Origin of the sequence: Pseudoxanthomonas sp. GM95, assembly GCF_900109775.1 — a bacterium.
In the GTDB taxonomy this organism is placed as follows: domain Bacteria; phylum Pseudomonadota; class Gammaproteobacteria; order Xanthomonadales; family Xanthomonadaceae; genus Pseudoxanthomonas_A.
Window position 1 is genome coordinate 1 of record NZ_FOAX01000003.1, and the last position, 54450, is coordinate 54450.

59 protein-coding genes (1 of these 59 only partly in view) are annotated in these 54450 nt (G+C 67.1%); 18 read left to right on the forward strand and 41 right to left on the reverse strand.

Features of this window, described 5'->3' with window-relative positions:
- From BMZ17_RS14880 to BMZ17_RS14895, 4 genes are all read right to left on the reverse strand, one after another.
- Window positions 1–338, reverse strand: a 338-nt coding sequence (locus BMZ17_RS14880) for a Rieske 2Fe-2S domain-containing protein (RefSeq protein ID WP_139202945.1), incomplete at its 3' end; no start/stop codon positions are given.
- A gap of 103 nt (window positions 339–441) precedes the next feature.
- A complete protein-coding gene (gene catA / locus BMZ17_RS14885; protein ID WP_093139956.1) occupies window positions 442–1374 on the reverse strand; it encodes a catechol 1,2-dioxygenase in 933 nt (310 codons plus the stop codon).
- An 81-nt stretch (window positions 1375–1455) separates the two neighbouring features.
- The gene (gene catC / locus BMZ17_RS14890; RefSeq protein ID WP_093139959.1) at window positions 1456–1746 is read right to left on the reverse strand and encodes a muconolactone Delta-isomerase; all 291 of its coding nucleotides are present in this window, start codon (window positions 1744–1746) and stop codon (window positions 1456–1458) included.
- Window positions 1747–1750: 4 nt separating this feature from the next.
- Window positions 1751–2932 (reverse strand): muconate/chloromuconate family cycloisomerase, encoded by a 1182-nt coding sequence (locus BMZ17_RS14895; RefSeq protein WP_093139962.1) that lies wholly within the window; start codon window positions 2930–2932, stop codon window positions 1751–1753.
- Between the two features lie 159 nt (window positions 2933–3091).
- Here BMZ17_RS14895 and BMZ17_RS14900 point away from each other — a divergent pair, with 159 nt between their 5' ends.
- The 3 genes from BMZ17_RS14900 (at window position 3092) to BMZ17_RS14910 (ending at window position 5511) form a co-directional block, all read left to right on the forward strand.
- Window positions 3092–4021, forward strand: coding sequence for a LysR family transcriptional regulator (locus BMZ17_RS14900; RefSeq protein ID WP_093139965.1), 930 nt, complete (start codon window positions 3092–3094; stop codon window positions 4019–4021).
- Window positions 4022–4034: 13 nt separating this feature from the next.
- Window positions 4035–4607 (forward strand): DUF1415 domain-containing protein, encoded by a 573-nt coding sequence (locus tag BMZ17_RS14905; protein WP_093139968.1) that lies wholly within the window; start codon window positions 4035–4037, stop codon window positions 4605–4607.
- Between the two features lie 103 nt (window positions 4608–4710).
- Window positions 4711–5511, forward strand: a complete 801-nt coding sequence (locus BMZ17_RS14910; RefSeq protein WP_093139970.1) for an SDR family oxidoreductase — start codon at window positions 4711–4713, stop codon at window positions 5509–5511.
- A 31-nt stretch (window positions 5512–5542) separates the two neighbouring features.
- Here BMZ17_RS14910 and BMZ17_RS14915 read toward each other — a convergent pair whose 3' ends face one another.
- The 9 genes from BMZ17_RS14915 to BMZ17_RS14955 form a co-directional block, all read right to left on the reverse strand.
- Window positions 5543–6367: a ParB N-terminal domain-containing protein gene (locus BMZ17_RS14915; protein WP_093139973.1), complete on the reverse strand. Its 825-nt coding sequence runs from the start codon at window positions 6365–6367 to the stop codon at window positions 5543–5545.
- Window positions 6368–6479: 112 nt separating this feature from the next.
- Window positions 6480–7169, reverse strand: coding sequence for an HAD family hydrolase (locus tag BMZ17_RS14920; protein WP_254775360.1), 690 nt, complete (start codon window positions 7167–7169; stop codon window positions 6480–6482).
- On the reverse strand, window positions 7166–7876 hold the full coding sequence (locus tag BMZ17_RS14925; RefSeq protein ID WP_093139978.1) for a pseudouridine synthase: 711 nt from the start codon (window positions 7874–7876) through the stop codon (window positions 7166–7168). The genes BMZ17_RS14920 and BMZ17_RS14925 overlap by 4 nt, the downstream gene beginning before the upstream one ends.
- Window positions 7873–8886 carry a class I SAM-dependent methyltransferase gene (locus BMZ17_RS14930; protein ID WP_254775429.1) on the reverse strand — a complete coding sequence of 338 codons (1014 nt, stop codon included), beginning with the start codon at window positions 8884–8886 and terminating at the stop codon, window positions 7873–7875. Before BMZ17_RS14930 ends, BMZ17_RS14925 begins: the two co-directional genes overlap by 4 nt.
- Window positions 8887–9414: 528 nt before the next feature.
- Window positions 9415–9849: an EF-hand domain-containing protein gene (locus BMZ17_RS14935; RefSeq protein WP_175485624.1), complete on the reverse strand. Its 435-nt coding sequence runs from the start codon at window positions 9847–9849 to the stop codon at window positions 9415–9417.
- A 149-nt stretch (window positions 9850–9998) separates the two neighbouring features.
- A complete protein-coding gene (locus BMZ17_RS14940) occupies window positions 9999–11624 on the reverse strand; it encodes an ABC1 kinase family protein (protein WP_254775430.1) in 1626 nt (541 codons plus the stop codon).
- 166 nt (window positions 11625–11790) lie between these two features.
- On the reverse strand, window positions 11791–12543 hold the full coding sequence (locus BMZ17_RS14945) for a hypothetical protein (RefSeq protein WP_093139990.1): 753 nt from the start codon (window positions 12541–12543) through the stop codon (window positions 11791–11793).
- Between the two features lie 89 nt (window positions 12544–12632).
- Window positions 12633–15140 carry an ABC transporter permease gene (locus BMZ17_RS14950; RefSeq protein WP_093139993.1) on the reverse strand — a complete coding sequence of 836 codons (2508 nt, stop codon included), beginning with the start codon at window positions 15138–15140 and terminating at the stop codon, window positions 12633–12635.
- Complete coding sequence (locus BMZ17_RS14955; RefSeq protein ID WP_093139996.1) at window positions 15137–15862, reverse strand: ABC transporter ATP-binding protein; 726 nt, start codon at window positions 15860–15862, stop codon at window positions 15137–15139. Before BMZ17_RS14955 ends, BMZ17_RS14950 begins: the two co-directional genes overlap by 4 nt.
- Before the next feature lie 33 nt (window positions 15863–15895).
- Here BMZ17_RS14955 and BMZ17_RS14960 point away from each other — a divergent pair, with 33 nt between their 5' ends.
- The gene (locus BMZ17_RS14960; protein ID WP_093142135.1) at window positions 15896–16564 is read left to right on the forward strand and encodes an arylesterase; all 669 of its coding nucleotides are present in this window, start codon (window positions 15896–15898) and stop codon (window positions 16562–16564) included.
- Window positions 16565–16705: 141 nt separating this feature from the next.
- Window positions 16706–16969 (forward strand): hypothetical protein, encoded by a 264-nt coding sequence (locus BMZ17_RS14965; protein WP_175485625.1) that lies wholly within the window; start codon window positions 16706–16708, stop codon window positions 16967–16969.
- A gap of 18 nt (window positions 16970–16987) precedes the next feature.
- Here BMZ17_RS14965 and BMZ17_RS14970 read toward each other — a convergent pair whose 3' ends face one another.
- Window positions 16988–17275 carry a DUF3247 family protein gene (locus tag BMZ17_RS14970; RefSeq protein WP_093139999.1) on the reverse strand — a complete coding sequence of 96 codons (288 nt, stop codon included), beginning with the start codon at window positions 17273–17275 and terminating at the stop codon, window positions 16988–16990.
- Between the two features lie 184 nt (window positions 17276–17459).
- On the opposite strand from BMZ17_RS14970, the gene BMZ17_RS14975 reads away from it, so the two are divergent.
- The gene (locus BMZ17_RS14975; RefSeq protein ID WP_093140002.1) at window positions 17460–17672 is read left to right on the forward strand and encodes a hypothetical protein; all 213 of its coding nucleotides are present in this window, start codon (window positions 17460–17462) and stop codon (window positions 17670–17672) included.
- A gap of 35 nt (window positions 17673–17707) precedes the next feature.
- Here BMZ17_RS14975 and BMZ17_RS14980 read toward each other — a convergent pair whose 3' ends face one another.
- The gene (locus BMZ17_RS14980; RefSeq protein WP_093140005.1) at window positions 17708–18391 is read right to left on the reverse strand and encodes a DsbA family oxidoreductase; all 684 of its coding nucleotides are present in this window, start codon (window positions 18389–18391) and stop codon (window positions 17708–17710) included.
- A gap of 201 nt (window positions 18392–18592) precedes the next feature.
- Complete coding sequence (locus tag BMZ17_RS14985; protein WP_093142144.1) at window positions 18593–19327, reverse strand: SDR family oxidoreductase; 735 nt, start codon at window positions 19325–19327, stop codon at window positions 18593–18595.
- Between the two features lie 168 nt (window positions 19328–19495).
- Between BMZ17_RS14985 and BMZ17_RS14990 the strand changes: the two genes are divergently transcribed.
- Entirely contained in the window at window positions 19496–20437 is a 942-nt protein-coding gene (locus BMZ17_RS14990) for an AraC family transcriptional regulator (RefSeq protein WP_093142148.1), read from the forward strand.
- A gap of 18 nt (window positions 20438–20455) precedes the next feature.
- On the opposite strand, the gene ligD is transcribed toward BMZ17_RS14990, so the two are convergent.
- From ligD to BMZ17_RS15005, 3 genes are all read right to left on the reverse strand, one after another.
- Complete coding sequence (gene ligD, locus BMZ17_RS14995) at window positions 20456–22912, reverse strand: DNA ligase D (protein ID WP_093140008.1); 2457 nt, start codon at window positions 22910–22912, stop codon at window positions 20456–20458.
- Window positions 22913–22915: 3 nt separating this feature from the next.
- Window positions 22916–23863 (reverse strand): non-homologous end joining protein Ku, encoded by a 948-nt coding sequence (locus tag BMZ17_RS15000; RefSeq protein ID WP_093140011.1) that lies wholly within the window; start codon window positions 23861–23863, stop codon window positions 22916–22918.
- Window positions 23864–23958: 95 nt separating this feature from the next.
- Window positions 23959–24462, reverse strand: coding sequence for a DUF3224 domain-containing protein (locus tag BMZ17_RS15005; RefSeq protein WP_254775361.1), 504 nt, complete (start codon window positions 24460–24462; stop codon window positions 23959–23961).
- Between the two features lie 160 nt (window positions 24463–24622).
- Here BMZ17_RS15005 and BMZ17_RS15010 point away from each other — a divergent pair, with 160 nt between their 5' ends.
- On the forward strand, window positions 24623–25186 hold the full coding sequence (locus BMZ17_RS15010) for a DUF3016 domain-containing protein (protein ID WP_093140014.1): 564 nt from the start codon (window positions 24623–24625) through the stop codon (window positions 25184–25186).
- A gap of 102 nt (window positions 25187–25288) precedes the next feature.
- Window positions 25289–25762, forward strand: a complete 474-nt coding sequence (msrB, locus tag BMZ17_RS15015; RefSeq protein WP_093140017.1) for a peptide-methionine (R)-S-oxide reductase MsrB — start codon at window positions 25289–25291, stop codon at window positions 25760–25762.
- 19 nt (window positions 25763–25781) lie between these two features.
- On the opposite strand, the gene BMZ17_RS15020 is transcribed toward msrB, so the two are convergent.
- Together BMZ17_RS15020 and BMZ17_RS15025 are read right to left on the reverse strand one after the other, a co-directional pair.
- Entirely contained in the window at window positions 25782–26186 is a 405-nt protein-coding gene (locus tag BMZ17_RS15020; RefSeq protein ID WP_093140020.1) for an EF-hand domain-containing protein, read from the reverse strand.
- Between the two features lie 140 nt (window positions 26187–26326).
- Window positions 26327–26743: an EF-hand domain-containing protein gene (locus BMZ17_RS15025; RefSeq protein WP_093140023.1), complete on the reverse strand. Its 417-nt coding sequence runs from the start codon at window positions 26741–26743 to the stop codon at window positions 26327–26329.
- A 204-nt stretch (window positions 26744–26947) separates the two neighbouring features.
- On the opposite strand from BMZ17_RS15025, the gene BMZ17_RS15030 reads away from it, so the two are divergent.
- Entirely contained in the window at window positions 26948–27232 is a 285-nt protein-coding gene (locus BMZ17_RS15030) for a DUF4031 domain-containing protein (protein ID WP_093140027.1), read from the forward strand.
- Window positions 27233–27251: 19 nt separating this feature from the next.
- Here BMZ17_RS15030 and BMZ17_RS15035 read toward each other — a convergent pair whose 3' ends face one another.
- A complete protein-coding gene (locus BMZ17_RS15035; protein WP_093142154.1) occupies window positions 27252–27782 on the reverse strand; it encodes a DUF6630 family protein in 531 nt (176 codons plus the stop codon).
- A gap of 300 nt (window positions 27783–28082) precedes the next feature.
- Between BMZ17_RS15035 and BMZ17_RS15040 the strand changes: the two genes are divergently transcribed.
- A complete protein-coding gene (locus tag BMZ17_RS15040) occupies window positions 28083–28589 on the forward strand; it encodes a fasciclin domain-containing protein (protein ID WP_254775432.1) in 507 nt (168 codons plus the stop codon).
- Window positions 28590–28752: 163 nt separating this feature from the next.
- Window positions 28753–28998, forward strand: a complete 246-nt coding sequence (locus BMZ17_RS15045) for a DUF3297 family protein (protein ID WP_093140033.1) — start codon at window positions 28753–28755, stop codon at window positions 28996–28998.
- Window positions 28999–29037: 39 nt separating this feature from the next.
- Here the strand turns inward: BMZ17_RS15045 and BMZ17_RS15050 are convergent, their stop codons facing one another.
- From BMZ17_RS15050 to BMZ17_RS15070, 5 genes are all read right to left on the reverse strand, one after another.
- A complete protein-coding gene (locus BMZ17_RS15050; protein ID WP_093140036.1) occupies window positions 29038–30984 on the reverse strand; it encodes an alpha/beta hydrolase family protein in 1947 nt (648 codons plus the stop codon).
- A gap of 104 nt (window positions 30985–31088) precedes the next feature.
- Window positions 31089–32732, reverse strand: coding sequence for a Na+/H+ antiporter (locus BMZ17_RS15055; RefSeq protein WP_093140039.1), 1644 nt, complete (start codon window positions 32730–32732; stop codon window positions 31089–31091).
- A 69-nt stretch (window positions 32733–32801) separates the two neighbouring features.
- Window positions 32802–33563: an ABC transporter permease gene (locus tag BMZ17_RS15060; protein WP_093142157.1), complete on the reverse strand. Its 762-nt coding sequence runs from the start codon at window positions 33561–33563 to the stop codon at window positions 32802–32804.
- 8 nt (window positions 33564–33571) lie between these two features.
- Window positions 33572–34501, reverse strand: a complete 930-nt coding sequence (locus BMZ17_RS15065) for an ABC transporter ATP-binding protein (RefSeq protein WP_093140042.1) — start codon at window positions 34499–34501, stop codon at window positions 33572–33574.
- A gap of 85 nt (window positions 34502–34586) precedes the next feature.
- Complete coding sequence (locus BMZ17_RS15070) at window positions 34587–35564, reverse strand: nucleoside hydrolase (RefSeq protein WP_175485626.1); 978 nt, start codon at window positions 35562–35564, stop codon at window positions 34587–34589.
- Between the two features lie 175 nt (window positions 35565–35739).
- On the opposite strand from BMZ17_RS15070, the gene BMZ17_RS15075 reads away from it, so the two are divergent.
- Window positions 35740–38835 carry a PAS domain-containing protein gene (locus BMZ17_RS15075; protein WP_254775362.1) on the forward strand — a complete coding sequence of 1032 codons (3096 nt, stop codon included), beginning with the start codon at window positions 35740–35742 and terminating at the stop codon, window positions 38833–38835.
- Between the two features lie 188 nt (window positions 38836–39023).
- On the opposite strand, the gene BMZ17_RS15080 is transcribed toward BMZ17_RS15075, so the two are convergent.
- A complete protein-coding gene (locus BMZ17_RS15080; protein ID WP_254775363.1) occupies window positions 39024–39392 on the reverse strand; it encodes a winged helix-turn-helix transcriptional regulator in 369 nt (122 codons plus the stop codon).
- Window positions 39393–39491: 99 nt separating this feature from the next.
- On the opposite strand from BMZ17_RS15080, the gene BMZ17_RS15085 reads away from it, so the two are divergent.
- Window positions 39492–40451 carry an NmrA/HSCARG family protein gene (locus BMZ17_RS15085; RefSeq protein ID WP_093140054.1) on the forward strand — a complete coding sequence of 320 codons (960 nt, stop codon included), beginning with the start codon at window positions 39492–39494 and terminating at the stop codon, window positions 40449–40451.
- A 307-nt stretch (window positions 40452–40758) separates the two neighbouring features.
- Here the strand turns inward: BMZ17_RS15085 and BMZ17_RS15090 are convergent, their stop codons facing one another.
- The 7 genes from BMZ17_RS15090 to BMZ17_RS15120 all read right to left on the reverse strand — a co-directional run bounded on the left by BMZ17_RS15090 (window position 40759) and on the right by BMZ17_RS15120 (window position 44838).
- A complete protein-coding gene (locus BMZ17_RS15090) occupies window positions 40759–42027 on the reverse strand; it encodes an RNA polymerase sigma factor (RefSeq protein WP_093140057.1) in 1269 nt (422 codons plus the stop codon).
- A gap of 69 nt (window positions 42028–42096) precedes the next feature.
- Window positions 42097–42495: a DUF1801 domain-containing protein gene (locus BMZ17_RS15095; protein ID WP_093140060.1), complete on the reverse strand. Its 399-nt coding sequence runs from the start codon at window positions 42493–42495 to the stop codon at window positions 42097–42099.
- Window positions 42495–43154, reverse strand: coding sequence for a dihydrofolate reductase family protein (locus BMZ17_RS15100; RefSeq protein WP_093140064.1), 660 nt, complete (start codon window positions 43152–43154; stop codon window positions 42495–42497). Before BMZ17_RS15100 ends, BMZ17_RS15095 begins: the two co-directional genes overlap by 1 nt.
- A 10-nt stretch (window positions 43155–43164) precedes the next feature.
- On the reverse strand, window positions 43165–43521 hold the full coding sequence (locus BMZ17_RS15105; protein ID WP_093140068.1) for a DUF1428 domain-containing protein: 357 nt from the start codon (window positions 43519–43521) through the stop codon (window positions 43165–43167).
- A 43-nt stretch (window positions 43522–43564) separates the two neighbouring features.
- The gene (locus BMZ17_RS15110; RefSeq protein WP_093140072.1) at window positions 43565–43966 is read right to left on the reverse strand and encodes a VOC family protein; all 402 of its coding nucleotides are present in this window, start codon (window positions 43964–43966) and stop codon (window positions 43565–43567) included.
- Window positions 43967–43976: 10 nt separating this feature from the next.
- Complete coding sequence (locus BMZ17_RS15115; protein WP_093140075.1) at window positions 43977–44393, reverse strand: VOC family protein; 417 nt, start codon at window positions 44391–44393, stop codon at window positions 43977–43979.
- A 25-nt stretch (window positions 44394–44418) separates the two neighbouring features.
- A complete protein-coding gene (locus tag BMZ17_RS15120; RefSeq protein WP_093140078.1) occupies window positions 44419–44838 on the reverse strand; it encodes a YciI family protein in 420 nt (139 codons plus the stop codon).
- A 213-nt stretch (window positions 44839–45051) separates the two neighbouring features.
- On the opposite strand from BMZ17_RS15120, the gene BMZ17_RS15125 reads away from it, so the two are divergent.
- Together BMZ17_RS15125 and BMZ17_RS15130 are read left to right on the forward strand one after the other, a co-directional pair.
- A complete protein-coding gene (locus BMZ17_RS15125) occupies window positions 45052–45459 on the forward strand; it encodes a YciI family protein (protein WP_093140082.1) in 408 nt (135 codons plus the stop codon).
- 99 nt (window positions 45460–45558) lie between these two features.
- The gene (locus BMZ17_RS15130; protein WP_093140085.1) at window positions 45559–45867 is read left to right on the forward strand and encodes a hypothetical protein; all 309 of its coding nucleotides are present in this window, start codon (window positions 45559–45561) and stop codon (window positions 45865–45867) included.
- Window positions 45868–45873: 6 nt separating this feature from the next.
- Here BMZ17_RS15130 and BMZ17_RS15135 read toward each other — a convergent pair whose 3' ends face one another.
- Window positions 45874–47292, reverse strand: coding sequence for a UdgX family uracil-DNA binding protein (locus tag BMZ17_RS15135; protein ID WP_093140088.1), 1419 nt, complete (start codon window positions 47290–47292; stop codon window positions 45874–45876).
- 4 nt (window positions 47293–47296) lie between these two features.
- Here BMZ17_RS15135 and BMZ17_RS21180 point away from each other — a divergent pair, with 4 nt between their 5' ends.
- Window positions 47297–47578 (forward strand): hypothetical protein, encoded by a 282-nt coding sequence (locus BMZ17_RS21180; RefSeq protein ID WP_175485627.1) that lies wholly within the window; start codon window positions 47297–47299, stop codon window positions 47576–47578.
- Between the two features lie 35 nt (window positions 47579–47613).
- Here the strand turns inward: BMZ17_RS21180 and BMZ17_RS15145 are convergent, their stop codons facing one another.
- Window positions 47614–48858 (reverse strand): putative DNA modification/repair radical SAM protein, encoded by a 1245-nt coding sequence (locus BMZ17_RS15145; RefSeq protein ID WP_093140091.1) that lies wholly within the window; start codon window positions 48856–48858, stop codon window positions 47614–47616.
- Between the two features lie 202 nt (window positions 48859–49060).
- Here BMZ17_RS15145 and BMZ17_RS15150 point away from each other — a divergent pair, with 202 nt between their 5' ends.
- Complete coding sequence (locus tag BMZ17_RS15150) at window positions 49061–49489, forward strand: XVIPCD domain-containing protein (RefSeq protein ID WP_093140094.1); 429 nt, start codon at window positions 49061–49063, stop codon at window positions 49487–49489.
- 13 nt (window positions 49490–49502) lie between these two features.
- Here BMZ17_RS15150 and BMZ17_RS15155 read toward each other — a convergent pair whose 3' ends face one another.
- The 4 genes from BMZ17_RS15155 to BMZ17_RS15170 form a co-directional block, all read right to left on the reverse strand.
- Entirely contained in the window at window positions 49503–52493 is a 2991-nt protein-coding gene (locus BMZ17_RS15155; protein WP_139202949.1) for a bifunctional diguanylate cyclase/phosphodiesterase, read from the reverse strand.
- A gap of 201 nt (window positions 52494–52694) precedes the next feature.
- A complete protein-coding gene (locus BMZ17_RS15160) occupies window positions 52695–53615 on the reverse strand; it encodes an oxygenase MpaB family protein (RefSeq protein WP_093140099.1) in 921 nt (306 codons plus the stop codon).
- Window positions 53616–53748: 133 nt separating this feature from the next.
- Complete coding sequence (locus tag BMZ17_RS15165) at window positions 53749–54042, reverse strand: hypothetical protein (protein ID WP_093140102.1); 294 nt, start codon at window positions 54040–54042, stop codon at window positions 53749–53751.
- 208 nt (window positions 54043–54250) lie between these two features.
- Window positions 54251–54450, reverse strand: partial view of a hypothetical protein gene (locus BMZ17_RS15170; RefSeq protein ID WP_093140106.1) — the 3' portion only. Its footprint extends 139 nt past the window's final position; the window shows 200 of its 339 coding nt (coding positions 140–339); its start codon lies beyond the right edge, outside the window — the gene reads right to left on this strand; its stop codon occupies window positions 54251–54253.

Consider the following 54450-nt stretch of genomic DNA (forward strand, 5'->3'; position numbering starts at 1 on the left):
AAGCTGCCCTTGTTGCCGTGCTTGCGCCGGCACAGCATCGCGCCGCGGTGCGCGCAGGCGTTGATCACCGCGTGCAGCTCGCCGGTCTTGTCGCGCGTGATCACCACCGGCTGACGGCCGATGTAGGTGGTGAAGTAGTCGTTGTTGTTGGGGATCTGGCTCTCATGCGCCAGGTAGACCCAGTTGGCCTCGAAGATGTGCTTCATCTCCAACTCGAACAGGTCGGCGTCGGTGAAGATGTCGCGCCGGCAGCGGTAGATGCCCGCTGCCGGATCGTCCTGCAGCGCGGTGGCCAGCAGCTGTTCGATGTCGGTCTTGTTTTCGATGATCGCGGACATGGAAACCTCTCCCGGTGGGGATGGTGGGCACGCGCACACGGCGCGGTTGAATCGGAACGATGTGAAAGCGGACGGCGCGTGGGGCGCCGTCCGGGGGAGACGGTCAGGCAGCCGCGCGTAGGCGGTAGACCAGCTGGTTGTCCTTGCCGGCTTCCAGCGGGATCAGGCCGAAGTTGAACTCGATGGCCTTGTACGCATCGGCCTCGAAGCCGAACGCCTTGCCGCCACCGCTGATGTCCTTGACCGGCGGCACCAGGCCGTCACGCGTGGCATAGGCGAAGTCGTCCCACAGCAGCGGGTCGCCATCGATGTTGAACTGCGTGGTCAGCTTGCGGTAGCTGTCGGTGGTCACGAAGAAGTGCACGTGCGCCGGGCGGTTGCCGTGGCGAGCCAGGCGATTGAGCAGCTGCTGGGTCGCGCCCTGCGGCGGGCAGCCGTAGCCGACCGGCATCTTGGTCAGGAACTCGTAGCTGCCGTCGGCGCCGGTGGTCACCGCACCACGCAGGTTGAAATCAGTCTGCGCGCCGGTGGGATCGAAGTGCGAGTAGAAGCCCTTGGAGTTGGCGTGCCAGCACTCGACCAGCGCACCGGCGACTGGCTGGCCGTCTTCGTCCTTGACCACGCCATGGATGCGCAGCGGGCCGGCATCGGGATCGGCGTCGTGGTCGATCTTGGCACTGCCCTGGCTGACCGGCGCGCCGGCCACGTACAGCGGGCCTTCGATGGTGCGCGGCGTACCGCCGGTGATGCCGGCGATGCGGTCTTCCTCGTCCAGGCGCATGTCCAGGTAATGCTCAAGGCCGATGCCAGCGGCCAGCAGCGCCGCCTCGCCATCCTGGCCGAGCTTGTTGAGGTAGTTGATGCCCGCCCAGATCTCGTCCGGGGTCAGGTCCAGATCCTCGATCGCCTTGAACAGGTCGGACAGGATGCGGTGCAGGACTTGCTTGGTCCGGGCGTCGCCGTCGGCGCCGTCCAGGTTGCTCACGGTGCGCAGGAAGTCCTGGACTTCCTTACCGGCGAAAATGCTGACACTCATCGGGTTGCTCCTCTTGGTGGCGAATGCTGCCTTGACGCGTTCCCTCCCCAGGAGCGCATCGGATGGATGTGGGGAAACGGCTTAGCGGTCGTCCTCATGCAGGGACGAGGGATGCCGGCACAGCGGCATGACCGCGATGTCCATGTACGGGAACAGCGGCAGCGACAGCAGCAGGTCGTGCAGTTCACTGGGGCTGTCGACATCGAAGATCGAGACGTTCGAGTACTGGCCGACGATGCGCCAGATGTGGCGCCACTTGCCCGACTGCTGCAGCTCCTGGAAGCGCGCTTTCTCGGTGGCCTTGAGGTCGGCCACCTTGGCTGGATCCATGTCCAGCGGCAGCTTCACGTCCATACGTACGTGGAACAACATGGCGTTAGCCCTCCGTGCCGGTGGTGGCGACCGTGGTGCGGCTGCGGTCGCGGCGGAAGGCGTTGACGCGGTCCTCGTCCAGGGCGATGCCCAGGCCAGGTGCGTTCGGCACTTCCAGGTGGAAGTCGCGGTAGACCAGCGGCTGCTCCAGGATTTCTTCGGTCAGCAGCAGCGGCCCGAACAGTTCGGTGCCCCACTGCAGGTGCGGGAAGGTCGCGAACACATGCGCCGAGGCGATCGTGCCCAGCGCGCCTTCCAGCATCGTGCCGCCATAGAGCTCGATCCCGGCCGCATCGGCGATCGCACCGACTTTCAGCGCGGCGAACAGGCCGCCGGACTGCTCGGTCTTGACCGCGAACACATCGGCGCCGGACACCTTGGCCAGCTCATAGGCGCTTTCCGGGCCCTGCAGCACTTCATCGGCCATCAGCGCGATCGGGAAGCGACGCATCAGGCGCGTCATCGCCGCGGCGGTGGCCACCGGCTGCTCGGCCAGTTCGCAGCCGGCATCGGCCAGCGCCGGCAGGCCGCGCAGCGCGTCGGTCTCGCTCCAGGCCATGTTGATGTCCACGCGCACCGCGGCGCGCTCGCCCACGGCGCGCTTGATCGCCGCCACGTGCGCCACGTCCTCGGCCACCGACTTGCGCCCGATCTTGAGCTTGAACACGTTGTGCCGGCGCGCGGACAGCATCGCCTCGGCTTCGGCGATGTCCTTGGACGTATCGCCCGAGGCCAGCGTCCAGGCCACGCCCAGGCGATCGCGTACCCGGCCGCCCAACAGCTCGGACAGCGGCAGGCCGCAGCGCTTGCCCTGCGCGTCCAGCAAGGCGGTCTCCACGGCGCACTTGGCGAAGTGATTACCCTTAACCAGCTTGCCCACGCGCGCCATCAGCGCCTGCACGCGGGTCGCATCGCTGCCGACCAGCACCGGCGCGAAGTAGGTGTCGATCGCCAACTTCATGCCTTCCGGGCTCTCGGCGCCGTAGGCCAGGCCCGCGATCGTGGTGCCCTCGCCGATGCCGACCGTGCCGTCGCTGCAGTGCAGGCGCACGATCATCAGCGTCTGCCCGCTCATCGTGGCCACCGACAGGCGGTGCGGGCGGATGGTGGGCAGGTCCAGCAGGAAGGTCTCGACGCGTTCGATCGTCGGGGCCGCGTTGGGGACGGGGGAGAGAGTGCGTTCCATGGACCCGATTCTTGGGACACAGGCCCGGTCGCGTCCAAGACAATCTGGGTCTCTCAAAATACCTTCAGGGTATTCTTGGCTTCCCAGACCCTTGTGCAGCTGCATTTAATGCGCTGCAACATCGGTCGATCGCATAGTTTAAGACTTTGGTCTAAGCCCATGGATCTGCGCCAGCTCAAATACTTCGTCACCGTCGCCCGCGAGCGCAATTTCACCCGCGCCGCCGAGTTGTTGCACATCGCCCAGCCGCCGCTGAGCCGGCAGATCCAGCAGATGGAGGAAGAGTTGGGCGTGCAGCTGCTGGTGCGCAGCAGCCGGCCGATCCGGCTCACTGACGCCGGCCGGCTGTTCTACGAAGAATCCCAGCAGGTGCTGGGCCGCGTGGAACAGATGAAGGACGCCGCTCGCCGCGTCGGCCACGGCGAGCGCCGGGTGATCAGCATCGGCTTCGTCGCCTCCACGCTGTACGGCGGCCTGCCCACGGTCGTGCGACGGCTACGCCAGGCGCGGCCCGAGGCCGACGTGCGCCTGGTCGAGATGATGTCCGGCCAACAGGTCGAAGGCCTGAAGAACGGCCGCATCGACATCGGCTTCGGCCGCATCCGCACCGCCGACCTCAGCGTCGAACGCCAGGTGCTGCGCGAAGAGCGCCTAGTGGTGGCGATCCCGCCGGGCTTCGCCTTGGCCGCCGAGGACACGCCCTTGAAGCCTGCCGAGCTGAAGGGCCAGAAGCTGGTCGTCTACCCCAGCGAGCCGCGACCCAGCTTCGCCGACCAGGTGCTGTCGCTGCTGCGCGACCACGGCGTGCGCCCGCCCGAGGTGCAGGAGGTGCGCGAGCTGCAGACCGCGCTCGGCCTGGTGGCGGCCGAAACCGGCGTGTGCCTGATCCCGGCCTCGGCACGGCTGCAGCGTTCAGACCTGAAGTACCGGCTGATCGACGACGAGCACGCGACCTCGCCGATCATCATGAGCTACCGCCGCAACGAGGACGAAGCGCTGATCGCGCTGCTCAAGCAGCTGATCCGCGAGATGTACGCGGAAAACCCGCCGTGGCTGGACACCTCCTACAATCGCCTGCATTCGCCGTAGGAAGCCGCAACCCATGCACGCCACCGACCACGACAGCGCCGCCACCGACGCGCTGCACGACCCCATTGCCGACACCCGCCGCTGGCTGGAGAAGGCCGTGATCGGCCTGAACCTGTGCCCGTTCGCCAAGGCGGTGTACGTCAAGGACCAGGTGCGCTTCGTCCTGAGCGATGCGACCACGCCCGAGGCGCTGCTGGAGCAGCTCGCAGAGGAACTACTGGTGCTGCGCGACACGCCGGTCGAAGTGGTGGACACCACCTTGATCGTGCATCCGGACGTACTGGGCGACTTCATCGACTACAACGATTTCCTCGATAACGCCGATGCCGCGGTCGAGGCGCTGGATCTGCAAGGCATCCTGCAGGTGGCCAGCTTCCACCCCGATTACCAGTTCGCTGGCACCGCGCCGGACGATGCCTCCAACTACACCAACCGCTCGCCCTGGCCGACCCTGCACCTGTTGCGCGAGGACAGCGTGGAACGCGCGGTGGCGGCGTTCCCGGACCCGGATGTCATCGTCGACCGCAACATCGCCACGCTGGACAAGCTGGGCGTGGACGGCTGGCGCCGGCTGATGGCCGACTGATACCTGCGTTGCCAGCGCGTGCAGGCGCGCCCGCGCCACTGCACGCGCCGCACATGCCCGCTGCGGCAGACTCGCCGGCCCGCCCGATGCCGGACCTTGCTGCATGTCGCTGACGCCGCCCATTTCGCCCTGGAATCCCGAACCGCTGGCCCGCCGCGTGGTGATGATCACCGGCGGCGCGCAGGGCATCGGCCGCGGCATCGCCCAGGCGGTGCTGGGCGCGGGCGGCTGCGTGGCGATCGGCGACCTGGACGTGGACGCAGGCAAGGCCTGCCTGGCCGAATGGAACCGCGGCGGCGATGCGTTCTTCAAACGCCTGGACGTGGCCAGCGAACGCAGCGTGGCGGCGTTCGTGGCCGCCGCGCACAAACACTTCGGCCAGCTGCACGGACTGGTCAACAACGCCGGCCCGCCAGGACCGCACGTGCCGCCGCTGGAGGAACTGGATTTCGCCACCTGGAATGCGCGCCTGGCCAGCCTGCATGGCGCCTTCCTGTGCAGCCGGCACGCCCTGCCTGCGCTGCGCGAAGACGCCGGGGCAATCGTCAACATCGCCTCGACCCGCGCGCATCAGTCCGAGCCGCGCAGCGAGGCCTACGCGGCGGCCAAGGGCGGGCTGGTCGCCTTCACCCACGCGCTGGCGCTGAGCGAAGGCCCGCAGGTGCGGGTCAACGTGATCAGCCCCGGCTGGATCGCCACCGATGCCTGGCGCGCGCCGGCGCGGCGCCGCACGCCCAAGCTCTCCAAGGCCGACCACGCCCAGCATCCGGTCGGCCGCGTCGGCACGCCCGAAGACATCGCCCATCTCGCGGTGCAGCTGCTGGCGCCGTCGCTATCCGGCTTCGTCACCGGACAGGAATTCATCGTCGATGGCGGGATGACGCGGAAGATGCAGTACGTGTGAAGCGCCTGCGCCCAAGCAGGCGCGGACGGGTTTACCAGGCCGGTTTTTCGGCTGCTTCCATCTCGGCGATGCGGGCCTTCAGGCGCGCGACTTCCTGCTGCAGCTGATCCAGGCGCAGGCGCAGCTGCGGCAAGGTTTCCTCGACCGGCGCGGCGGCGGCTTCGGTTGCGGCGTCAGGCGTTCGCTCGGGCTTGGCGCGCTTCTTCGACTCGCGCACGCGCTTGACCGCTTCCTTCAGCTCGGCCACGCCGCCTTGCGCGGCGGCCTGCTGTTCTTCGGCCGAGAGCGTGGCGACCACGGCGGCGGCGTTGATCGACAGTTCGCCCGAGCGCACGGCGGCGATGACTTCCGGCGCAGCCTGCTTCTGGATCTTCTCGATCGCCGCGACCTGGCTGTTGCTGAGCTTGGCGGCGCGGGCCAGCTCCTCGCGCGTGGGCGGCATCGTGTTCGGCGCGCTGGTGTCCCACGGCGGCGCGCCATCGTCGCTGGCCTCGGCGCTGGGCGCGTCGGCCGGCGCGGGCGTGCTGCGGGTGCGCTCCAGCAGGATGTCGCGGCGGCGCAGTGCCAGCACGCCGCGCTGGAAATCCGACACGCTGCGTCGGCCCAGGTGCTGGTCGATCATCCACAGGTGCACGTCGTCCATCGACTTGAAGCGCGTGTTCTGCACGGTGTTGAACGGCAGGTCGTGCTTCTGGCAGATGCCGTAGCGGTTGTGGCCGTCGATCAGCACCTCGCCCCACAGCACCAGCGCGTCGCGGCAGCCTTCGGCCAGGATGCTCTGCTCCAGCGACGCGTATTCGTCAGCGGTGAGCGGGTCAATGTAGGCCTTGAGGTCCGGGTTGACGACGATATTCATGGGGCGAGGCCTGCGTGCGGGGGGCGGCATTGTAGGCGCCCGGTCCGCGTACGTCGCCGTTGCATCTGGGCGCGTTTTCGTGCCCGGTTCCGGCGCGCCGACGCCGTGCGAATCAGGCCTCGCGCAGGCGCGCTTCCAGCAGTTCGCGCGCCTGGTGCAGCGAGGCGACGATGCGATGGCCGCGCGCACGCAGCGCCTCGTCGGGCACCACCAGGTCAGGCACCTGGATGACGGTCAGCCCGGCCGCCAGCGCGGCGGTGACGCCGGCCGGCGAATCCTCCAGCGCAAGACAGCGCGACGGATGAGCGCCCAGGCGCTGGGCCGCGAGCAGGTAGATGTCCGGCGCAGGCTTGGGATGTTCGACATCGTTGCCGGCGGTGACGGACTGGAAATACGGCAGCAGGCCGGCGGTTTCCAGCTTGTGTGGCGCCAGCGGCCGACGCGTGGACGTTGCCACGCCGCAGGGAATACCGTGCTGCGCGAGGAACTGCAGGATTTCATGGATACCCGGCCGCAGCGGCACGCCCGCCTCGACTTCAGCGTGGTACAGCGCGTAGCAGCGCTCCAGCAGTGCGGCGATCTGCGCCTCGTCCATGCGCTCGCGCAGGATCGTCTGGCACGCGGCCATGCTGTGACCGACCAGGCGCAGCCAGTAGTCGTCTTCGATCTCCAGGCCCAGCTCGCGCGCGCCGCGGCTCCAGCTGCGCAGCGAGGCGCGCTCGCTGTCCAGCATCAGCCCATCCATGTCGAAGATCACCGCCTCGGGGACGAACGGCAGCGCCGCAACCTCCACGTCGCTCATGCCGCGTCCGTGCCGAACAGCCGCGCCAGGTCGGCCGCATCGAGCAGGCGCCATTGACCTTCCGGCAAGTCGTCCAGTGCCAGCCCACCGATGCGGCTGCGGTACAGCGCGCTCACATGGTTGCCGACTGCGGCAAACATGCGCCGCACTTGGTGATAGCGGCCTTCGTGCAGGGTGAGGCGCACGCGCAGGGGCTCGATCACTTCGAGCTCGGCCGGCAGCAGCGGCTTGGTTTCACTTTCCAGCAGCAGCGTGCCGCTGGCGAAGGTCGCCGCCTCGTCGCCACGCAGCGGTTGGGCCAGCGTCGCTTCGTAGACCTTGGGCAGCTGTGCCTTCGGCGAGATGATCCGGTGCAGCAGGCCGCCATCGTCGGTCAGCAGCAGCAAGCCGCTGGTCTCGCGGTCCAGGCGGCCGACGGTGGACAGCACCGGATCGCGCTGGCGCCAGCGCGTGGGCAGCAGGTCATAGACCAGCCGGCCGGTGTCCTTGGTCGAGCACGTGTAACCGACCGGCTTGTGCAGCAGCACGCACAGACCCGGCGCGGGATCGAGCGCCTCGCCATCGATGCGGATCGCGTCGTGGTCGACCGGATCGTCGGTGTAGAGCACCTCGCCGGCCGCATCGGTGACCCGGCCTTCGCGGAACAGCGCCTGCACCTGCTTGCGGCTGCCATACCCCAGGTTGGCGATGTGGCGCACGATCTTCATGCGCGCGCGCCGGTCGCCGCGATCACCTTGAAACCACCGCCTTCGGCCACCGCGCGCACGTCGGCGAAGCGCGAGGTCAATGCCGCTTCGTACGGCAGATGCTTGTTGGCCACCAGCCACAGCTGGCCGTTGCGGTTGAGCGCACTGGCGGCGGTTTCGATGAAACGCCGGCCGATGTCGGGGCGCTCGCCGCGTGCGAGCGCATGGAACGGCGGATTGCTGACGATCACGTCGTACTTTTTCGGCAGGCCGGCCACCACGTCGTGCCAATGGAAGGCCAGCGCGGCACGGCCTGCATGCGCGGCCAGGTTGTCACGCGCCAGGTCCAGCGCGCGTGCCTCGGCTTCATACAGGTCCAGCGCGGTGATGCCCGCACAGCGCCCGAGCAGCGCATCGGACAGAAAGCCCCAGCCTGCGCCTAGGTCGGCCGCCGTGCCGCGCAAGGTGGTCGGCAGCGCCTCGACCAGCAACTGCGACGCCGCATCGACGCGATCCCAGGCAAACACGCCAGGCCGGCTCTTGAAGCGCCCACCCAGGATCGGCCGCACGCGATCGGCTTGCGCCCACTGCGCGGCGAGTTCGGCATTGTGCTGGCCCTCCAGTGGCGGGCTCCAGAACACACGGCAATGGTGCTTGGTGATCGATCCACCCAGGCCGGTGAGCTGGTTCAGGTCCTTCTCCACCGAGCGTGCGCCCTCGTCGTTGGCCACGCTGGCCACGATCCGTCCGCCCGGCGCGCAGTGCGCCACCATGCGCGCCAGCAGCGCGCGGGTTTCTTCCTTCTGTCGCGGCGGCAGCGCCAGCACCAGTGGCGCTGTCTCGCCGGCCTCGCACTGCTGCTCGACCGCGTAGCCTTCCCGATGCAGCGCATCGAACGCCGGCCGGAAGCTCTGCTCGCAACGCAGCGTCAGCCCCTGCAACGCGCGCAGGGCCACGCCGGGCCGCGCACGCAGGAACAGCGCTTCCTTCGAAGAAATGAACTGCGATGATTGCTCGAGCGCATACACCAATGCGTCGAGCGCAGGATCGGATCTAGACACCTGAAACCAGGAAGCGGAAAAGGGACGCGATTCTATCGCGTCCCTGTCAGGTCCATGATTCAGATGCTTAGCTCTTAGTGGATAACGGGGACCTTGTCTGGCTGGCCGCTGCCGATCCATTTCCCGTCTTTGTGAGCCGCAGGGCACACGGGAACCCGATTCTGGAGATAGTCATTGTAGTCCCGCTGAGACCACGGCCTCAGAATGCAGTAACTATCACAGCATTGAGTTGTCGGGTATGGGCAATAACCCACCGAGGGCCTGTAGGCGACACTCGCGTAAGGCGTGTAAGGCTTCCAGGCTTTTGTTTCCTTACATCCTTCGGTGCAATACACAAAAGGGTCATCACTCCTGCAAACTTCCTGATAGATCGCTTCATCAGCACACGCCAATGAAGAAAAAAACATCAGCAAAGCGATCGAAAAATAACGTTTCATAAAGATCCTTCTTTATAAGCCATCGACATTTCGGCACCCCATAGCCGCCACTATCCGACAATCACTCACCTCGACGGCGATCGAACTCTTCGCGACTTATCTTTCCATCGCCATTGCGGTCCATTCTCTTGAAAAGTACGGCTTGTCCTTCGCGATATTCGGCTTTGGACACAGAGCCATCCTGGTTGTGATCAAGCATCTGCAACTGCTGTCGCGCAGCCGGTCGGATGACGTCCGAAACGACCTGGGACGTTACTTTAGCGCCCGAACGGCGCGCTTCTTGCACCATTGCTTGCTCGAAATCCGACAACGTCAACCACCCATCCTGATCGACGTCACGATCAGAGAAATCAACATCAACATGAGCGTCCGCTTCGAAGGAGTCAATTACGCCGTCTTCATTGCGATCAATACTCAAGAAAGCATCCGTCTGCTGGGCATAAGACGCACATGTGACCAGCACCGTGCCTGCTATGCCGAAGAAAACTCTCAGCAAGAAGCGGCTCCTCCTTATCCGCCACAAAGGATTTAGCTGTCTCATTTTTGGCTATCCCTGTCCAAACATCTCTCGGTGGAGTACACCACCGAGAGATGTCAGCTGCAACTCAAGCGATCAACAGCCCCCTGCTTTTGCCCCTTTCGGAACTACCGACTCTTGACCTTCCGGTCCCCCAGCAACGCGCTGATCACGATGCTGGCGCCCAAGGCGGCGCCGATGAAGAACAGGATCAGGGCGACGGTGGGATAGCCGAACAGGGTGCTGGCGGTGGGGATGCGCATCATCAGGGCCGAGGCCAGGATCAGGGCCGCGGTGACCACGCCGGCGGCGACGCGGTTGGCGATCTTCTGCAGGCTCTCCATCAGGTGCGATTCTTCCAGCCCGGAGATGCGGATCTGGAGCTTGTTTTCCGAAAGCAACCCGAGGATGTCGGACAGCTTGCGCGGGCCTTCGCGGGCCAGCGACTGCAGGTCCATCAGCTCGCTGGCCATGTTGGGCGAGGAGAACGACTGGCGCAGGCGCGCGCGCATCACGTGCTGGAGGTGGCCTTCGACCACGGCCTTGGCGTCCAGCTCGGGCGAGAGCGCGCGGCACACGGTGTCCAGGTTCAGCAGCGCCTTGCCCAGCAGCGACAGTTCCGGCGGCGTGCGCAGGCCGCTGGCCATCGCAGTGCGCACCAGGTCCAGCACCACGCGCCCTTCGGAGGTGGTGCCGCTGTGCGCGGAATAGCGACTGATCAGCTGGCCGATCTCGCGGCTGAAGCGCTCGCCGTCGAAGTCCTCCAGCTGTGTGCCCAGCGCCAGCATTTCGCGCGCGACCGATTCGCCGCGCCCGTCCACGGCGGCGAACAGCAGCTTGAGCAGGCACTCGCGCTGGCCCGGCGGCACGTTGGCGACCATGCCGAGGTCGAAGATCGCCAGCCGGTTGTCAGGCGTCACCCGCAGGTTGCCAGGATGCGGATCGGCGTGGATCTCGCCGAAGATGAAGATCTGGTCCAGGTAGCCGCGCAGCAGCGCCGAGGACAGCGGCAGCATCGGCTGCTCGATCCGCCGCACCGCCGGCACCTGGTCCACGCGCACGCCGTCGACCAGTTCCATGGTCAGCACGCGGCGACGGGTCAGGTCCCACACCGGGCGCGGCACCATCAGCTCGGGATAGGCCTTCAGGTGCGAGGCGAAACGTTCGAGGTTCTCCGCTTCGGCGACGTAGTCGAGTTCGGCCACCAGGGTGCGGCCGAATTCCTCCAGCCAGTCGGTGAAGCGCAGGTTGCGGCCGACCTTGGTCAGCTTGTCGGCGGCGCCGGCGATCGAACGCAGCATCGACAGGTCCGACAGCAGACGCTGGGCCACGCCGGGCTTCTGCACCTTGACTGCCACCGGCGTGCCGTCGCGCAGCACCGCGCGATGCACCTGCGCCAGCGAGGCGGTGCCCAGCGGCACCGGATCAAACTCGATGAAGACCTTGCTCAGGCGCACGCCCAGGTCGGCTTCCAGCGCCTCGCGGATCGCCTCGACCGGCACCGGCGAGACATCCTCCTGCATGCGCTCCAGCGCCGTGGCGTAGCTGGGCGGTACGATGTCCGGGCGCGTGGACAGCATCTGTCCGAGCTTGATAAAAGTCGGCCCCAGCGCTTCGAGATCGCGACTGAACTCGGCCGGCGTGCCGTCGTCGATGATCACGTCGTCCAGCAGCGAGTCCTGCCCCAGCCCGGAAAACACCCCGGAGTGCCGGTAACGGAACAGGAACTTCATGATCTGCTTGCGGCGCTCCATCGCCCCTTCACCGTGCACGGGGACGGGCACGGTGGCATCGGGTGAGGCAAGCGTGCCGTCGTGGGTCATGCGGTCGGGTTCCGGAGCGATCTGGGCCCCGATTGTGTGAACGGGACGGTCACAGGGCGGTGAAGCCTTCCCTGACACTCGCCCCGGCAGTCGCGATTCAGCGAGAAACGGCCTGCTTTTGCGGAAGTCGTTGAGTGACTTCGCCTTTGTCATCCAGGAATTCAAGCGAAGGCGTGCCATCGGGCTCGACCAGCATCATGATTCGCGGCTGACCTTTTGCATCAGCAAGCATTACGGCCGAGGATTTGCCGCGGGTTTTCCCGACGAACACGCGCGGTGTCTGCTGACCGCCCGCGGCGATCCACTGCTGCCTCAGACGCTCCTTTTCCGGCCCCTCCTTGGCCTTGTCGTAGGCGTCCCATAGCGGCTCGTAATCTTTTGCCATCCCCCGATCGTAGACATTGAGCCCGGTCTCCATCGCGCCGCCGGATTCGTAATGTCCCAACGCCAACTGCTGGTCCCCCCCGAAGCGGTCCATGGAAAAGTGCATGCCTGCGCTTGGCGCTCCGTCCTTGCCGAGCTTGCCATCGAAGATCAAGCCACCGCTCTCGTCGCCAGCTGCGTTGTAGAAAATGATGCCGGGCATGCCTCGATCGTCTTCGACCTCCCTGCCATCGATCACGGCCCTTGGCAATCGGTTGCGATTTGCCAGGACCAGCTCACGCTTGCCATCGGGCATGACGATATTGATGCGCTCGGCGTCGATCTCGGTGAACTTCGCCTTCGTCTCCGGAGACTTGGCTGCCACCAGCCCTAACGCCGCCAGTCCGATACACGTCGTTGCCAATAACGCCTTCAACAACCGATTCTGTCGCGCAAGTTGCGCGATCAATGCCTGCTGATCCTTCACGTGATGCTTCCTTTATCCGTCTTGATGACGTCGCGAACGCAAGGCCCCGACGTCATCGGATACTGCTTATTCCAAAACGTGTTGTCGAGTCAGCCCTGCAGCTCGCGCAACGTCACCGACGGCGGTGCGTCGAGCACCTTGCGGGTGGCGAACAGGCCGGCGATCAGCGCCGCGGCCACACCGGCGATGCCGCCAACTGCGGCCAGGGTCCAGTTCGGTTCCCATGGCAGGTCGAACACCTTCACCGCGACCACGCCGGACAGGATCGACGCGGCAATCGCAGCAACGAGCCCGGACAACAGCCCGATCGCGGCGAACTCCGAGGCCTGCGCCGCGCGCAGCTGGCGCCGGCTGCCGCCGAGCACGCGCATCACGCCGCCTTCCAGCAGGCGCTCGTCCTGGCTGGCGCTCACCGCCGCCATCAGCACCAGCAGGCCGGCGGCGAGCGAAAACCAGAACACCACCTGCACCACTGTGCTGACCTGGTCGGCGGTGCTGCGCACCTGTTTGAGCACCTGATCGATGTCGATCACCGAAAGATTCGGAAAAGCCTGCACCAGCTGCGCGGTGAAGCGCGGATGGTCGGCCGGCACGTTGACCGCGGTGATGTGGCTGGCCGGGAAATCCTGCAGCACGCCCGGCGACACCATCACGAAGAAATTGGGCTTGAAGCTTTCCCAATCCACCTTGCGCAGGCTGGTGATCCTGCCGGTCAGCGTCTGCCCGGCGATGTCGAAGCTGACGGTGTCGCCGAGCTTCCAGCGCAACTGTTCGGCAAAGCCCTCTTCCACCGACAGCTCGGTGGTCGCGGTCGGTTGCGGCCCCCAGAAGGCGCCGGCGGTGACCTTGTTGTCGTCGCGCAGCGTCGTGGCAGTGGAGAGGTTGAACTCGCGCTCAGCGCGGCGACGCGCTTCGTCATCGGTGTAATCGGCGCCGCTGGAGGCCTTGCCGTTGAGGCTCTGCAGGCGGCCGCGCACCATCGGGAACAGCGTCGGCGCGCCCAGCCCCTGCTTCGCGATGAAGTCGGCGACCGGCTGCACCTGGTCGTCCTGCACGTTGATGATGAAGCGGTTCGGTGCATCGGCCTGAAGCGCCAGCTGCCAGCGATCCAGCAGGTCGGTGCGCACGAAGGTCAGCAGCAGCAGCGCCATGAGCCCTAAGCCCAGTGCCGAGATCTGCGCCACGCTGGTACCGGCCCGGCGGCTGACATTGGCCAATCCATACCGCAGCGAACCGCGCAGCCGCGACCGCAGTTTGCGCACCGCCAGGATCAGCAGCCAGGCGAACCCGGCCAGCACCAGCAGCGTGGCCGCAATGCCGCCGAGCATCGCAAAGCCCAATGCGGGCGAACCGGCTTTCCACCACAGCAGTGCGGCCAGGCCGGCAAAGGCGGTCACCGCGACCAGCACCGCGCTTGGTTCGGTCGGGTCCAGGTCACGACGCAGCACGCGCAAGGCCGGCACCCGGCGCAGCGCCAGCACCGGCGGCGCGCCGAAGGCCAGCAACACGATCAGGCCAACGCCATAGCCCTGCGCGACTGGTCCCCACCCCGCAGGCGGAATCGCAACCTTGAGTGCAGACGCCAACCAGCCGCCGATCGCCCATTGCAGCGCAAAGGCGATCACCACGCCCACGGTGCAGGCGATCAGGCCCAGCAGCACCAGTTCGCCCACGTGGATGCCGACCAGCCGCGACTGCTGCGCGCCGAGGCAGCGCATCACCGCCACGCCGGACAAATGCCGTTCGCTATGCCGGCGCGCGGCCATCGCCACGGCCACCGCGGCCAGGATCACCGAGACCAGCGCGGCAAGGCCGAGGAAGCGCCCGGCGCGATCCAGCGCCGAACGCACCTCCGGGCGCGCGTCCTGGATGGTCTCCATGCGCTGGCCGCGGCCGAGCGCTTCACGCGCGGTGGCAGTAAAGCGTTCGACCGCGCCCGCCTCGCCGGCAACCACCAGGCGATAGCCGATGCGGCTGCCCAGCTGCACCAGGCCGGTGGACGGCAGGTCAGCCGCGTTGAGGAACACTTTCGGCGCAACGTTGAAGTAGTCCAGCGCCGCGTCCGGCTCCTGCGTCACCAGCGCCGCCAGGGTCAGCGTCGCATCACCGAGCGACACCTTGTCGCCCAGCTGGGCGCCGAGCGTGTCGGCGCCGGCGCGGGTCATCCACAGCGTGCCCGGCGCGGGGATCCCGTCGGCGGCGTGTTCGGCCGGGGTCTTCGCATCGGTGAGGGTGAAGCTGCCGCGCAGCGGAAAGCCCTCGCCCAGCGCGCGCAGATCGCCCAGGCGCAGCTGCGCATCGTCACCATCGCCGACGCGGATCATCGTGTTGAGCTCGGTGGTCTGTGTGCTGCGCAGGCCGCTGGCCTTGGACGCATCGAGGATCGCACCGGTGATCGGTGCATCGCCGCGTACCACCACGTCGCCGCCGAGCAGGCGGTTGGCTTCGATCGCCAGCGCGCGCTCGGCGCGATCGGTCACGAAGCCCACCGAGGTCACCGCCACCACCGCCAGCACCAGCGCCGCCAGCAGGATGCGGACTTCGCCAGCGACCAGATCACGCCGCAGCTGGCGCCAGGCCAGGCGCAGGGTGTTCATGCGCCGCCCACCAGCTTGCCGCTGTCCAGGCGCAGCACGCGGGTGCAGCGCGCGGCGAGGGCTTCGTCATGGGTCACCAGTACAAGCGTGGTGCCGGCCTGCGCGTTGAGTGCGAACAGCAATTCCTCGATCGCATGGCCGGTGCGCTGGTCGAGGTTGCCGGTGGGCTCGTCGGCGAACAGCAGCGCCGGCCGGGTCACGAACGCACGCGCCAGGGCCACGCGCTGCTGTTCGCCACCGGAGAGCTGGCGCGGGTAATGGGACAAGCGAACGGACAGGCCGACGTCTTCCAGGATCTTTTCGGCCGGCGCCTGCGGATCGGCATCGCCGCGCAGCTCCAAGGGCAGCATCACGTTTTCCAGCGCGGTCAGCGAGGGCAGCAGCTGGAAATTCTGGAAGACGAAGCCGACCTTCTCGCCGCGCACGCGCGCACGGCCGTCTTCGTCCAGCGTCGACAGCACCGCACCATCCAGCGTCACGGTGCCGCTGGTGGGCGTGTCCAGCCCGGCCAGCAGCGACAGCAAGGTGCTCTTGCCCGAGCCCGACGCACCGACGATGGCCACCGTGTCGCCCTGGCCGATGGTGAAGGACACGCCATCGAGGATGGTCAGCGTGCTGCCGGGCAGGGTCACCTGCTTGCCGAGCGAGGCGACCTGCAGGACCGGCGTGGTGGAAGGGGACGTGATCGGCTTGTCAGCGTGCAGCAGGGGGGAGTCGGCCATGATGGGGGCGTCTTGGAAACCGGAAAGAAGAAGATGCCCTCAGGTTATGCGGTCGCGCGACGCCCCGTGCAATGGTGGCTGGCGCTGGTGCTGATGACATTCATGCAAGCGCTGCAGGCCCAGCCCGCACCCAAGGCGGCTCCGGCCGCGACCACCAAGACGGTGCTGGTGATGGGCGATTCGCTTTCGGCCGGCTACGGCCTGGGGCCGAGCGAAGGCTGGGTGCCGCTGACCACGGCCAAGATCACCAAGGAAAAGCCGGGCTGGAAAGTGGTCAACGCCAGCATCAGCGGCGAGACCAGCGCCGGCGGCGCCTCGCGTATCGGCGCGCAGCTGCAACGGCTCAAGCCGGCCGTGGTGGTGATCGAACTGGGCGCCAACGACGGCCTGCGCGGCCTGCCGCTGGCCCAGACCCGGACCAACCTGGAGAAGATGATCACCGCGTCCCAGACCGCCGGCGCCAAGGTGCTGCTGCTGGGCATGCAGATGCCGCCGAACCTCGGCCGCGCCTATACCGAAGGCTTCGCCGGCAACTTCAGCGCGCTGGCCAAGCAGTACGACACGGCGTTCATTCCGTTTTTCCTGCAGCCCATTGCCAGCGATCGCGCCAATTTCCAGCCGGACAACCTGCATCCCACCGCCGCGGTACAGCCGGCGATCCGCGACTTCGTCTGGCCCAAGCTGGGGCCGCTGCTGAAATAGCCGCCGCGACGTTTCGCGCACTCCATCAACGAAGGCCTCGCCTGTTCAGCACGGCCTTTGCATTTATGCAATGCGCGCTTCATGCATGGGCAACACCGGCGCCACCATGATCGACCGGGCCTTCCCACACCGGAGATCGACATGTTGCGTGCCCTGTTCGTTGGTGGCGTCGTGGATAACAGCGAGATGGACATGGACGGCCCGCAGCCGCCGGTCCATTACCCCGAAAACGGCCACACCGGCCGCCCGCGCTACAAGCTGCACCTGGTGGGCCGCAACGACGGCGACGTGGTCTACGCCGTGTACGGCGCGCCTGAGCTGGCAGATGAAGAGATCGAGCGCGTCACTGAAGAACGTGGCTATGCGCGCCGCTTCGAGACCGAGCCGGAAGTCGCGGCCTCGTAACGCACCCGACGCTGGCTTTCAATGCGATCTCAGCGGGATCACCTTGCGGATCTGGTCCAGCCAGATGTGGTGTTGCCTGGCCGGATCGGCGAGGTCCTCCAGGCGCAGGAGGCCGTTGATGCCTTCGCGTTGTTCGGCATCGCGGAAGGTCTGCACCGTGGGCTGCACGGGCACAACACCCTGCAGCTCACTGCCATCATCCAGCGTGATCGCCACGCGGGCCTCGGAAGGAAGCTGGGTCACCCAGGCTTCCAGCTGCGCAATCTGGGTCGCATCGGTGTAAACGCGCTCGGCGTACTTGCTCATGACATCGCCCTGTCGTGAAAGACCCCCGATGCTGGGGATACCGGGCGTAAGGCCATGTCGAGACCATCGTCCTACCGAGGGATCGGACTTTTCCTACAGGCGCGGGCGGCGATGCCCGACTGCGCCACCCCCGTTGCGCGGGCCACCCTAGCGGCCTGATGTCCATCAGTCCCGGGGCAGGATCATGCAGCGAGTTCTCTTCACCATCAGCGCACGCGACCAGGGGTGGCAGTTATATGAAGGCGAGCAAGGCCGCTTCTGGTTCAACGACCGGGCCGAGGCCCTGCATACCGCCGGCGTGATCGCCAACAACCTGCACCTGCAACACGGCATCCGTAGCGCCGTGATCATGGACATGGCCGGCCGCGAGGCCGTCCTGGTCTCTCGCCACGGCTGATGCCGCGGCGATGTGCCTTCGTCTGATCGCGCCGGTCAGGCCGCCGCGATCCCCGACAGCTGGCGCAGCGCCTGTTCGAAGGTCTCCACCGGCTGGCCGCCCTGCAACAGGTGCTGCTGGTTGAACACCACCGACGGCACCGCGGTGATCCCGGCCTGACGCCAGCGCGCTTCGTCCTGGCGGACCTGCTCCACGTACTGATCGCTTTCCAGCACGGTCTGCGCCTGCGCGGCTTCCAGGCCGGCCGTGGCCACGATCGCCACCAGCTGCGCGTGGTCGGAGACATCCAGTCCTTCGGTGAAATAAGCCTCCAGCAACGCCCGCTTCAGGCGTAGCTGCGCGGGCGCGCCGAGCTCGCCGGCCCAGTGCAGCAGGCGATGCGCATTGAAGGTGTTGAAGCTGCGCGTGCGCTTGTCTAGGTCGAAGGTGAAACCCAGCTCGGCACCGCGCGCGCGGATGGTCTCGCCGCTGGCCTTGTACTGGGCCGCGCTCATGCCGTACTTGCGCATCAGGCGCTGCTGCAGGTCTTCACCGCCCGCGCCCAGCTCCGGGTCGAGTTCGAACGGCTGGAAATGCAGGTCCAGCTGCAGGCCTTCGATCCGCTCGGCCGCGGTCAGCAGCGATTGCAGGCCAATGGCGCACCACGGGCAGACCACGTCGGAGACGAAATCCACGCGCACCGGCTGTCCGGCGGAAGGAGAAGTTGAAAGATCGCCCATCGGGACAGTCCTGGCTGCAATGCGGGCGGCCATTGCAGCGCGCCGTGGCCGCCCGCTCAACCATCCCGATAGGATGCTCCGTCTTGGCTTGCCTGAATTCGCCTCGTGCCGGTACAGCACCTTGCGCGGGGAGACTGGCCGCGACGATCGCGGTCAGCGGCCACACGGCGAGCAGCCCCGCGATCAGGCGCCGCCCGGTGCTCAGTACGGGCTGGCCGTGGGCCGCACGATGATCTCGCTCACATCCACTGTGTCGGGCTGGCCGATGGCGTAGGCGATCGCATTGGCGATGGCGTCGGCGGGCATGGCCAGCGCGCGGAAGTCATCCATGTAGGCGCGGGTGCCCGCATCGCTGATGTCGTGGCCCAGTTCGGAGGTGGTCACACCCGGCGAGATGACCGTGACGCGCAGGTCGGTGTGTTCCTGGCGCAGGCCTTCGGAGATGGCTAGCACCGCGAACTTGGTCGCGCAGTACACCGCGCTGGTCGGGAACACCGCGTGCCCGCCGATCGACGAGACATTGATGAACTGGCCGCTGCCCTGCGCCTGCATCACCGGCAGGCCGGCGGAGATGCCATGCAGCACGCCGCGGATGTTGACGTCGATCATGCGGTTCCATTCGTCGACCTTGCCGGCATCCAGGCGCGAGAGCGGCATGACGCCGGCGTTGTTGATGACCACGTCGACGCGGCCGTGTTCGGCCTTGGCCTGGGCGACCAGCGCCTGGACATCCTCCAACTGGGTCACGTCGATCGCGCGCCAGCTGGCGCGGCCGCCGGCGGCGGTGAGTTCGTCGGCCAGCGCCTGCAGGCGCTCGGCGCGACGCGCGCCCAGCACGACGTTGGCGCCCTGCGCGGCCAGCACGCGGGCGGTGGCTTGCCCGATGCCGCTGCTGGCACCGGTGATGACGACGGTCTTGCCTGAAATATTGGACATCGGAATCTCCACTTGCGTGAGGCCAGGCGACATGCCCGGCGGGTGGAGATCACGATGCGGCGGCCGGGCGTCGCGGCGGTATCCGGTTCCTGCAGGCCGATTGCCTGATCCTCCGAGATGCAGCCAAGCCCACGCCAGCACCGGCAGCGCCTGCTTAGACTGGCCACCATGGACCCACGCCCTGTTTCATCGCCTGACGACGCCACCGGCCACGCCACCGCGGTGGCCGCGTCCCTGGCCGAACTGGCCCAGCGGATTGAACGATCCACCGGCCACAGCGGCGTGCACGCCACCGCCTGGGCGCCCATGACGCTGGCGCGCGCCGACGTGCCGGCGGCGATGCCGACCGTGGCGGTCCAGGAGCCGTCGCTGTGCCTGGTTGCGCAGGGCGGCAAGCAGGTGCTGCTGGGCAGCGAGGTGTTCGAGTACGACGCCTCGCACCACCTGCTTGCTTCGGTCGACCTGCCGGTGACGGGCCGGGTGACGGTGGCCAGCCCGCAGCGGCCTTACCTGTGCCTGATCCTGCGCATGGACCCGGTGCAGATCGCCGCGCTGCTGGGCGAACTGCAGCTCACCGACACCGACCTGCCGCCGCCCACGCGCGGCCTGAACCTGGGGCCAGCCGATCCGGCCTTGATCGACGTGGCGGTGCGGATGATGCGGCTGCTGGACACGCCCGACGATCTGCCCGCGCTCGCCCCGCTGCTGATGCGCGAGCTGCTGTATCGCCTGCTGCGCAGCGACCAGGGCGGCATGCTGCGCCATATCGCCGTGGCCGATTCACCGGGCCAGCGCATCACCCGCGCGATCGGCTGGCTGCGCGAGCACTACCGCCAACCGCTGCGGATCGACACCATCGCCCGCCACGCGCACATGAGCCCGTCTTCGCTGCACCAGCACTTCAAGGCGATCACCGCGATGAGCCCGCTGCAATACCAGAAGCAGCTGCGCCTGCAGGAAGCCCGCCGCCTGCTGCTGGCCGGCGCCCCCGACGCCGCCAGCGCCGGGCATGAAGTGGGCTACGAAAGCCCCTCGCAGTTCAGTCGCGAATACAGCCGCCTGTTCGGCGCGCCGCCGCTGCGCGATATCGCGCGGTTAAGGGCGATGTAAAGACGCCGATCGGGCGCCTCAGGTCTGCGGCAACTTCTGCTTCAAGATGGCCATGTCCTTCCACGGATCAGCCTTCAATCGCGCTGCCCGCTGCAACGCCTTGTCCAGGGTGAACTGGCCGGGCCCGGTGATCCGGCCCAGGTCGTCCCAGCGCAGCGGCACCGCGACGGTGGCGTGCTCGCGGGCGCGCAGCGACCAGCTGCACACGCTGGTGCTGCCACGCCCGTTGCGCAGCCAGTCGATGAAGATCTTCCGCTCGCGCTTGGCCTTGCTCATCGTGGCGATGTAGCGCTCGGGCCGGTGCTCGGCCATGGCATTGGCGAAGGCCTCGCAGAAGGCCTTGACCGTGTCCCAGCTGGGGCCGCGATCAATCGGCACCACCACGTGCAGGCCCTTGCCGCCGGACAGGCGCACAAAACTCTCCAGCCCGGTCTTGCGCAGGTTGCTGCGGATTTCGCGCGCCGCCTGTTTGACCTGCGCCCAAGACACGCCGGGACCGGGGTCCAGATCGAACACCAGCCGGTCCGGCTGTTCCGGTGCGTCCACAGTCGAGCCCCAGGGATGCAGCTCCAAGGTGTTCATCTGCACCAGGGCCAGCACGCCCTCGATGTCTTCCACGTACAGGTAATCCTCGGTGCCGCTTTTCTGTTTCAGCGGCACCGCATGCACACCCTTGCCCAGCGATGGTGCATGGTGTTTCTGGAAGAAACATTCATTGCCTGCGCCATCTGGACAGCGCAGCAGCGACAGCGGCCGCCCGGCCAGTTCCGGCAGCAGCAGGGACGCGATCCGACGGTAGTAATCGGCCACCTGCCCCTTGGTGATCTTGTCCTTGGGATACACCACGCGGTCGGGATGGGTGATGATGATCGCGCCGTCGGCAGTGTTGTGGAGTGCGGCCATGTCCTTATCCTCCCGCAGGCGTTTGAACGCGGCCTGGCGCAGCAAGCCTTCCTTGCCCCAACCACGGAAGGCCACCTCGGCTAGCAGCTGCGGCTTGACCCAATGCACGCTGCGCGCATTGAACGGCACGTGCGCGGGCAGCTCGATCGAGGCGCGCTCACTGTGCAGAAGCTTTAGCCGCGCCAGCAGCGCCTTGAGCGTGGCGTCATCGTAGCCAGTGCCGACGCGGCCGGCGTAGACCAGCGCGCCATGTTCCACGCGCGCCATCAACAGCGAACCGAAGCCGGTGCGTGCTCCCTTGGGCGGGGTGTAGCCGACGATGACGAATTCATCGGTCTGCTCGTGCTTGACCTTGACCCAGGCGTCCGAGCGCGCGCCGGTGTAGGCCGAGTCCGCGCGCTTGCTGACGATGCCTTCCAGGCCCGCCTTGGCACTCGCCGAAAACACCTCGCTACCGTGACCCAGCACGTGATCGCTGAAGGCGATCAGGCCCGGCGCATCGCCCAACAGCGCCTTCAACAACGCCTTGCGCGCCACCAGCGGCGCGCGGCTGATATCCACGCCGGCCACGCCCGGCAGGTCGAACACCAGATAGCGCAGCTGCGCTTTGACCGTGCCGTCGATGGTCCGCTGCAACGCGGAGAAGTCACTGCGTCCCTGCGCGTCGATCACCACCAGTTCGCCATCCAGGCGCGCGTCGCGGACCGGTAGCGCGCGCACGGCGGCGACGATCTCCGGGAAGGTGTCGTTCCAGTCCAGGCCGTTGCGCGAGCGCAGCTTCACCTCGCCATCGACCAGGTCAGCCAGCAGGCGATAGCCGTCCCACTTGATCTCGTGCAGCCAGTCTTCGCCCGCCGGCGCGACCGCGCGCAGCTTGCAGAGCTGGGCGGCATACCCGGCCGGATACGGCGTGTCGCGTGCGCCCTCCAACGCCAGCACGCGACGCTTCCAGGCGGCCTCGGCCTTGGTGCGCTTGCGCGGGGCGGCAGGCGCCTTGCGCGGCGTTGCGCGCTTCGTCGTCGTGGGAGCACGTTTCCTCGCCTTCGCAGCGGTCGCAGGTGCGTCCAGCAGATCATCCGCTTCCTGGTCGGTGGCGAACGCGTCGTCGCGCTTGATCAGCAGCCACTGTTTCTGCCGGCCCTTCATCTGCGTGCGGACCAGCTTCCAGGCGCCGCCAAGCTTGTCGCCGCTGAGGATGAAATCCAGCTTGCCGGCAGCGATCGCCGCCAACGGTTCGCCATCACTGGTCCAGTGCCCGTGGTCGAACACATCGACATGCCCGGCGCCGTAATGCCCCTTGGGGATATCGCCTTCGAAACTGGCGTAATCCAGCGGATGGTCTTCCACCTCGACCGCCAGGCGTTTTTCGCCCGCGCGCAGCGAGGGCCCTTTCGGCACGGCCCAGCTCTTGAGCACGCCATCGGCCTCCAGGCGGAAGTCGTAATGCCGCGAGGAAGCGTGATGCAGCTGCACGATGAAGATCGGCCGATGGCCGGCGCGACCGCCCTGCCCGCCGCGCGGTTCGGGCGTCTGACCGAAGCGGCGCTTGCGGTCGTACTCGTGCAGCGACATGGTTCAGCCCGCCTTGCGCAGCGGCGCCTTTTTCGCGGCCTTTTTGGTCGCTGATTTCTTGGTGGCCTTCTTCGCGGGAGATTTCTTGGCCGCCTTCTTGGCGGGCGCTTTCTTCGCGCCGGCCTTGCCCGCGGTTTTTTTTGCGGGCGTGCGCTTGTTCTCGCCTAGCGACTTCTGCAGCAGCGCCATGAAGTCGACCACGTTGGTCGCCTCGCCTTCGCGCTCGTGCGCCGGCTCTTCTACCCGCGCAGTCGCACCCTTGGCCTTGATCCGCTTGCTGATGATGGCCTGCAGGCGCTCGCGGAATTCGTCGTGGTAATCCTCCGGATTCCAGTCACCGCGCATGGACTGGATCAGCTTGCGCGCCATCTCCTTTTCCTTGGCCGTGACCCGGTAATCGCCGGTATTGCCGGCCGGCAGCTTGTATTCGTCGGGCGCGACCAGCTCCTGCGGATAGCGCAGCAGCATCAGCACCAGCGCATCGCCCTGCGGCATCACCGCGCACAGGTACTGGCGCGTGCGGATCACCACACGCGCGATGCCGACCTGGCCGGTGTCTCGCAGGGTTTCGCGCAGCAGCACATAGCCTTTTTCGGCCTTCTTGCCGGGCACCAGAATGTAGGGCTTTTCGTAGTAGCGGATGTCGATCTCGGCCGCATCGACAAAGGTCTCCACCTCGACCGACTCATGGCTCTCCGGCGCAGCGGACTTGATGTCCTCCTCCTCGACCACGACGTAGTTGCCCTTGTCGTACTCGAACGCCTTGACGATGTCCTTCCACGGCACTTCCTCGCCGGTCTCGGCGTTGACGCGCTCGAAGCGGATCGGCGACTTGTCGCGCGAATCCAGCATGCGGAAATGCAGGTCCACCTTGCGCTCGCCCGACATCAGCGACACCGGCACGTTGAGCAGGCCGAAGGTGAGAGTTCCGGTCCAGATGGGACGGGCCATGGCAGGCGCTCCGCACGTGCCGCGCGGGATGCGCCGCTGGGCCTGCGAGTGTGCGAAGCGACCGCGTTGAGGCGCCGTGACGGGCGCCGGCGCGTTTACGGCGCTGCGGGCAGCGTGTAATCCAGGTCGTAGTAGTGCTTGCCGCCTTCGATGCGGATGCCGAGCTTGCCGGCAATGCCGGCCAGGGCGCCGGTGCCCGATTCTGGCGAAATAGTCACTTCCAGCTGCTGGGTCTCGCCGCGCATCACGCCGCGGTGGACCAGGACGAAGGTCCCGGCCTTGCCGTCGAGGGTGCCGGTCACCCGTTCGATCGCCACGTACGACGCCGAGGTGGGCACGGAGGAACGCGCGGCCAGCATCTCGCCACTGCCGGTGCCGACCAGGTCGCCGCTGAAGGTCTTGTCCAGCGACATCCGGCCAAGACTGTTGCCGTCGCTGCCGGCCTGGCCGACCTCGCCCTGGGGCTGCATCTTCACTTCGAACGTGCCGGTGGCGTGGTGCATGACGGGTTCCTTGGGGGCGGCATGGGCCTGCATGGCCGGGCCCACACAGGCCGTCAGCATCAGGGCGAAAGCGGCACGCTGGACGAAAAGACGCATCGTGACGCTCGATGGGAAATGGTGCCCGCATCGTAGCGCACCGACACCGCGTGTCACGCCTGCCCCAACCGCGCCGAAACGCCGCCAACGCGCGCAGTGCGCATTCACCGGGGCGGGCGTAGCATCGACGCCATCACTCCTCACAGACGGGGAAACCGCCATGCAACGCACCCATCTCGCTCTCATCGCCGTGCTCGCGCTGGCCAGCGCGCCGGCCCTGGCCGCGGTCCGCAACGTCACCGATCCCAACCTGCCGCGGGCGTTGCCCAGCGACGGCCCGGTGTCGGTCTCGTGGACCGATCCGGCCCAGTTCAGCGACATCCGCAACAGCACCAACCGCTGGGAGGCCCAGCGCGGCAACTGGGTCTACGACCTGGCCGCCTACATGCGCAAGGAAGCCACCAAGGACCTGCAGCCCGGCCAGACCCTGGACGTGCGCTTCACCGACATGGACCGCGCTGGCGAGTACGAGCCCTGGCATGGCCCGTCGGCCGACCATATCCGGATCATGAAAGACATCTATCCGCCGCGGATGACCTTCGACTACACCCTGCGCGATGCCGATGGCCGCGTGGTCGACGAAGGCCAGCGCAAGCTCACCGACATGAGCTACCTGATGGGCGCGCGCCCGATGGACAGCGACCCGCTGCGTTTCGAGAAGCGGATGATCGACGACTGGACCCACCGCGAGCTCAACAAGCGCGCACTCAGCAGCAATCCGTAACGCCTGCCCAGGCGCTGCATGACCGGGGCGCGCCCGGCCGTTGAACCCGGCCCGGCGCGCCCCGATCTTTTTCGCATCCCCTTCCTTGCCCAGGACGACGCCATGAGCCAGTTCGACCTCTCCCCGCCCGACACCGCCCAGCGCGCCGCGCTCATCGCCGGCCTCAGCGACGAAGAACGCCACGTGCTGCTGCAGCACGGGACCGAGGCGCCGTTCTGCGGGGCGTTCCTGGACAACAAGCTGGAGGGCGTCTACACCTGCCGTCTGTGCGGGCTGCCGCTGTTCGCTTCGAGTGCCAAGTTCGAATCCGGCACCGGCTGGCCGAGCTTCTTCAAGCCGGTCGATGCCGCGCACGTGCGCACCATCCGCGATACCAGCTACGGCATGATCCGCACCGAGATCACCTGCGCCCGCTGCGACAGCCATCTGGGCCACGTGTTCCCCGACGGCCCGCCGCCGACCTACGAACGCCATTGCCTCAATTCGGTCTCGTTGTCCTTCACCGAAGCGGGCAAGGCCCTGCCGGATCCACTGCATCGCGGCGGCGCCGAAGCGCAGCTTGCCCAGGCCGCCTAAACGCGCGTGGGGGCCGCGCTCAGCGCGGCCCAAAGTCGTCGCTGGTGAGGCGACCGTCGCCGTTCTTGTCGTAGCTGGATTTGGACTGGTTGGCGAAGGCGACGAACTCGTCTTCGCTGATCAGGTTGTCGTAGTTGAGGTCCATCGTGGCCAGCTGCTTGCGCGCCAGGCCATCGGCGCCGATCCCGCCCGCGTTGGGGTCCTGCGCGGCGCGCAGTTCGTCCAGCGTCACCCAGCCATCGTGATTGGTGTCCAACAGCGCGAAGGATGCCCGTGCGCCGGCATCGTATTCGTCGTCATCCACCAGCCCATCGTTGTTGGTGTCGAGCTTGCGGAACCTGTCCTGCGAACTCTGCGCCCACGCCGCGCCTGCGACCAGCGTCAGGACAAGTGCAGAGAGAACGACACGGCAGGCTTGGGGCATGAGGCGAAGACCAGTCGAAGGGCGCATTCGATCCGATACGCCAGTACCCCATCATCGCTCAGAACGCCGCGAGCCTGACAGTCGCCGGGTTACGGTCGTTGCGCGCGAGCCTCCACGAACGCCGCGCATGGCATGTCTCTCTAGTTCGCCGCCGGGCCTGCCGCCTGCTGCAGCTCATCCTCGGTCACGAAGCCATCGGCGTTGGCGTCGGCGCGCTTGAACAGCGCGTCGGCCGCGGCCAGGTGTTCTTCAGCATCCACCTTGCCGTCGCCGTTGCGATCCATCGCCGCGATCGCCTGGCGCGCTTCTTCTTCGCTGGCCGGTTCCTCCATGGCCTTGCGGGTCAGGCGCATCTCTTCGACGGTGACGCGGCCATCCAGGTCGACATCGAGCTGCTTGAACATCTTCTGCGCCGCAGCAGTGTGTTCCTCGGCGCTGACGCGTCCGTCGTGGTTGGAATCCATGCTGCGGAAACGGTCCTGGATCGATTCGGCGGCGAACGCGCCGAGCGGCGCGGCCAGGGCCAGGGTGGCGGCCAGCAGGCGTAGCTGAAGCATGGAGTCCTCCCGCGGCAGGATGCCGCTGCAATCACGCACCGTGGCGACTGCGCGGTTAGCCACACGTCAATGATTCGCGCAGCGCGCGTAAAGCTGCAGGTTCGGTCACAGCCAAGACCGGAAGGTCGCGCGCAGGCCCTTGCATTGGCCGGCGCCTTACGCGCTGCGCGATACTCGCGCTTCTGGTTCAACCGGCGAGCTGCGATGGCGGTGTATGTGGACGATGCGGTGATCGCCTGGCGCGGGCAGCGCTGGGCGCACCTGATGGCCGATACGCTGGACGAACTGCACGCGTTCGCCGCGCGCCTGGGCCTGCCGCGCCGCGCCTTCCAGGACAAGACCAGCGGTGCGCACTACGACGTCACGACCGACATGCGCCTGCAGGCGCTGGCATTGGGCGCAGTCGGCATTTCGCGGCATCGCGACCGCGCCCAGGTGCGCGCGGTGATCGCGGTGGCCAAGGCGCAGGGTCGCGGCCTGGCGCCTTGAGCGGCGCGCGCCGTTGCGCTCAGCTGGCTTCGTTGCCCGGACGCAGCTCGAAGCCCAGGACCTGCGACAGCGCGCGCATGCCGTCATCGTCGCGGCGCAGCGCCATCCAGCCGCCGTAGCCGTCCGAATCGGCGTTCCAGCACCACAGCGTGTAGCCGTGCGGACGCAGGCTGTCGTAAGCGATGGACAGCACCGAAGGCACATCCAGCGCGCCCATGAAATCATCGTCGTCGCGGTCGCCGCCCCACTCGACCTGCAGGCCGAAGCGCGCAGCCAGTTCGTCCATCGCCTCCAGTGCGCCGTCGACATCGTCAGGCATGACGAAGAACCCCGAGGTCCAGTCCACGATGTCGCGCAGCATCCACGGCAGCGGCTCGTCGGTACCGGCCGCCAGGCGCTCGCGCAGCAAGTCGAACTGGCGCAGCGCGGTTTCCTCGTCGCCGGGATTGATCATCACCAGCAGGTTCCAGGCCAGCGCCTCCGGCGCGTCGGTCTCGTCCGGGTCGAACGGATCGAAGTCGTCTTCGTAATCGGCAGTGTTGTCAGGCAGGGACATGACGGGGACACAGGCGCAGCAGAAAGAGGCGCAAAGCATGGCGTGCGATCACGCGGTTTGAAAGCGCCGCGCGCAAATCGTGAAAACCACGTGATGCATCTGCGCCCGCGCTTCGGGCGTAAGAGGGTCGATGGCGCAGCAGATGCGGTGCCGGAAGGCTTCCCCCGCACTCAACGCAACACCCTGAAGGAGTTCCACATGAAGATCACCAAGCTCGCCCTGTCCCTTTTGCTGGGCCTGTCGGCTGCCGCCGGCACCCAGGCCGCGATGGCCCAGGTCACGCAGAAAGCCCCCATGACCGACCACGGCATGGCCCAGCATGAGAACCCGATGGTCGGCGGCGCGCCCATGTACGCCAGCAAGGACATCATCGACAACGCGATGCAGTCCAAGGACCACACCACCCTGGTTGCGGCCGTCAAAGCCGCTGGACTGGTCGAAACCCTGAAAGGGCCCGGCCCGTTCACGGTCTTTGCACCCACCAATGCCGCGTTCGACAAGCTCCCCGCCGGGACGGTGGACAAGCTGCTGCAGCCCTCGATGAAAGCCGACCTGACCAAGGTGCTGACCTATCACGTGGTGGCGGGCAAGGTGGATTCCATGGCGCTGGCGGCCAAGATCAAGGCCGGTGGCGGCAAGGCCATGCTCAAGACCGTGCAGGGCGAGAACCTGACGGCGAGCATGCAAGGCCAGTCCATCGTATTGACCGACGCCAAGGGCGGCATGGCCAAGGTCACCACGGCCGATGTGATGCAGTCCAACGGTGTGATCCACGTGGTCGATACGGTCCTGATGCCGTAAGCGTGGGCTTGGCCGGCTGACGGCCCGCCCTGGCAACCCCGACAGGCAGCCGATGTGGCTGCCTGTTTTCGTTGGCCGGCACGGGCCAGGACGCGAGGCAGATGCATCCCGGCGATGCGGCCTTTATCCTGTGCGCCCTCGTATTTCCAGCAGATCCGCCACGATGAGCGATACCCCTCCCGACCGCCTGTCCGTCGATCCCGGCAACCGCTTCCACGACCAGGCCGCCCTGGATCGCGGCGTGGGCGTGCGTTTCAACGGCACCGAGCGCGACAACGTCGAGGAATACAGCGTCTCCGAAGGCTGGATCCGCGTGCAGGTGGGCAAGTCGCTGGACCGTCGCGGCCAGCCGATGACGATGAAGATCAAGGGCAACGTCGAGCCGTACTTCAAGACGCCGGCCGCCTGATCCCGGCCGGAGGCGGCGCGCAAGCCGCCGCCGCACTGATTATTTCGCGGTCTGGCCGCCCAGATGCGTGGCCAGGAACGCAAGCAAGCGGCGGTCATACTCGCGCCGGTGCGCATCGGCGAAGTAGCCATGGCCTTCGTCGGCGTAGTACAGGGTTTCGACCGGCACGCCGGCGCGCTTCAACGCTTTTTCCATCCGCTCGGTGTGTACCGGCGGTGCGCGCGTGTCCTTGCCGCCCGAGGCCAGGAACACCGGCACCTTGATGCGGTCGGCCAGGTTCACGGGTGAGACCTCCGCCAGCGCGTCCTTGTCGCCGACCCATTCGTGGAGCCAGGTCTTGATGGACGCGCCATCGCTGTTGCCGTCGCTGACCATGCGCGGCAGGTCGTAGACGCCGACATAGCCGACCGCGCAGCGATACAGCGCCGGTTCGCGCGCCACGCCCATCAGTGCGGCATAGCCGCCGTAGCTGGCGCCGTAGATGCAGATCCTGGCGGGATCGGCGATGCCCTGCGCGATCGCCCACTGGGTCGCGTCGGTGAGGTCGTCCTGCATCGCCCTGCCCCACTGCCGCGCGCCCGCCTGCTGGAACGCGCGGCCGTACTGGCCGGAGCCGCGATAGTTGACGCGCAGCACCGCGTAGCCCGCCGCGGCCAGCAGCTGGGTGTCGTCGTCGAAGTCCCAGGTGTCGGAGATCCCGAACGGCCCGCCATGCGGATTGATCACCAGCGGCAGGCCCTTGCCGCTGCTGCCGGCCGGCACGGTGAGATAGCCATGCAGTTCCAGCCCGTCGCGCGCCTTGAAGCTGATCTCGCGCATCGGCGGCACCTTGGCCGGGTCGAACCAGGTGCGCAGGCTGTAGATGCCGTCGGCCGCCTTGGTCTTGGTGTTGTAGAGGTAGAAGTCGCCGTTGTTGGTGTCGCTCCACGCCTGCACCACGGCCAGGCTGCCATCGCGCGTGGCCGAGGTGACCGCGATCGCCTCGTTGGGGAACGCCTTTTCCAGCGAGCGCTGGAACACCGCCGCCGGCTCGGCCGGCGTGAAGTAGCGGCTGACCGTGCGCGCCTGGGTGAAGCGCGCGCCGATCGGCCGGCGCACATCGGCCGTCCAGATCACGCCCGAGGGATCGACCACCGCATCACGCAAAAATTCGGTGCGCACGCCGGTATCGGCGTTCCAGGACACGATGCTGTCCGGACCCTCTGTGTGTTCACTGCGCAGGTAAGCGGTGCGACCGTCCTCGGCGAAGCCCAACGCGCTGACGACGACGTGGCTCTGCGCTTCGTCGTTGATCAGGCGCCAGTCCTGGCCGCGGCCTTCGCGGTAATAGAGCTTGCTCACGTTGTCGCGGCCGCTGCCCTGGGCAAAGCGCACCTGGCCCTGCACGTCGGTGGTGAAGCTGGCATTGCGCACCGGCGCGGTGGCGATCGTGGCGCGGCGCCGGTTGTAGACGTCCAGGCGTTCGACGCGGGTGATCGGGTCGCTCTGGTCGACCGGCGAGGTCGACACCAGCACGTTGCGATCATCGCCCGGAATGGTGTCAAACATATACACCGCGCTCTCGTACTGCAGGCGGATATGCCCGGCGCCGCTGGTGTCGTCGTTGATGCCGTACGGGCTGGACAGCAGGATGCCGCCGCTGCCGTCGGCATTGACCGCGTGCAGTTCGCCCGTGGCGTAGGGCTGGGCGCGGCTGCCCATTTGTTGATCCATCGCCACCACCACACGGGTGTCGTTGACCCACCAGAAGCCGCCGACGCGCGAGTTCTCCCCGCCCACGACCTTGGCGGTCGGCTGCTGGTCGCTGCGCCGGATGATCACCAGCACGGTGCGGTCTTCCAGCGGCATGGTCACCGCGTAGAACTCGCCGCTGAGCGAAATCTTGATCTGCTCATAGCGGTCGCGCTTGAGGAACGCGTCCACATCCACCTGTGCCAGCGCCGGCCACATCGCCAGCCACGCCAACAGCCCGGCCGCCAGCCGCATCCCTGTGTGCTTCATCCGTGGTCCCCCGTGCCCGTTGCGGGCGCGGCGAAACTAGCAGGGGCGCGCGGCGACTCGCAACGTGCGCTGCAACACGGCCGCAGCGCCTAGCGCTGGCGGGTTTCCAGCAGGTCCAGGTTGCGCACCAGCTTGCGCGAGACCTCATCGGAGATCTTGCGCTCGCGGGCCAGGCGGAACAGTTCGGCGCGTTCGGCGCGCAGGCCGGCCAGGCGCATCTGGCGTTCGACCTGTTCGATCCGGCGCGCCTGCTCCGGCGCGATATCGGCCTCACCGCCAAGGCGGTCCACATGGCGCTGGTAGAGCTGGCTGACGCGCTCGGCGCAGGCGGTGAACAGCTCACCGTCCTCGACCAGGTCGGAGGTGGCGGCCAGCTTCTGGCGCTCGCCTTCCACGGCTACCAGCGCAGCGCGCGCGGCGGATTTGCGGGCCAGGTCTTCCTCGTGCTGCTCGTCCGATTCCTCGGGCACGTGCAGGCCCTTGAGCAGGAACGGCAGGCCGATCGCCGCCACCAGCAACGACACCATGATCACCGCCGCGGCCAGGAAGATCGCCAGATCGCGCGCCGGGAACGGCGTGCCGTCGCTCAGCGCCAGCGGCAACGTCAGCACGCCGGCCAGGGTGATCGCGCCGCGCACGCCGGCCAGCGAGGTGGCCACGATGATCCGCCAGTTGGGGCTGGCCCGGGTCTCGCCGCGCGCGCGCGCCTTGAGGATGCTGAAACGCAGCGACACCCATACCCACAAAAAGCGCAGCAGCATCAGGCCCAGGCTGATCGCGCCGACGTAGATCGCCAGCCACCACGGGTCCAGGTGGCCCGACTCGTCCACGCTGCGCATCGCGTTGCGCAGGATGCCCGGCAGCTGCTCGCCCAGCAGGGTGAAGACGATGCCGTTGAGGGTGAACTGGACCATGTCCCACACCGCCGTGCGCTGGATGCGCACGCTGGCCGCGGCGCGGCCGGACAGCTCCACGTAGCTCATGGTGATGCCGGCGGCGACGGCGGCCAGGATGCCCGAGGCGTGCACCACTTCGGCCAGCACGTAGGCGGCGAACGGGATCAACAGGCTCACCAGGATCGACGAACCGCCCTCCTCACCGAAATGACGGGCGATCCAGCGCTGCAGGATATTGACCGCATAGGTCACGCCCACGCCGCAGGCCGCGCCGGCCAGCGCCACCCACAAGAAAGTCACCGACGCGTTGGCCAGCGAGAACGCGCCGGTCATCGCCGCGGCCACGGCGAACTGGAAGCAGACCAGGCCGGACGCGTCGTTGAGCAACGACTCGCCTTCCAGGATGTGCAGCAGGCGTTTGGGAATCGGCGCGCGCGCGGCGATCGAGGACACCGCCACCGGATCGGTCGGCGAGATAATCGCCGCCAGCGCGAAGGCCACCGCCAGCGGCATCGCCGGGATCATCCAGTGGATCAGGAAGCCGGCGCCGACCACGGTGAACACCACCAAGCCCAGCGCCAGTTCCAGGATCACGCCCTTGTCGCGGAACAGCCCCTGCTTGGGAATCCGCCAGCCATCGAGGAACAGCAGCGGCGGCAGGAACAGGAGGAAAAACAGCTCCGGGTCCAGGTCCACGCCGCGGTTGAAGATGGAGATCACCGCGCCCAGGCCGATCTGGACCAGCGGCAACGGCAGGGTGATGGGCAGGACGCGGACCAGGAAGCCGCTGGCGGCCACCGCCAGCAGCATGGCCAGGACGATTTCGATCGAATGCATACCGGGGAACTTACCAGACCGACATGGACCCCACGCTGATCGGACGGCCGCCTGGCCGATGCGATCGCGTCAGGTCTTGATCTTCCAGCCGGTGCGGAACATCGCCCAGATCACCACCAGGCACAGCAGCAGGAACCCAAGGATCGCCGCCAGGCTCACGCCCACGTCCACGTCGGCCAGCCCGAAGAAGCTCCAGCGGAAGCCGCTGATCAGGTACACCACCGGGTTGAACAGGGTGATCTTCTGCCACACCGGCGGCAGCATCGACACCGAGTAGAACGCGCCGCCCAGGAAGGTCAGCGGGGTGACCACCATCAGTGGGATCACCTGCAGTTTCTGGAAGTCGTCGGCCCACAGCCCGATGATGAAACCGAACAGCGAGAAGGTCAGCGCGGTCAGCAGCAGGAAGGCCACCATCCACACCGGATGCTGGATCTCGTACGGCACGAAGATCCGCGCCGTGACCAGGATCAACAGGCCGAGCATCAGCGACTTGCTCGCCGCCGCGCCCACGTAGCCCAGCACCACCTCCACGAACGACACCGGCGCCGACAGCAGTTCATAGATCGTGCCCGACCACTTGGGCATGTAGATGCCGAAGGACGCATTGGAAATGCTCTCGTTGAGCAACGACAGCATGATCAGGCCCGGGATGATGAAGGCGCCGTAGGACACGCCTTCCACATCGCCCATGCGCGAGCCGATGGCCGCGCCGAACACCACGAAATACAGCGAGGTCGACAACACCGGCGAGGCGATCGACTGGGTGATGGTGCGGAAGGTGCGCGCCATTTCGAAGCGGTAGATCGCGGCCACCGCATGCCAGTTCAGGCCGAGGTTCATGCGCGCGCCTCCCGCACCAGGTTGACGAAGATGTCTTCCAGCGAAGACTGCGAGGAATGCAGGTCCTTGAAGTCGATGCCCAGCTCGCCAAGGCGCTTGAGCAGCGCGGCGATGCCGGTTTCCTCGGCCTGCACGTCGAAGGTGTAGACCAGCTGGGTGCCGCCGGCCTGCAGCTCCAGGCTGAGGTCGGACAGTTCGGCCGGAATCGCCTGCAGCGGCTGTTGCAGCGTGAGCGCCAGCTGCTTCTTGCCCAGCTTGGTCATCAGCGTGGTCTTGTCCTCGACCAGCACCAGCTTGCCACCGGTGATCACGCCGATGCGGTCGGCCATTTCCTCGGCCTCCTCGATGTAGTGCGTGGTCAGCACGACGGTGGTGCCGCGGTCGCGCAGCGCGCGCACCAGGTTCCACATGTCATGGCGCAGTTCCACGTCGACGCCTGCGGTGGGTTCGTCCAGGAACAGCACCTTGGGTTCGTGCGCCAGCGCCTTGGCAATCAGCACGCGCCGCTTCATGCCACCGGACAGCGCCATGATCTTGCTGTCGCGCTTGTCCCACAGCGACAGGTCGCGCAGCACGCGCTCCAGCAGCGCCGGATCGGCCGGCTTGCCGAACAACCCGCGCGAAAAACGCACCGCGGCCCACACGGTCTCGAACGCTTCGGTCGCCAGCTCCTGCGGCACCAGCCCGACCTGGCTGCGCGCGGCGCGATAGTCGCGCACCACATCGCAACCTTCGATGGTCACCGTGCCCTCGCCCGGCCGCACGATGCCGCACAGGATGCTGATCAGCGTGGTCTTGCCCGCGCCGTTGGGCCCGAGCAGCGCGAAGATCTCGCCGCGCTGGATCTCCAGGTCTACGCCCTTGAGCGCTTGGAAACCTGAGTCGTAGGTCTTGGTGAGGCCTTTGACGGAAATGGCCGGGGTCATGCGAATTCCTCTGGACAACATGAAGTCGGGCGCGCCGCGCACGGCAGCGACGCACACAGGGTGACGCAGCGGCCGTAGGCGGGCGTCACGGCGCCGGCGCCAAGCGGCGGGCCATCAGGTCGAGCACGCGGGCGCGATCCACGTCCAGGCACACGCCAGCGTTGGGCTTGCCGGCCACTGGCCGGGTCATGCCGTCCTCGTCCACCGCCACGTGCAGCGGCTTGGGCGTGCACACGGCCGGGTCCAGCAGGCGCGCGACCGGCACCACGTCGAACAGCGTCGGCACCGTGCCCCACATGCTGCGCGGCGCCCATTCCCCGTACAGCTCACGCAGCGGCGTGGCATAGACGGTCCTGGCCGCGAACAGGCGTGCCTGCAACTCCGCCGGCAGCGCGACCTCGGTGGCATCCAGCGGCAGCAGGTCCACCGGCACGCCCGAAGCCAACAACGCACGCAGCGCGGCCGGATCACCGGCGGCATTGGTTTCCTTGCTGGGCGTGTCCTTGGTGGTGCCGGCGGTCGGGCCGTAGCCCTTGTAGATCGAGCCGGACATCAGCACCACGCGCTTGAGCCGCTTGAAGGCCTTGGGATCACGCTGGATCGCCGCACCGATGGTAGTCAGCGGGCCCAATGCGATCAGGGTGACCGTGCCTTCCGGCGCGGCCCTGAGCGCGGCGATGATCGCCGGCGCGGCATCGGGCAAAGGCGCTTCCGGCGCGGCGGACGGCGCCAGCCAGTCGGCCTGCGACATGCCGCTCCTGTCCGGCGTGGACGGGCCGACCACCAGCGGGATGCCGGCGTGACCGGTGCGCGCCAGGAACTGCTTCAACAGCTTGCCGCGCAGCACCGCATCGCCGGAGCTGGCGCTGATCAGCAGCGGCTTGAACTGCGGCGAGGCCAGCAACAGCGACATCGCGAAGGCATCATCGATATCCCCGCCGAAATCGCTGTCCACGATCACCGGGATCGGCGCCGAGGGCGCTTCCGCACGCGCATGGGATGACAGCGCAGCGCAGGACGCGACCAGCAGCAACAGCACAACGACGGGGCGGAACGGAATCACGGTGGCTCCTTCAAGGCGATACCTGCCGCGGCCCAGCCAGACAGGACGGCATAGCCTGAAGGACCCGGCAGCGCCCGGCAACGTCCCGGATGCGACGCTGCGTCCGCCTCGGTGTGAGCCCGCCGCGCAGGTGGAAGGAAGCGACCGAGCCACGGACTTCATCCCGACGGGTGCGTTGAACAGCGGCAGCCAGGCGGCCTCCGCGGTGTTGGAAGCGGCCGGCCATCCATCGACGCTGATCCGAGTGTGTGGCTGCGCCATGCCAGGGCGTATGGCCGTGCGCTTCCACCCTCCAGCAGACGATTTCAAGCGCCTTTCCGGGGCTGGCTCCCGCTGCGGGGGCGCGCCAAACTATGCCCGGATCGCCTGGGCTGAGATGGCCGGGATCGACCTGGATCCCCTCGATCCATCCGCCTGTATCGCGCGCTGTCCTGGCCAATCGAGCAACCACCCGATGAACGCTCCTCCCCTTTCGCTTTCTGAAGCCGGACAGGACGCCGATCGCGTCAGGCTTGCGCTTGCGGCCGGCGCGATCGTCGGAACGTGGATCTGGGACGTGGCCCGGGACAGCCTGACCATCGACCATGCGCTTGCCAAGGCTTTCGGGATCGATCCTGCGATCGCCAAGGGCGAGATGCGTGTCGAGCAGATCATGGCGGTCGTCCACCCAGACGACCGCCCCGGCCTGTCCCAGGCGATTGAAGCGGCGCTCGCGCGTGGTGGCCGCTACGCCCACGAGTACCGGGTGCGCGGCGCCGGTGGGACGTACCGCTGGTTTGAAGCGGTCGGCCGGGTCGACCTGGATCCGAGCGGTCGCGCGGTGGCGTTTCCTGGCGTCGTCATCGATATCGACGATCGTCGGCGTACCGAAGCAGAGCGCGACCAGGCGCAGGCGCTGCTGCGCTCCTTCATCGACGCGGCACCGGGCGTGGTCTACGCCAAGGACCGACAGGGGCGCCTGCTGATCGGGAACCGCGGCACCAGTGAGCTCATTGGCCTGCCACCAGAGGACTACGTCGGCCGCACCGATGCCGAACTGCTGGCCGATCCGGAGCAGGCTGCGGCGGTGATGGCGACCGACGAGCGCATCATGCGCAGCGGCCGGGCCGAGCAGCTTGAAGAGGAAGTCAGTTTCCCGGATGGACGGCATGCCTACTGGCTGTCCACCAAGGCCCCGCTGCGTGACGCCGAAGGTCAGGTCGTCGGCCTGATCGGGACCTCGCTGGATGTCACCGAGCGTCGGTTGGCCGAAGCCCGCCACCACGAGATCGAAGAGCGCTATCGACTCGCGGCCCATGCCACCAACGACGCCATCTGGGACTGGCGCATGGACGATGGCCATGTGATCTGGAACGAGGCACTGACCACCCTGTTCGGGCATGCCTTCACCAGCAGCACCGCGCAATGGTGGCTTGACCACATCCATCCCGATGATCGCGCACGTATCGAGACCGACATCCACGGCGTGATCGATGGCGCCGGCTCGGCCTGGCAAGGCGAGTATCGGTTCCGCCGCGAGGATGGCAGCTTCGCCACGGTGCTGGACCGCGGCACGGTGCTGCGCGACGGCAGCGGCGCGCCAGTGCGCATGATCGGCGCGATGCAGGATCTTTCCGCGCGCAAGGCGGCGGAAGCGGCACTTGCCGATCGGGAAGAGCGACTCCGCCTGGCCACCGACGCCGGCGACATGGGCTTCTGGGATGTCGACATGATCCAGGATGTCCTGATCTGGCCAGCCAGGACCAAGGCGATGTTCGGGATATCGCCGCACGTCGACGTGTCGATGCGCGATTTCTACAACGGCCTGCATCCCGACGACCGGGCGCACACCAGCGCCGCCTTCGCCGCGGCCGCAGATCCGGATCGACGCGCGCTCTACGACGTGGAGTATCGGACCGTCGGCAAGGAAGATGGCATCGTGCGCTGGGTTGCCGCCAAGGGCCGCGGCCTGTTCGAAGCCGGCGTGTGCACGCGGGTGCTCGGTGTTGCCGTGGATGTCACGACGCGGAAGGCGGACGAGGCGCGCCTGCGCGAACTGAACGAGCGCCTGGAAACCCGGGTGCGTGCCGAAGTCGCCGAACGCATCCGCATCGAGGAAGCGCTCCGGCAGAGCCAGAAGATGGAGGCCGTCGGCCAGCTCACCGGCGGCATCGCGCATGACTTCAACAACATGCTGACCACGATCATCGGCCCGCTGGACATGCTCGACATCAGCATCGGCGACAGCGATCCGCGCGCAAGGCGCTTCATCAACATGGCGCTGGAGGGCGCACGTCGCGCGGCGCAGCTGACGCAGCGCTTGCTGGCGTTTTCAAGGCAGCAGCCGCTCCAGCCCGCGCCGGTCGATGTGAACAGGCTGCTCGGCGACATGTCCGACCTTCTTACCCATTCGCTTGGGAAATCCGTCAGCCTGGAGATCATCCAGGCGCCCCACGCGTGGTGGGTGCATACCGATGCGAACCAGCTGGAAAATGCGGTGCTGAACTTGGCGGTCAATGCACGTGACGCCATGGAACATGGCGGGACGCTCACGATCCGGATCGCCAATGCCGATCTCCGCGGGGATGCGCACGTGGCGTCCTCGGAACTGCCCGCCGGGCAGTACGTCACGATCGAAGTGTCCGATACCGGCGCCGGCATGACGCCGGAGGTGATGGCCAAGGCCTTCGATCCGTTCTTCACGACCAAGAAGGTCGGCCAAGGCACGGGGCTTGGGCTGTCCCAGGTGTACGGGTTTGTCAGCCAGTGCGCGGGACACGTGCGCATCGCGTCCGAGCCCGGGCGCGGCACCACCGTCACGATCCACCTGCCGCGCCTGGCCCTGACGGTGGACCAGGTCGATCAACCCACGCTCCAAGCCGTTCACGCCAAGTCGACCCAGCAGGCCCTGATCCTGGTCGTGGATGACGAGCCTGTCGTCAGGGAATTCTCCTGCGAGGCGTTGCTCGCCCTCGGCTACCAGGTGATCGCCTGCGACGGTGCGGCATCGGCGCTGGAAACGCTGGACCAGCATCCGGACGTGGCGCTTCTGTTTACCGACGTGGTGATGCCCGACGTCAATGGACCGCAGCTCGCCGCAGAAGCCCGAAAGCGATACCCAGACCTCAAGGTGCTGTTCACCAGCGGCCATACACGCGACGACGTCCTGCTCAGCGGCGTGCTCCGGGATGACGTGCACCTGCTCGGCAAGCCCTTCACCTTCGAGCAATTGTCGAGGAAGATCCACGCACTTCTGGACACCGCCGATGTCCCACAGCAGAAGCGGTTGTAAAGCGGGCGAGCGATCTATCGAACTGCGCGGAAACGAGCTCAACCACACCGCGACTACGTCATGGCTTTTGACGGCTAGCGGCCAGGAACTGCCATGTCCAAGGTCTTCCGCACCGCGAACAGCGCCTACTCCTGATGCAGCTATAGACCCATTGAAGGCGCGTTGGCGATTGCTCGCTTGAAGGCCCACTATCCAGGTGCCGACATTTTTTCAGCCTGCAAGCGCTTCGCCGCGAGCACCTCTTCTCGATGCGCCTCTGCCCAGCCCATCAGGGCGCGCAAGTGCGGCTCAAGCGAACGGCCAAGTGGCGAGATTTCGTAGACCACAGCCACTGGCGAGGTGCTGACCACCGTCCGCAAGATGAAGCCACTTCCCTCCAACCTACGCAGGCACTGGGTCAGTGCTTTCTGCGTGGCACTTCCATTGGCGCGTCGCAATGCATTGAATCGCATCGGTCCGCTGCACAAGCAAGCCAATACGGGTAGCGACCACTTGGTCGTGATCTCTTCAAGCACCATCCTGTTGACTTCAAATGCCTGCTCATCGGGGTTGGACACGGAAGGGATACTCCAGGCTCCTTGGTAGCCTTAAGGTGCGTAATTGAATGCAGGGATACAATGTATACCATCGGAGACCCTTCAATCACGAGGTCTCCCATGCACGCTTCAGACACCATCCCTGAAATCAACGGCCCGGCAGTCCATGACAGGATCGTGCTGGTCTTCGGCGCGACCGGCCAACAAGGCGGCGCGGTCGCCCACGCGCTGGTCAACGCGGGCTGGAAGGTGCGTGCCTTGGTTCGCGACCCAAGCAGCAGCGGCGCTCAGGCGTTGGCTGCAACTGGCGTCGACGTGCGAGCCGGCGACCTCGCTGATGAGGAATCCATCGAGCGTGCAATGGAAGGCGCATATGGCGTATTCAGCGTACAGCCAAGCTCGGGACAGGGCGCGGCCTACAACGTGTCGGATGAGGACGAAATCCGCTACGGCTGTGCGATTGCCGACCTCGCTGTTGCTTCAGGAGTGCAGCACCTGGTGTACACCTCGGTCAATGCCGCCGGCGAACAGCAAACGGGCATGGGTCACTTCGATAGCAAGTCGAAGATCGAAGCGCATATCCGCGGCCTGCGCCTCAAGGCCACCATCATCCGACCCGCTGGATTCATGGAGCTCCTGATGCTGCCCGGGATGGGCCTGGACAAGGGCCACTACGTCTCGTTCGTTCGTCCCGAACAGGCTGCCCAGCTCATTGCAGTTCAGGACATCGGAAAGATCGTGGCAGGGATCTTCGCTGCGCCAGACCGGTACGCAGGTAAAACCTTTGAGATCGCTGGCGACACGATCACCGGTCACAGCCTGCAGCAAAGCCTCAGCGCCGCGATCGGCCATCCCATTCATTACAGCCGATTCCCGAATGCCTTGCTGCAAGAGAACGTGTTCCTCGGGCGCCTCGCCGAGCTATTCGACGACGGCCGTCTTTCGGGCCACGCTGACATTCAGGCGCTGCAAGCGGAGTTCGGTGCGCTCACATCCTTCGACGCCTGGCTGCAGGGCGCCGGTAAACCCTTGCTTGAAGCAGCGCTGCAAGCAGGCGACGCACCAATCGCACTGCGCTAGCGCGTGGCGACAGTGTCGGCGAGTGTTTAGAGCCGGGCGCTCAGCTGAAGCAAATGCGTGGTCGCCGCAGGAGACGGAGGCGAGCAGCTGATGGAAGACCGGATCGCATCATGGCCGCTCGCAGGAGCATTGCCCGCTTCTGGAGCGCTCACTTCCATTGCGATCCTCTGGTCACACGCCTTAGCGGCACTCGATGGTGAGATCCCGCCTCGATATCGCGGCCACGCGATTCTCATCGTGGTGGCTCACCTCCTCGAAGTGCATGGCCATGCACTTCGAGGTGCGCGAGCGTTCGCCTCGCAAGCCTTCAGGCGCGCCCTTCGTCTGCGCAGGCGGCGGCGCGCGCCTGCATCTGCGCGGCTTCGCGGGCGTTGCGGGTCAGGGTGGCGGCGTGTTCGAAACAGGCGCGGGCTTCGGCGCGGCGGCCGAGGCGTTCCAGCAGATCGCCGCGTACAGCTGGCAATGCGGGGTAATCGCGCAGGGCGGCTTCTTCGAGCAGCGTGTCGGCCAACGCCAGGCCGGCCTGGGCACCTTCGGCGCGGCCCAGCGCGACGGCGCGATTGAGCTGTACCACGGGCGAAGGCAGCACCCTCGCCAGCAAGCCGTAGAGCGCAGCGATGTGTCGCCAATCGGTGTCTTCGCTGCGCAGCGCGCGTGCATGGCAGGCAGCAATCGCGGCCTGCAGCGCATAGGGCTCGCTGCCGCCGCCCAGGCGTACGGCGCGTTCCAGTGCCGCCAGGCCGCGGCTGATCTGCAGCCGGTCCCAGCGGGCGCGTTGCTGCGCTTCCAGCAGGATCGGGCTGCCATCGGGTGCGGTACGCGCGGCGGTGCGCGAGGCCTGCAATTCCATCAGCGCCAGCAGTCCGAACACTTCGGGCTCGCCCGGCATCAGGCCCGCCAGCACGCGGCCCAAGCGCAGCGCTTCGGCACACAGCGCCGGACGCATCCAGTCCTCGCCGGCGGTGGCCGAGTAGCCTTCGTTGAAGATCAGGTAGATCACTTCCAGCACCGCATCCAGCCGCTCGGGCAGCTCCTCACGACGCGGCGCTTCGTAAGCGATCTGCTTCTGCGCCAGGGTGCGCTTGGCGCGGACGATGCGCTGGGCCACGGTGGCTTCGGGCTGGAGGAAGGCACGCGCGATCTCGTCGGTGGACAGGCCACCCAGCAGGCGCAGGGTCAACGCGACGCGCGACTCGGCCGGCAACACCGGATGGCAGGCGATGAACACCAGCCGCAGCAGGTCGTCGCCGATCGCATCGTCCAGCTGGCGATCACTGTCAGGCCCGGGCATGGCCTGGCCGTCCAGTTCGTAGGCGAGCTGTTCGTGCTTGCGCTGGTGCAGCTGCTGCTGGCGTAGGCGGTCGATGGCACGGCGTTTGGCGGTGGCCATCCACCAAGCGGCCGGATTGTCGGGCAGGCCATCGCGCGGCCAGTGTTCCAGCGCGGCAACGAGCGCGTCCTGGGCCAATTCCTCGGCCAGGTCCACGTCGCGCAGCATGCGCGTGAGCACGGCGATCACCTTGGGCGATTCCATCCGCCAGAGCGTGTCGATGGTGCGAGCGGTGTCGGCGGCCATGGTCGGCGATCAAACCACCGGCTCGCGACCGGCGCAACCACGCCGCAGCCGTGTCGCCGCGCGCACCAATCAGACCTGCGCGATCCACTGGCGCAGCACCGCGTTCAGCGCCAACTGCCTGGCCTGCAATTCCGCGAGCGTGACGAACTTCAGCGTCGCCCGCTCCGGCCCCAGCCAGGTCAGCAGGCTTTCGGGATCATCGACATGCAGCGCGTCGGCGCGGGCCTTCGCGCCGCGATGCAGGATCAGCTGCACCACGCTGGGATCGCGCAGGTGCAACGTGGCGAAATGCTCGCGCGTATGGAAGCTCGGCGCATTCCATTTGATCGCCTCGCCGACTGTCGGATCGAGCGCCTTGAGCTGCACTCGCAGCGCTTCGATCACGGCAAGCAGCGGATGCGTGCAGTTCGCCATGAAGGCGGCGACGTCATCGCCCGATCCGGCTGCACTGGCGCCGCGCGCGACCATCAGGCGCCTTCCAGCCCCAGCCGCCGCTGTAGTTCTTCCGGCGGCGGAGTTTCCAGCATGAAGGAACCGTAGCCGCGCGCTTCGCCCACCTTGTAATGCTGGAACACCACGCCCGTATCGAAGCGCAGCGTCTCCAGCAGTTCCAGCCCGGCCGGCACCGTACCCTCGGCAAACAGCTTGCGCCCCTGGCCCAACAGCACGGGAAACCACCACAGCCGTAGCTCGTCCACCAGCCCTGCCTGCAGCAGCGTTTGCACCAGGCCCAGGCTGCCGTGGACCTGCAGCTGCTGGCCCGGCTGCCCCTTGAGCGCGCGCACGGCTTCGACGACATCGCCTTCGATCCGCGATGCGCCTTGCCACGCAGGCGACAGGGCCGAACCACTGGCCACATGCTTGGGCACGCGGTTGAAGCGCGCGGCAATCGGATCGTCATCGCCGACATGCGGCCAGTGCGCGGCGAAGATGTCGTAGGTGCCGCGCCCCAACAACAGTGCACTCAACGAATCGATCCACGCGACCTGCACGTCGATCATCGTCTGGTCCCAGTACGGCACCGACCAGCCGCCATGTGCGAAGCCGCCGCGACGATCCTCCTCCGGACCGCCCGGCGCCTGGGCCACGCCATCCAGGGTGAGGAACGTGCCAACCACCAGCTTCATGCGCGTACCCTCATGCCTGCACCAGCGGCTTGAACCCGCCCCAGAACATGCGCTTGCCGTCGAAGGGCATGTTGTGCGGTCCCCACGCGCTCATGCGCGGGTCGTTCATGGCCAGCTTGTTGACCTTGTCGCGATGCGCGCGCGACTTGAACACGATGTAGGAAAACACCACCGTCTCGCCGGGCTTGGCCTTCACCGCCTGCGGGAACGAGGTGGTCTTGCCGGGTTTGACGTCGTCGGCGATGCACTCCATGTACTGCAGGGCGCCGTGTTCCATCCAAAGCTTGGCGCCCAGGCGCGCCATCTTGCGATAGGCGGCCAGGTTGGCGTTGGGCAGGGGGATCACATAAGCATCGACGTAAGCCATGGGGCTGTCCTCTTTCGTTGCGGAATGGGATCGAACGGGTGGATCAGTGCGGCGGCGCGCCGAGCATGCACATCACTTCCCAGTGATGGCCGTCCAGGTCAGTGAAGCTGCGCCCGTACATGAAACACAGGTCCTGGGTGGGCTTGGGTTCGGCGCCGCCGGCCTGCAGCGCACGGCCCACCAGCGCATCCACGCCGGCCTTGTCCTCGGCCGACAGGCACATAATTGCTTCTGTGTGCGTGGATGTGTCGCAGATCTCTTTCGGCGTGAACGTGCGGAAGAACGAATGCACCAGCAGCATCACGTAGATCGTGTCGCTCAGGACCACGCAGGCCGCGTCGTCGTTGGTGAACTGCGGATTGATCGTGTAGCCCAGCGCCGTGTAGAAGGCCTTGGCGGCCGACAGGTCGCGCACGGGCAGGTTGATGAAAATCTGGGGCGGCATCGTCGCGTCCTCAGGCCGGCTCGGCGTCGACGTTGATCATCCACGGTGTGCCGTAGCGATCGGTCAGCATGGCAAAGCGCTTGGACCAGAAGGTCTCGCCCAGCGGCATCTGCACCTGCGCGCCCTCGGCCAGCGCGGCATAGATACGTTCGGCATCTTCCACGCTGCCCGGGTGCAGGCTGACGGTCATGCCGTGCGGCGGCTTGTAATCCTGCGGCGGGCAGGCATCGGAAGCCATCAGCCGCACGTCGCCGGCCACCACCATCGCGTGCATCACCGCATCGTCGGGCATGCCCGGCATCTTCGCGTCCGGCGGCGCTTCGCCCACGGTGAACATCGCCACGACCTCGCCGCCGAGCGTCTTGGCGTAGAAGGCCATCGCCTCGCGGCAGTTGCCGTTGAAGAACAGGTACGGGGTCACGTGCATGTCATCGCTCCTTGGAAAGAAACACTCAGGGATTGCCGGTGGTGCGTTCGCGCAGGCGGGTTTCCTGCTCGCGCAGTTCAGGGGTCATGGCCTCGCCGAAATCCTCCATCTCGAAGACCGGGCGCAGCTCGACCTCGACGCCGCCATCGAAGGGCGCGCGCTTGAGCCATTCGATCGCCTCGTCCAGCGAGCGCACCTGCCACAGCCAGAAGCCGGCGATCAGCTCCTTGGTCTCGGCGAACGGGCCATCGATGACCCGGCGCTCCGTGCCGTCGAAGCGCACCCGCGCACCGCGGCTGGAGGGATGCAGGCCATCGCCGGCCAGCATGATCCCGGCATTGACCAGGTCTTCGTTGTAGCGGCCCATGGCGGTCAGCAGCTCGGTCGGCGGCATGACGCCGGCCTCGGACTCGGCACTGGCCTTGACGATCACCATCACTTTCATCGCAGGACTCCTGGCAGGCGGATGGCCGGTGAAGCGGATCTTCGCCGGTTTGCATGACCATGACGAACCGGCAGGGCGCGAATCGACACGTGCCTGAAAACTTTCCGACCTGTCATTGATCGAGGGGGCGCGCCATTGCGCAGTGTGTCAGGGCCTGAGACGGGTTCTGGGGCATGATGCGGCCCTGACCGAGGCCACGATGCGGGAGCCGCCATGCAGTTCTTGATACTCATCAACACCGACCAGGAACTGGTGGATGCCCTGCCCCCGGCCGAATACGACCGGCTGATGCGTGGCTGCTTCGAGCACGCCGACCAGCTCAAGCGCGAAGGCGTGCTATTGGGTTCGCAACAGCTGGAAGCGCCCAGCACCGGCCGCTCGATCCGCGTGCGCAACGGCCGCACCAGCGTGGTCGACGGGCCGTTCGCCGAGACCAAGGAGCTGCTGGCCGGCTTCAACCTGATCGAGGCCGCCGACCTGGACGAAGCCGAGGCCATCGCCCGCACGTTTCCGTGGGCCGCGGTGGGCTGTATTGAAGTGCGCCCGGTGCGCGACATGGGCCTAGTGCGCGCGCGCGTCGGCGCGCAGGCCGGTTCGCTGGAGCTGGTCCAGGCCGGGTGAATGCCACTGCTGCAGCGTCGCCCTGTGACGCTTGACGCCTGCTTCACCGCACCGGCTCCTACAGTGGACGCCACAGGGATTCTTGGGGCACGGGGACGCATGCACGCCAGCACGCCGACGACCGATAGCAGTGGCGCACGCGCCGTCGTGGTGGACATCACCCAGGAACTGCGCTGGTGGCGCACGTTCTACGCGCAGTATCCGCAGGGGCGGCCGGTGTTCTCGCAGGCCGAGCCGACGCTGAAGTTCGCTTACGACAGTTACCTGTTGCGCCCGCACGAGCGCCTGGACGCGCTGTGGCCGGACATCCACCAGCGTTATGGCCAGTTGCCCGCGCACGAACGCCTGGACTGGCCGCGCGCCGAGCAGGTCATCGGCGAAGTCTGGCGACGCATCCTGTCGCCCTGAACCGCGTTACTGCGGCAATGCGGCCGCCAACAACGCGAGATCATTCTTGAACAGGGCCAGCGCCGCCTGGCGCGCTTCGCCTTCCGGCTGACGCAACACCCACGACGGATGCAGCGTCGCCAGCGCACGCGCGCCTTCAGCCATCACGCGCCACTGGCCACGCTGCGCCATCAGCTGGAAGTCGCCGCCCAGCACCGTGCGTGCCGCATTGGCGCCCAGGCACACGATCAGCTGCGGGTCGATCCGCGCCAGTTCCTGCTGCAGCCACGGCCGGCAGGCCTGCACCTGCGTGCTGGTCGGGTTGCGATGCAGGCGCCGCTTGCCGCGCTGCTCGAAGCGGAAATGCTTCACCGCATTGGTCAGGTACAACGTGCGACGGTCAATGCCCAGTTCCGCCAGGACGCGGTCCAGCAGCTTGCCCGCCGGCCCGACGAACGGCCGCCCGCTCAGGTCTTCCTCATCGCCGGGCTGCTCGCCCATCAGCACCACGCGTGCGTCGTCCGGCCCCTCGCCGAACACGGTGCGCGTGGCCGGCTGCCACAGTTCGCAGCGCCGACAGGCGGCTGCCGCAGCGCGCACGGCATCGAGCGAATCGTCGGCGGTGAGCACGGGCTCGGCTGGCGCTTCGGGAATGCGGCGGCGCGGCAGTTCCGGGGCACGCTCGGCCATCTCGCGCACGCGCGCACCGGCGTTCTGGATCAGCTCGGGCAGCAGCTGCGTCTCGGGCAGGTGCTTCCAGTATTTCTGCGGCATCTCCGAGCGCATCATCGTGGGGTTGAGCCGCGCCGGATTGAAGATGTTGGCGTAGTAGGTGCGCCAAAGCGACTCGCGCGCGTCGTCCTCCGGCGCATCGGCGCGCACGCCGCCCGGCCCGAACGCCAGCGCATGGCCATCCCAGTGCGCACTGCGATACGGCGTCAGGATCGCCCAGCGCATGCCCGCAAAGCGCCGCGCGAAGAACGGCGCCACCCGATCGACGATGTAGTGTTCCGGCTCGAACCACGCCACGAACGCCTCGGTCTCGCCCGGCACCTCGCGAAACCGCACGAAGGCCTTCATCTTGTGTGTATCGCGCCGCACCGATTTGGCCAGCACCTCGGCGCGATGCACGTCCGCATCGGTGGCATGGTCCAGCAAGCCGCGCTCGCCCTGCCCCATCCGCCACAACAGCCGATACAACAGCGCATGCCGCTGCGGATCGCGATGGCACAGCACCGCATTGGCCAGCGCCATGAAGTCCGAAGACACCCGCGGCGCTTCGCGCACGGCCGGCAGCGCCGCCACGTCCTGCCCGCCGATCAGACTGCCCTGCGCATCACCATTCCACTCCACCGTCTCCGGCGGCACTTGCGCACACCATGCCGCCCGCGCCGCAACGCGCCATGCTTCCAATTCCCACGGCGGCTCGACGCGCGCAACGAACACGTCAGTGAGCCCGAGCCGCTACACCAGCACGCGGCCTGTTGCTGTTGCTGTTGCTGTTGCTGTTGCTCAGCTTGTGATCTACCCGAGCCGTAAAGCGAGCCGAGCACCGCTGGAAACGGCCGAAGAGGCGCGGGTGTCTGAGCGAAGCGAGTTCCCGCGCCGTGCCGTTTCCGGCGAGGAGCACAGGGCACCGGTGCGCAGCAACGGCGAGTGTCCGGCGAAGACGGTTTTGCTTCCTTTTGCCAAGACAAAAGGAAATCGCACCTTCAGGCGCGAAAGCTCTTGAGCTTCTACCTTTAGAGAAGCGGCGAACAGCAAGGTTCAAAACAACCCCATCTGCCTTGGCTTCGGCGCCAACACCGCCCGCAGCTTCATCGGATCATCCAGCGCCGCGCGCGGATGATGATCCACCACCTGCACGAACGGCAGCACGTTCTTCATCGGCAGCCGCAACCGCGCCAGGTCTTCCACCCGCAAGCGTGCGAACCGGCGCGAGGCGATGATCCGTTCCACATTGCGCGTGCCGAGCCCCGGCACGCGCAGCAGCAGTTCGCGCGGCGCCACGTTCACATCGACGGGGAAACGCTCGGGGTGGCGCAGCGCCCAGGCCAGTTTCGGATCGATATCCAGGTCCAGCATGCCGCTGGCGGCATTGGACGGCGCGATCTCGTCCACCGAGAAATCGTAGAAGCGCAGCAGCCAGTCGGCCTGGTACAGCCGATGCTCGCGCTGCAACGGTGGCGCCTGCAGCGGCAGCTTGCTCGACGCGTCGGGAATCGGGCTGAAGGCCGAGTAATACACGCGCCGCAGCCGGTAATTGCCGTAGAGGTTGGTGCTGGTCTGCAGGATCGCGCGATCGTCCGCGTCATCGGCGCCGACGATCATCTGCGTGCTCTGCCCGGCCGGCGCGAAACGCGGCGGCTTGGCGCGGAGCTTTTTTTCCTCGCGGCGCTGCTCCTTGTTCTCCTCGATGCGCCAGCGCAGCTCGCCCATCGCCGCGCGGATGCCGCCCGGCTTCTTCTCCGGTGCCAGTTGGGCCAGGCCGGATTCGGTCGGCAGCTCGACGTTGATGCTCAGGCGATCGGCATAGCGGCCGGCGGCGGCCAGCAATTCCGGCGCGGCATCGGGAATGGTCTTGAGATGGATGTAGCCGGCGAACTTGTGGTCCTGGCGCAAGCTGCGCGCCACTTCCACGAGCTGCTCCATCGTGTAGTCGCCATTGCGGATGATTCCGCTGGAGAGAAACAGGCCTTCGATGTAGTTGCGCTTGTAGAAATCCAGCGTCAGCTGCACCACCTCGGCCGGCGTGAAACGCGCGCGGCGCACGTTGCTGCTCACACGATTGACGCAGTAGGCGCAGTCGAACACGCAAAAATTGGTCAGCAGGATCTTCAGCAGCGACACGCAGCGGCCGTCGGGTGTGTACGAATGGCAGATGCCCATGCCTTCGGTGCTGCCGATCCCGCCAGTGCCCAGCGAATGCCGCTTGTCCGCGCCGGAAGAGGCGCAGGACGCGTCGTACTTTGCGGCATCGGCGAGGATCGCGAGTTTGTCGGTGACGTTCACCCGTCCAGCATGCCCAGCCCATGTCTCAATCCGTGAGACCGCGCCGTGCCGCCACGCTGAACACGGCAACGCTTTGCTGACATCGGCCACCGCACGCTGGTTTAGGATCGCCTGCGGCGACCGTCGATGGCGGCGCCAGGAACAGGATCGCCGCCACGCGCGGCCGGGTGGAAGGAACCTCCCGTTTGAATGGAGACCTCGCATGCCCCTCGACACCGATGCCCCGTCCACCACGCCGCGCCCCGATGATGCGCTCTATCAGCAGTGCGCCAACGGCGTGCGCCAGATGGAAGCGCAGCTGGGCCGGCCCTACGACGACAACAGCGAACGCCTGAGCGCGAGCCTGGCTGTGCTGGCGCATGAAAGCGGCCTGCAGCGCGTGGACCATGTGCTGCTGTCCGAGCGCAACGCCCAGGTCGGCCAGGGCGAACACGTGTTCATCGTGCAAGGCGCGTTGGGCGACCCGGCGCAACTGCGCGCGCACATGCGCACCGAGGATGCAGTGGCGCTGACCGTGCAGCAGTCCGTCGCCAAGCTGCAGAAGCTGCAGCAAGACCACCAGCTCGCCGCGTCCATCGCACCGGTGCAGCACGCAGAGACGCCGCAGCTGGACCCGCACCGCCTGCGCTAGGCGTGCCTCAGCTTCAGCGCGCGGCGACGCCCTGCACGCGCTGCAGGGCCAATTCCAGCGGCTGTGGCCGGCCCAGCAGGTAGCCCTGCACCTGGTCGCAGCCGTGGCGCTGCAGCCATTCCAGTTCTTCTGGCCGCTCGACGCCCTCGGCGATCATCACCAGGCCCAGGCTATGGCCCAGCTGCAGCAGCGCGCGGCAGATGCTGGCGTTGCGCGGGTCGCGGTCCACGTCGCAGACGAAGGTGCGGTCCAGCTTGATCGAACTCAGCGGCAGGTGGCGCAGGTAGGACATCGACGAGAACCCGGTGCCGAAGTCGTCCAGTGAGATGCACACGCCCGCATCGCGCAGGCGCTGCATGATCGCCATGCCCTGCTCGGGCCGGTTCATCAGCACCGTTTCGGTCAGCTCCATGTGCAGCGCCAGCGGTGAGATGCCGGCCTGTGTGCAGGCCAGTTCCAGCTCGCCGGCCAGGTCGGCCTGCAGCATCTGCACGGCCGAGACGTTGACCGCCACCGGCAGGTCGCCGCAACCCTGGCGCTTGAGCCAGGCCTGGGCCTGCGCGGCGCGGCGCAGGATCCAGCTACCCAGCGGCACGATCAGGCCGGTGTCCTCGCACAACGGGATGAACTCGTTGGGCGGGATGTCGGTGCCATCGCGCTGCGGCCAGCGCACCAGCGCTTCGAGCGCGGCGACGCTGCCGTCGGCCACGCGCACGATCGGCTGGAAGTGCAGCTCGAATTCGTTCTGCTCGATCGCAGTGCGCAGGCGCGCGGCCATGCGCAGGCGGTCGCTGTAACGCCGCGCCAGTGCGCCGTCGTAGCGTGCGATCTCGAAGGCCGCCGATTCAAGCGCATGCGCGGCCAGGGCGGCGTTGTCGATGATGCGTTCGGCGCGCTGGCCGCTGCCATCTTCCTCGGCCAGGCCGAAGCGCGCATCCAGGCGCTGCATCGAGCCGTCGCTGTCGCCGATCGGCTCGCGCACCGCTTCGATCGCCGCTTCGATCGCGGCGGCCGCGTGGTGCGGGTGGACGATGGCCAGCACAAAATCCTCGTCCGGCTGGTGCGCCGCCAGGCCGAAATCATCGGCCCACTGCTGCAGACGCGCGGCCAGCGTGCGCAACACGTTGTCGGCGGTCTCGCGCCCCAGCGAATCGCGGATCGGCTGCAGCCCGCGCAGCTGCAGGTAGACCACCTGGTAACCGGGATACACGCCCTGGTCGAGGCGGTCGCTCAGGGTCTGCACGTTGATCAGGCCAGTGGTCTGGTCATGGCGCGCGCGATAGGCGAGTTCCTTTTCGTACTCGATGCGCTCGGACACGTCTTCGGCCAGCACCAGCCGCGCGTCCTGCCCACCGAAGCGGATCTCGCTGCCGTGGATGCGCGCCTGCAGGGTCGAGCCATCCTTGCGCCGGTGCTGCGACACGTGCGCGTCGTCGAAGCCGGCGGCCGCGCCCTGGATCAGCTGACCGGGCTCGCGCAGGCCGCCCGGGCAGATGTCGCGCAGCTGCATGGTCAGGAATTCCTCGCGGCTGAAGCCGTACTGCAGCGAGGCGGCGCGATTGACTTCAAGGAAGCGCTGGGTACGCGCGTCGTGTACCCAGAACGGCAGCGGATTGCGGTCGAAGATCAGGCGGAACTGGCGCTCGGCATCGGTGACGCGCGACATCGCCTCCATGCGCTCGCTGATGTCCACCAGCGTGCCGGTCATGCGCAGGTGGCCGTGGTCGTCCTCGACCACGCCGCCGCGGGCCACGACCCAACGCTCGGTGCCGTCATCGGACACCAGTCTGAACTCGCTGGAGAACGCGCTGCGGCTGCGCCAGGCGCTAACGAAGCGCTGCCACAGCATGCCGCGATCCTGCAGATGCACGTGGCGACCGAAGCTGCGCAGCGACGAGGTCTCTTCGCCGCCGAGCCCGAACATACTGCTGATGTCGCCGCCCCAGGCCAGGTGCCCGCTGCCGTGTTCCAGCGCCCATGCGCCGACCTTGCCGGTGTGCTGGGCCAGGCGCAGGTGCTCGCTGTTGCGCTGGATGTGGTGCAGCAACTCACGCTGGTCGCGATCAGCGCGGCGCACCGCCCGCAGCATCACCAGCAGCATCGCCCAGTACAGCAGGTACAGCACCAGCGCCGCACCAACGAACTTGAACCATGGCACCAGCGCCTCGCGCGTGGACAGGCCGGCCCACACCTGCAGCGGATAGGGCTTGAGCAACCGCACCGCGACCACGCGCCGCAGCCCGTCGATCTCGCTGGTGCGCTCGGGGATCAGCGTGCCGTCGTTGTGCAGTTCTTCCGAGGACGGCCCGGCCACATGGCGGCCCACCACGTTGTTGGCGCTGGCCAGGCTGCGCGCCAGCAGCACGTCGCCCGGTCCGACCACGCTGGCCAGGCCGTCGCGACCGGTATCCAGGCCGTCGACCATGGCCTGCAGTTCGTCGGTGTAGAGGCGGGTCAGCAGCCAGTGCGATGGCGCTTCGTCGCCATCGGCCGGCATCGGCAGCGCGATCGGCAGCACCCAGCGCCCGCTGGCCAACGCATAAGGCTGCCCGAAGCGCAGCGGATTGCGATCGCCATGGGCCGCCGCATCGATCCAGCCGGCGAAGCCTGGATCGCCCTGGCCGGTGGTCAGCGCCGTGCCGTCGTGGTCGACCAGCACGATGCTCTGGATTTCATGGTGGCGCGAGACGACCCCGGCGATCGATTCGCTGATCAGCCGAGGCGCCTGGTCGGGCACGCTGGCCATGAGCTGGTGCGCATCGCTGCTGATGCCGCCCATCGCGCGCTCGATGTTGCGCAGTTCCAGGGTAATGACGCGTTCCAGCCCGGCGACGAGCGCCTGGCTCTGGCGCTCGGCGCCTTCAAGCCGGTTGCGGCGGTCGCTGACCACCCAATAGCCCAGGCCGATCGCCAGCGCCGCCGCCAGCAACAGGCCGAACCGCAGCACCGTGCGGGCCTGCACGACCGAGCGGAATGGACGATGGCGTGAATCAAGACGATCCATGTTGGCGCGCACTTGGACGGGTTCCCCGTTTCCCACTGTCAAGCAAGCCCGGACGCCGCCATGCCCCGCTCCCCGGGATACGACGGCTTGTCCGGAGCATACGCTGTTGATGAACGGAATTGGCACGCCCGGTATGGCCGCAGCGTGCCGTGGGTGCCGGCACCGCCACGCGGCCGCAATGAAGCCGGTCCGATGCCCGCCTCAGCCATGCGGCCAGTCCCGAAGATCGGCGACCGGCACGCCGACCCGCGCGCAGGCCCGCGACGCGACGCCATCGGTCAGGGCCATCCGGAACAGCGGCGCCATCCCGCGTAGCGTGGTCGAGGCCACGGCGGCCCTGGCGCGCTGGCCGGTACCGAACCCCAGCATCGGCGGCGCCCATGCGGGCAACAATGCCGTCGCCGCGCCCAGGAACAGATCGCGCGAGACACCCGCGACCGGCACCGGCAGCCGGATCCGGGCCAAGATCTCCATCACCTCGCGCGAGCGCGCATCGAACCGCAGCTGCGGCTGCATCGCGGCGAAGTACGCCTGGACCTGCGCCTGCGACGCCGGCACCTGGGTTGCGCCGAGCGCCTCGGCGACCCGGCGCACCTCGTCGTAGTAGCGGTCGGCCATCGGCTCGGGCACCGCCCGGCAGTAGCGCCGGTAGCCCTGCAGGAAGCCATGTGCCTCGGTCACGTGGACCCAGGTCAGCAGGTCCGGATCATCGGCCGCATAGGCCTGCCCATCGGCGGTGCTGCCGCGGATGTGCCGGTGGATCTCGCGGACCCGCGCGATCAGCTGCCCGGCCTGGGCGGTGGCCACGTAGGTGGTCCCGGCGACGAAGGCCGTGGTCCGGCGCAGCCGGCCGACCAGGTCCTCGCGAAAGTTGGAATGGTCGTAGACCCCGGCCAGCGCGCGCGGGTGCAGCGCCTGCAGCATCAGCGAGGACAGCCCGCCGGCCAGCATGCCCGGGAAGTCCCCGTGGATCCGCCAGGTCACGCTCTCAGGCCCGAACAGGCCCGGGTCTCCGGCCGGATGGTCGTAATCCAGCCCGGACTGGCCCCGTGGGAACGCCCCCAGCACCCAGCGGCGAATGGGCTGCGTGGCAGGCCGGACCAGCGTTCTCAGCATCGACATTTGGCTATCGTACCGATGACCCGGCCAACCCCGAAGCGCACCGGCGGGCGCCAACCCGAGCAGAAGCACACATGAGAAAGGCGCCCTCGCAGGCGCCTTCGCTCGTTTCAGGAGGGGCTCAAAAGCCCGGCCTTCAGCCCTTGATGCGCTGCCAGACCTCGGCGTAGATGGTGCGCGCCTCGTCCAGCGTCATACCGCGCGAACGCACGGCCTGGGAGTTGGCGTACAGCGCCGAGCCGGTGTCCTCGTCGGTGTGAGGATGATTGAGATACACGTCGTAGGCACTGGAGAGGGCGGGCCAATACAGCTCGAAGGAGCGGTGCTGCGAGGCACGGGGCATGCGCTCGTAATGCTGGCGCCAGTACTCACGCTCACGATCGATGTCGATGAGGATGGAACGGTCGTTGTCGTCCGGCTCGTAATTCATGCGCTTCCAAGTTCAAAGGGGGCGGGGATTCCCCATCCACAAAGGCTTGCAGCGCAGTTATAAATTCCAGGTTGAGAAATGCGTGAATTTTTAGTTAAAACGAGATAAGTAGATGACACAGTTCACACTTTCACGCACCGTGGCCGGTCGGACATCCGATGCACGGCCGCAACCAACGCGCCATCGCGCGTGCCGCGGAACCCTCAACTCAGGCCCGTAGCACGTGCGGGTATTCCAGGCGGGTGGTCGCGCGATGGATGCGGTCCATGACCCGGCTGAAGATCCGCCCGGCCATGGTCGATTCCAGCGACAGCGCCGTCACTTCCGGCGAGTTGGCATACATCACCGCCCCGACCTCGCGCCCGACGTTGGGATGGTGCAGGTAGATGTCGTAGGCGCGGACCAGCA

What these genes read in the sequence shown, in the direction of transcription:
- catA (WP_093139956.1), bottom strand. Translation starts at nt 1,374, where the DNA reads ATGAGTGTCAGCATTTTCGCCGGTAAGGAAGTCCAGGACTTCCTGCGC.
- catC (WP_093139959.1), bottom strand. Translation starts at nt 1,746, where the DNA reads ATGTTGTTCCACGTACGTATGGACGTGAAGCTGCCGCTGGACATGGAT.
- BMZ17_RS14895 (WP_093139962.1), bottom strand. Translation starts at nt 2,932, where the DNA reads ATGGAACGCACTCTCTCCCCCGTCCCCAACGCGGCCCCGACGATCGAA.
- BMZ17_RS14900 (WP_093139965.1), top strand. Translation starts at nt 3,092, where the DNA reads ATGGATCTGCGCCAGCTCAAATACTTCGTCACCGTCGCCCGCGAGCGC.
- BMZ17_RS14905 (WP_093139968.1), top strand. Translation starts at nt 4,035, where the DNA reads ATGCACGCCACCGACCACGACAGCGCCGCCACCGACGCGCTGCACGAC.
- BMZ17_RS14910 (WP_093139970.1), top strand. Translation starts at nt 4,711, where the DNA reads ATGTCGCTGACGCCGCCCATTTCGCCCTGGAATCCCGAACCGCTGGCC.
- BMZ17_RS14915 (WP_093139973.1), bottom strand. Translation starts at nt 6,367, where the DNA reads ATGAATATCGTCGTCAACCCGGACCTCAAGGCCTACATTGACCCGCTC.
- BMZ17_RS14920 (WP_254775360.1), bottom strand. Translation starts at nt 7,169, where the DNA reads ATGAGCGACGTGGAGGTTGCGGCGCTGCCGTTCGTCCCCGAGGCGGTG.
- BMZ17_RS14925 (WP_093139978.1), bottom strand. Translation starts at nt 7,876, where the DNA reads ATGAAGATCGTGCGCCACATCGCCAACCTGGGGTATGGCAGCCGCAAG.
- BMZ17_RS14940 (WP_254775430.1), bottom strand. Translation starts at nt 11,624, where the DNA reads ATGGAGCGCCGCAAGCAGATCATGAAGTTCCTGTTCCGTTACCGGCAC.
- BMZ17_RS14950 (WP_093139993.1), bottom strand. Translation starts at nt 15,140, where the DNA reads ATGAACACCCTGCGCCTGGCCTGGCGCCAGCTGCGGCGTGATCTGGTC.
- BMZ17_RS14955 (WP_093139996.1), bottom strand. Translation starts at nt 15,862, where the DNA reads ATGGCCGACTCCCCCCTGCTGCACGCTGACAAGCCGATCACGTCCCCT.
- BMZ17_RS14960 (WP_093142135.1), top strand. Translation starts at nt 15,896, where the DNA reads ATGCCCTCAGGTTATGCGGTCGCGCGACGCCCCGTGCAATGGTGGCTG.
- BMZ17_RS14965 (WP_175485625.1), top strand. Translation starts at nt 16,706, where the DNA reads ATGTTGCGTGCCCTGTTCGTTGGTGGCGTCGTGGATAACAGCGAGATG.
- BMZ17_RS14970 (WP_093139999.1), bottom strand. Translation starts at nt 17,275, where the DNA reads ATGAGCAAGTACGCCGAGCGCGTTTACACCGATGCGACCCAGATTGCG.
- BMZ17_RS14975 (WP_093140002.1), top strand. Translation starts at nt 17,460, where the DNA reads ATGCAGCGAGTTCTCTTCACCATCAGCGCACGCGACCAGGGGTGGCAG.
- BMZ17_RS14980 (WP_093140005.1), bottom strand. Translation starts at nt 18,391, where the DNA reads ATGGGCGATCTTTCAACTTCTCCTTCCGCCGGACAGCCGGTGCGCGTG.
- BMZ17_RS14985 (WP_093142144.1), bottom strand. Translation starts at nt 19,327, where the DNA reads ATGTCCAATATTTCAGGCAAGACCGTCGTCATCACCGGTGCCAGCAGC.
- BMZ17_RS14990 (WP_093142148.1), top strand. Translation starts at nt 19,496, where the DNA reads ATGGACCCACGCCCTGTTTCATCGCCTGACGACGCCACCGGCCACGCC.
- ligD (WP_093140008.1), bottom strand. Translation starts at nt 22,912, where the DNA reads ATGTCGCTGCACGAGTACGACCGCAAGCGCCGCTTCGGTCAGACGCCC.
- BMZ17_RS15000 (WP_093140011.1), bottom strand. Translation starts at nt 23,863, where the DNA reads ATGGCCCGTCCCATCTGGACCGGAACTCTCACCTTCGGCCTGCTCAAC.
- BMZ17_RS15005 (WP_254775361.1), bottom strand. Translation starts at nt 24,462, where the DNA reads ATGCGTCTTTTCGTCCAGCGTGCCGCTTTCGCCCTGATGCTGACGGCC.
- BMZ17_RS15010 (WP_093140014.1), top strand. Translation starts at nt 24,623, where the DNA reads ATGCAACGCACCCATCTCGCTCTCATCGCCGTGCTCGCGCTGGCCAGC.
- msrB (WP_093140017.1), top strand. Translation starts at nt 25,289, where the DNA reads ATGAGCCAGTTCGACCTCTCCCCGCCCGACACCGCCCAGCGCGCCGCG.
- BMZ17_RS15020 (WP_093140020.1), bottom strand. Translation starts at nt 26,186, where the DNA reads ATGCCCCAAGCCTGCCGTGTCGTTCTCTCTGCACTTGTCCTGACGCTG.
- BMZ17_RS15025 (WP_093140023.1), bottom strand. Translation starts at nt 26,743, where the DNA reads ATGCTTCAGCTACGCCTGCTGGCCGCCACCCTGGCCCTGGCCGCGCCG.
- BMZ17_RS15030 (WP_093140027.1), top strand. Translation starts at nt 26,948, where the DNA reads ATGGCGGTGTATGTGGACGATGCGGTGATCGCCTGGCGCGGGCAGCGC.
- BMZ17_RS15040 (WP_254775432.1), top strand. Translation starts at nt 28,083, where the DNA reads ATGACCGACCACGGCATGGCCCAGCATGAGAACCCGATGGTCGGCGGC.
- BMZ17_RS15045 (WP_093140033.1), top strand. Translation starts at nt 28,753, where the DNA reads ATGAGCGATACCCCTCCCGACCGCCTGTCCGTCGATCCCGGCAACCGC.
- BMZ17_RS15050 (WP_093140036.1), bottom strand. Translation starts at nt 30,984, where the DNA reads ATGCGGCTGGCGGCCGGGCTGTTGGCGTGGCTGGCGATGTGGCCGGCG.
- BMZ17_RS15055 (WP_093140039.1), bottom strand. Translation starts at nt 32,732, where the DNA reads ATGCATTCGATCGAAATCGTCCTGGCCATGCTGCTGGCGGTGGCCGCC.
- BMZ17_RS15065 (WP_093140042.1), bottom strand. Translation starts at nt 34,501, where the DNA reads ATGACCCCGGCCATTTCCGTCAAAGGCCTCACCAAGACCTACGACTCA.
- BMZ17_RS15085 (WP_093140054.1), top strand. Translation starts at nt 39,492, where the DNA reads ATGCACGCTTCAGACACCATCCCTGAAATCAACGGCCCGGCAGTCCAT.
- BMZ17_RS15090 (WP_093140057.1), bottom strand. Translation starts at nt 42,027, where the DNA reads ATGGCCGCCGACACCGCTCGCACCATCGACACGCTCTGGCGGATGGAA.
- BMZ17_RS15095 (WP_093140060.1), bottom strand. Translation starts at nt 42,495, where the DNA reads ATGGTCGCGCGCGGCGCCAGTGCAGCCGGATCGGGCGATGACGTCGCC.
- BMZ17_RS15100 (WP_093140064.1), bottom strand. Translation starts at nt 43,154, where the DNA reads ATGAAGCTGGTGGTTGGCACGTTCCTCACCCTGGATGGCGTGGCCCAG.
- BMZ17_RS15105 (WP_093140068.1), bottom strand. Translation starts at nt 43,521, where the DNA reads ATGGCTTACGTCGATGCTTATGTGATCCCCCTGCCCAACGCCAACCTG.
- BMZ17_RS15110 (WP_093140072.1), bottom strand. Translation starts at nt 43,966, where the DNA reads ATGCCGCCCCAGATTTTCATCAACCTGCCCGTGCGCGACCTGTCGGCC.
- BMZ17_RS15115 (WP_093140075.1), bottom strand. Translation starts at nt 44,393, where the DNA reads ATGCACGTGACCCCGTACCTGTTCTTCAACGGCAACTGCCGCGAGGCG.
- BMZ17_RS15120 (WP_093140078.1), bottom strand. Translation starts at nt 44,838, where the DNA reads ATGAAAGTGATGGTGATCGTCAAGGCCAGTGCCGAGTCCGAGGCCGGC.
- BMZ17_RS15125 (WP_093140082.1), top strand. Translation starts at nt 45,052, where the DNA reads ATGCAGTTCTTGATACTCATCAACACCGACCAGGAACTGGTGGATGCC.
- BMZ17_RS15130 (WP_093140085.1), top strand. Translation starts at nt 45,559, where the DNA reads ATGCACGCCAGCACGCCGACGACCGATAGCAGTGGCGCACGCGCCGTC.
- BMZ17_RS15150 (WP_093140094.1), top strand. Translation starts at nt 49,061, where the DNA reads ATGCCCCTCGACACCGATGCCCCGTCCACCACGCCGCGCCCCGATGAT.
- BMZ17_RS15155 (WP_139202949.1), bottom strand. Translation starts at nt 52,493, where the DNA reads ATGGATCGTCTTGATTCACGCCATCGTCCATTCCGCTCGGTCGTGCAG.
- BMZ17_RS15160 (WP_093140099.1), bottom strand. Translation starts at nt 53,615, where the DNA reads ATGTCGATGCTGAGAACGCTGGTCCGGCCTGCCACGCAGCCCATTCGC.
- BMZ17_RS15165 (WP_093140102.1), bottom strand. Translation starts at nt 54,042, where the DNA reads ATGAATTACGAGCCGGACGACAACGACCGTTCCATCCTCATCGACATC.